The following is a 57,671-nucleotide window of genomic DNA, read 5'->3' on the forward strand; positions in this document are numbered from 1 at the left end:
TGCTAGTGGTCTTTTTGATTCCAACATTTGCTCAGCGCGTGAACCGAGGGATGCAAATGTTGGAATCAGACCACTAGCGCTGCACTTTCACGCCGAGATAAATGCTGTTGGAGTTATATTCTCGTGTCGAAACCTGGCTCGTCAGGAATTCATGACGCAAGCGCGCATCAAGCCCGACGAAGCGGTTGATCCAGTAAGTCGCGCCGATCTGTGCACCCAGCGTATAGTCCGTGCCGGTGCCATCCTTGTTCGCGCGGATGAGCGTGTCGACCCTGCCATTGAGGCTGAGGTCCGACCGGATGCGATGCGTGACGTCGAGGCTCGCAAATTGCAGCAGCGAACCGGCAATGCCCGGCGTGGTGGACATATCCACGGTGGTTTGTGAATAAAGCCGCACATCGGTGCCACGCAATGGCGACCAGTTGAGCGCGGCATTGATCGACGGTCCGCTGACTGCTCCAAGCCGGTCATCATCGCTGTTGGCGCGCATATAGCCTGCGGCGAACTCGCCGTTCAGCTTTTCGCCCATATCGACCATCAGGCCGCCGCGCAGGGCGAATTGCGAACCACTGCGTTCAAAGCCGTTGCTATCCACGCGCTCGTCGAAAATGCGCTTGCCGAGTTCCACTTCGGCGAATGGCTTGATGGCCTGCGACATGGAGAAACCGCCGCGCAGCGTGATGCTGGCATAGGTGTTGTCGCGATCCTTCTGGCTGACAGTGCCGCCGGAAGGCAGTTCCGCATCGCCATACATATCGTGTTCGACGCGGCCCGTGGCGCGACCGAAAATCAGCCCCGTATCGTGCTCGACGCCGAGGCTGCCATTGAAGGTGTGAACCAGCGGGCGCTGCAAGGCGCCAACCACGCCATTCGGATTGGAGGCGCTTTCACGCCGCAGCCTATAACCCGCGCCCGTATTGACCGTGGTTTGGTCGGTCAGATCGAGGCGCAGATTGCCCTGAATGTCGAGCTGCGGTTCGCTCACATCCTGACCGGAAATGGATTTGCTCAGCGTGCCCGATGCATCGAGCGTCGCCTGATGCCGCGCCCAGTCGGATTGCGCATTGAGGCGCAGCGTGGTTTCCGATAGCACTGCACTCGAACCGGACGCACTATTGTCGCCGTTCGATGTCGCGCGAATGCCTTGCTCAAGCGAAGGGCGCAGAACGAACGATCCGGCGCGGAGGCCAACCGGCGCGAAGGGGTCTGCCTCCTGTGCCGGCCCGCGCCCCTGTTCGGGTGACTGGCGCATATTTTCGCGCTGCACACGCCCGCTATCGCTATCCGCTTCGTTTGTGATCGCGCCAACCCGCATGGCGTCAAGCGGTTGATCCTCGAGCGGCGCCGCCGGGGCAGGCTGTGGCTGGGCGTCCGCTGCAACCGCATTATCCTGCATCGGCGCGAAAAATGTGTCGGAACCGTCATCGCTCCCACCACCGCTGGCGCTATCGGAACGGCCGGGGGCTGCGAGCCCGCGCGCGGCGAGCGTATCCGGCGACGAGGCGGAAAGCACGTCTTCCGGCACACTGCCGCGCAGATAGGCATCCTGAGCATGCGAGAGGGAAGGGATGATAGCCATCGCCGCGCCCGCCAGAAACAGGCTTCTCAGCCTGCGGGCAATGGGCGTCGAACCGCCGGATAGAGGCATGGCAAATGGCATATGTGATTTCAAACCGTTGCAACGTGGTGGATGAACGGTAAAGGCACATGGTTAATTCTTGGTTGCCATCGGCGATGTTGCGCAACGAAAGCAATCATTTGTGGGTAATAAAAGCTTGGACAACGGGCAGCGAAGAGGCTAACGCTTTGCGCCATGGAAAAGCTCGATCAAACCCAGATTTCGACGGGTGCGGAAGCGGCCATCGCTTCGGCGCTCCGGACCATTCGAACCGAAAACGAAGGACTTGCCGCGCTTGAAGAAGCGCTGCGCAATGGTTTGTCCGGTCCCTTCGCACAAGCGGTAAAACAGATCGCCACCGCCAAGGGGCGTCTGGTCGTTACCGGCGTCGGCAAGAGCGGCCATATCGGCGTCAAGCTTGCCGCCTCTTTTGCCTCGACGGGCACGGCTGCTTTCTTCGTGCATTCGGCGGAGGCCAATCACGGCGATCTCGGCATGATTGGTCGTGACGATGTGATCCTGGCGATTTCTTGGTCCGGCGAAACGGCAGAACTGAAGGGCATCGTCAATTATTCGCAGCGTTTCCGCATTCCGCTGATTGCAATCACCTCGCGTGAGGATTCCGCACTCGGTCGCGCTGCAACTGTCGTGCTCCAGCTGCCCAAGACGGCAGAAGCCTGCCCGCACGGGCTGGCGCCAACCACTTCAACCATTATGCAGCTCGCCATCGGCGATGCGCTGGCGATTGCGCTTCTGGAAGCACGCGGGTTTACACCGAGCGATTTCAAAACCTTCCATCCGGGTGGTTCGCTGGGTGCGAGCCTCATCCATATCCGCGATATCATGCATCGCGGAGAGCGCATTCCGCTGGTAGCCGCTGGAACGGCCATGCCAGCCGCGATGAAAGTGCTGGCGCAAAAGAGTTTCGGTTGCGTGGTTGTGGTCGATGAGAGCGGCGAACTGGCCGGTATCGTCACGGACGGCGATATTTCGCGCAATCTGCACCGCAATCTGTCGGAACTGGCGGTCGATGACATCATGACCCGCAAGCCGAAGACGGTCGATCAGAACATGCTGGCCACTGCTGCACTCAACACGATCAACGAAAACCACATCGGCGCACTGATCGTGGTCGAGAACAACCGCCCGGTCGGTCTCGTGCATTTCCACGATCTGCTGCGGATTGGGGCCGTTTAAGAGGGCAGTAAGGCAGTAGGGCAATAGGGATAAATTAGGGCGCAACATACTGCCCTATTCCCCTACTGCCTTACTGCCCTAAACAGCCACCTCTATCTCCAGCGTCACTGCATCGAAGGCCACGACGCGAACTTCAGTACCTGCGGGCAGGTCCGGCCCTTTCACACGCCATGTCGTATCGTTGATGCGAATGCGTCCGCGCCCATTGTTGATGGGCTCGGTCAGTGTGGTGCGCTGACCAACCAGCTGTTCGCCGCGCCGGTTGAGCAGAGGCTCGTCCAGATTTTCGCTCTTCGAGCCAAAAAAACGGCGTCCTGCCAGCGCGAACACCACGGCCAAAACAAGAAATACGACCAGTTGGACCTGCCAGCCAAAAGCGCTGGTCGATGACAGGAGAAAAGCCATCCCCCCTGTCACCAGTGCGGCGAGGCCGAACCAGATGAAGAAAATGCCGGGCGCCAGAATTTCGAGAATGAGCAGGACCAGCCCGAGGACCAGCCAGCTCCAGATGCCAAGTTCGGACAGAAATTCGATAATCATGGCGCTCCACCCCTGATTTAGCCGCGACCGGTCGGCGGAACGCTGCGCGCGCGCGAAATGCCCGGCGATGGCGGTGTCGGGTCAACGGGCTTGTTGCCGTCGCCGAACACTTCCCGCGCAATGGCCCCGATCCCGCCGAGCGAACCAATCAGCGAGCTTGCCTCCAGCGGCATCAGCACGACTTTCTGGTTCTTGGCGCTGGCGATATTGCTTAGCGCTTCGGTGTATTTCTGCGCCACGAAGTAATTGAGCGCTTGCACATTGCCGTTGGCGACAGCGTCCGACACCAGCGTCGTGGCCTTGGCTTCGGCTTCGGCAAGACGCTCGCGGGCTTCTGCTTCGCGCTTGGCTGCTTCCAGCTTGCCCTCGGCTTCGAGAATTTGCGACTGCTTCTGGCCTTCGGCGCGCAGAATCTGGGCATTGCGGTCGCCTTCGGCTTCCAGAACCTGCGCGCGCTTGTCACGCTCCGCCTTCATCTGGCGGGCCATCGAGGTGACGATATCTGCGGGTGGATTGATATCCTTGATTTCCACGCGGGTCATCTTGATGCCCCATGGATGGGCTGCTTCGTCAACGACACGCAGCAGGCGATCATTGATCGCATCGCGGTTGGAAAGCAATTCGTCGAGATCCATTGAGCCCATGACGGTACGGATGTTGGTCATGGTGAGATTGAGAATCGCATATTGCAGGTTCGCCACCTGATAGGCGGCCTGCGCAGCGTTCAGCACCTGATAGAAGGCAACGCCGTCGACGCCGACAATGGCGTTGTCGCGGGTGATTACTTCCTGCGTCGGAACATCCAGCACCTGCTCCATCATATTGAGGCGCGCGCCGATACGGTCGAAGAACGGGACAATCAGATTGAGGCCCGGATTAAGCGTGCGCGTATAGCGGCCGAAACGTTCCACCGTATAGTTGAAACCCTGCGGCACCGTCTTGATGCCCGCGAAGAGTGTCGCCAGAACCAGCGCAGCCAGAATGAGCAGCGTGATGTCGAAACCTGTCATTGTCTAACCCTCGTCCGTTAGGGGAGTAAGTGAGTAAGGGAATAAGGGAGTATGAAAACCTATTCCCTTACTGCCTTATTCCCCTATTCCCTTATATTACACCCATCCCAGCAATTCGCGCCGCACCATCGTTTCGATGACCTTCATGCCCTCTGCGCTGTCGTTGAGGCAAGGGATGTGGCTGAAATTTTCGCCGCCGTTTTCATGGAAAAGGTGTGCGGCTTCATTGCCGATCTCGTCGACCGTCTCAAGGCAGTCCACAACGAAGCCCGGATTGAGAACCGCCACGGATTTGACGCCCTGTTTCGCCAGATTTTCCACGGTTTCATCTGTGTATGGCTGGAGCCATTCCTCCGGTCCAAAACGGGACTGGAAGGTGGAACGAAACTGGTTTTCATCCATGCCGAGCCGGATGCGCAACAGGCGCGAGGTTTCCAGACATTGTTCGCGATAAGGATCGCCCTTGTCGGAATAGCTTTTCGGAATGCCGTGATAGGAAGCCAGAATCACTTCCGGCTTGAAGGACAGTGTCGCGAGGTGGCTTTCGATGGAGCGCGCCAGCGCTTCGATATAGACCGGTTCCGTTTCATAAGACGGAATGGTGCGGATTGCTGGCATGAAGCGCTTTTTCATCAGCGCTTCGAAAAACTTGTCGTTCACCGTCGCGGTCGTGGTGGCCGAATATTGCGGATAGAGCGGGAACACGACGATACGCTCGCAGCCCTGTTGCAGCAGGCGATCGGTCACGCTTTCAATGGATGGCTGGCCATAACGCATCGCCCAGTCTACGACGACGTTGGGAATGTCGGTGAGCGCGGTTGCCAGCTTTTCACCTTGCGCGCGCGTATAGGTGCGCAATGGCGACTCGTTCTTCTCGTGGTTCCATATGCGGTCATAGAGCTTGCCGGAACGCTTGGGACGCGTATTGAGCACGATGCCGTAAAGGATCGGATACCAGAACAGGCGCGACCATTCGATCACGCGGCGGTCGGACAGAAACTCTGCAAGATAGCGCCGCATCGGGGCGTAACTCGTGCCGTCCGGCGTCCCCAGATTGACCAGCAGAACCCCAACTTTGGGCAGTTTGGCCTGCGCGGGCTGGTTTGGGTTCTGTTGCACGGTGTCCATCTTACTCATGAGCCGACTCCTATCCCGCTGGAAAATAGAGCATTTCCAGCAAAAGTTTGAAACGGTTTTACGCGGGAAACGCGCAGTAAGCAAAGGCCAGAAAAAGCGACAAATTACAATCCTGACAATTGCAGACAACAAAAAATTCAAGCGGCGCGAGCATAGCCCGCGCCGCTTGAAGGGGAAGAGATGTTATGTTTCGCTTTAAAGCGGTTCCGGTTAAAACAGAATCTCGGAACCGCTATATCTGTTTGTTTTTACGCATTATCCTGCGCAAAACCGCTACGCACTTTTGCTGGAAATGCTTTAGCTGGTTGCGCGACGGGACAGTGAGAAGCGCGAGCCTGCCGACGAGGTGCAGTTGAGCTGGTTTTGCGAAACCAGAGCACAATTGACCTTGGACGAGGTGCCGCGCACAATCGAGCGCATGTCGATTTCAACGAGCTGCGGCGACTGATAGCGATAATTGCCTTCGGCGAGCCGTTCGTTGGTGTCGGTGGTGCGGGTTTCGAAGATACCGCCATTGAACGACGATACAATGCCGTTCGGATCGACCCAGCTGCCTTCGATGCCACTCGGTGCGCGGGAGACAGTTGGAACATTGCCGCCGACCGGTCCGGTCGTTTCGCAAGCCGCCAGCACAAGCGACATGACGGCAAGTGGGGCAACGATGCGGAAGCTTTTCATGTCCATGCTTTCTCCAAAATGGGGATAATGACGTGTGATGAATCGAAATTTACACGAAAACAAGTCCCCAATGTGAGGATTGGCCGCCAGATGTGTTAATTTATTGGTAATGATGCAAAATCGCCGCGCAGATGCCGGCTTTATGCCGTGAATATCAGCCCGAAGGATATAAGCATCAGCAAGACAAGCAGACCCGCCGACCACTTCATCACGCGACTGATAAGGGCGATGCGGGAGGGATTGTTCTTGACGGAGCGACGTGCTGCGAGGGACTTGGCAGTTTGGTAGAGGGCCAGATAAACAACCATCGAGACCAGTCCGATTGTCCATCCCGTCTGCACAAGCTGGCTCGGATGCCCCGGCACGCCCAGAATCCACGGCAGGATCAGCAGCCCGCTGAGCAGGGCTACGAGATCGGGAAAGCGGTCTGCCACAATGCGCCTTAATTGACCGGACATGTCTGGAAAATCACATCAGTTTCGTTCGGATGCGCTGAGGCGCAAAGGCCCGGTCGGTGCCGGGCCTTGGCTTCATTGAATCAACGCACCAGCACGTTGCGGAACTGCCATGGGTCCTTGGTGTCGAGGTCTTCCTCGAACAGATGCCCGCGACCTTCCAGTGGCGTCCAGTCGGTATAATAGCCTTTCACGGGGCCAAGATACTGCATCTGGACTTCGAGGCAGCGGCGATAGTCGATTTCGTCGGTTTCGACGATGCCACTTGTCGGGTTTTCCAGCGCCCAGACCATTCCAGCCAGCACGGCGGACGAAACCTGCAGGCCCGTCGCATTTTGATAGGGCGCAAGCTTGCGCGCTTCCTCGACGGTCAGCTGCGAACCATACCAGTAGGCGTTCTTGTCATGACCATAGAGCAGGACGCCCAGTTCGTCCGAACCGTCGAGAATTTCTGCCTCTTCCAGCACATGCTGGACGGGCTGGGCCTTGCCGCCCGCGCCAAACATTTCGTCGAGCGAGAGAATGGCGTCATTGCTCGGATGATAGGCATAATGACAGGTCGGACGGTAATCGAGTTTGCCCTTCTTATCGCGCACGGTGAAGTAATCGGATATGGAGATCGCCTCGTTGTGGGTGACGAGCAGGCCGAATTGCGCGCCGAGGGTCGGGCACCAGGTGCGAATGCGCGTATTGCCGCCGGGCTGTTCGAGGAAAATTGCCGCCTTCGTGCCCTTCTTCTGCTTGCGTGCATTTTTCGGCTTCCACTTTTCGTGGCTACCCCAGCCAAGTTCGGCAGGCTGCAAGCCTTCGGAAATGAAACCTTCCACGGACCACGTATTCCAGAACGTGTTGAACGGTTTCGGTTCCTTTGCGCGCTGCGTGTCGCGTTCCGCGATGTGAACGCCCTTCACGCCAGCCTTTTTCATCAGCTTGGCCCAGCCGTTGCGGTCATCGGCCGCCGGTTCGGTGAAGTCGAGCTTGAGTTCCGTCGCCAGATCGACCAGCGCCTTCTTGACGAACCACGACACCATGCCCGGATTGGCGCCGCAACATGCAACGGCGGTCGGGCCGCCGGGGTTCTTGCGCTTTCCAGCCAGGAGGGTTTCGCGCAGCGCATAATTGGTGCGCGCGGCATTGTCCATCTTGTCATCGAAATAGAAGCCGAGCCAAGGCTCGACCACGGTGTCGATATAAAGCGCGCCGTTCTTGCGGCTATAGTGCATCAGATCGACCGATCCGGTATCGACCGACAGATTGACGACGAAAGCCTGTCCTTCCGCACCTTTCAGGAACGGGTCCAGCACTTCTGCGTAATTATCCTTGGTGATCGCCTGTTTGACGAAACGAATGCCCTTGTCGTCAAGGATCTTGCGGTTTTTCTCGCTCGGGTCGATCACGACCATCCGCGATTTGTCGAATTTGAAATGGCGTTCTATCAGCGGCAGGGTACCGCGCCCGATCGATCCAAAGCCGATCATGATTACGGGGCCGGTGATCTCGCTATAGACTTGCCATTTCGCTTTCGCCATTTTCTTCCTCTGTGTGAGCCGCAGAAATTGCGGCGTTTTGCTCTGTAACCGTTCGACGGCAGGATTGAAACCGGAACGATAGCACAACTTCATACAAAGAAAGAAACGTCACACCCCTATGACATGCAGACGTGTTTAACGCTTTTTAGGATTTTAGCCTTCAATCAGCTTGGCGCGGATCATGCCGCGCAGTGAATTGCCGACGAGAATATTACGCGCGTTTTTCAGATCGTCTACGGAAACTATCCCCTCAGAGACCACGCTGTTGTTCAAAAGCTCGCGGCGCAGAACGCCATCCAGCAGCCCGCAGGATAGAGCAGGCGTCACACAGGTCGTACCGCCAATATCGAGGAAAATCGACGTGATGGTGCCTTCGCAGACCTCATCGCGGTCATTCAGCAGGATGACCTCGTCCACTTCTGCGGAAGAATATTCCTCACGCGCGGCGATATAGGCCTGACGGCACGTGGTCTTGTACCGAAGCAGCGGGTCGTCATGTTTGAGGCGGGTGCGTGCAATCGCTATGCGCCATGTCGTCTGCTGCGGCAGCGGCTCATAATTAAAGGCAGCAACATTGGCGACGCCATCCGGGGCCAGCGTGAGACGCAGTTTCAGGGCGTGGTCGCCGGAGCCTGCATTTTCAATCTGCTGGCGGATGGCGTCCATATTGCAGGAGAAACCAAGTTCGCGCGCGGACTGTTCCAGTCGCGCCAGATGCAATTGCAGCCGCAGAACCCCGGACAGAGGCTCCCATCGCATGGTTTCAATCAGCTGATATTCTGGTTCCGCACTGACGGTTTTTGCCCCGTCGCGAACCGTGCTTTCAGAAGGCATTCCTCATACTCCGCTTGCGCCGTGGAATCGAAAACCACGCCGCCCCCGACATTGAAGATTGCACGATTTTCGTCGAGAAGCGAGATCGTGCGGATGGCGACATTGAAACGCATGCGTCCGCTTGGCTCAATCCAGCCGAGCGAACCGCAATAAATGTCACGTGGGTTGGGTTCCAGCTTGCGCAGGATTTCCATGGCGCTGATTTTCGGCGCGCCGGTAATCGAACCGCAGGGGAAAAGGGCTGCAAATAGCGACCGCAGGGGAATATCGCTTTTCAGCCTTGCTCGTACCCGACTGATCATTTGGTAAACCGTAGGGTAAGTTTCAACCCGGAAAAGTTCTGGCACCTCCAGCGTGCCGACTTCGCTGATGAGCGATATGTCGTTGCGCAGCAGATCAACGATCATGCGATTTTCCGCCTGGTTTTTTGGATCGTTCATCAGAAAGGTGCGATTAGCCTCGTCTTCCTCAGGCGTCGCTCCGCGCGGCATGGTGCCTTTCATGGGATGGGTTTCGATCCACCCATCGGCATCCACCTCGAAGAAAAGCTCTGGCGAACGCGACAAGACTGTCGGACCGCCGAGATCGCAATAGGTCGCGTAGCGAACCGGCTGACGTGCGGCGAGCGCGTTGAACAGCACCAGCGGATCACCGCCCCATTCCGCATGAACCGGAAAGGTCAGGTTGCCCTGATAGCAGTCACCTTCGTGCAAGTGTCGGTGCAGGCGGTCGAACCGCGTTTTATATTCTGCTGGCGTCCATTCGGCGACAGGATCGCGCAGATAGGTCGCATTATCATTGCCACGATGATGCAAAACTTCGTCAGATGGCCCGTCGAAGACGCCGAAGCACAGCATAGGGGCCTTGCGCCCGGTCGGCAGGAGGGGCTTCAGCTTCGGTTCAAGAAGATAGCCGGCCTCATAGGAAAGATAGCCCGCAAGCCATTTCCCATCCGCATGGGCGTGTTGCATGGCATCCCATGCGGCATCGAATTCATCCGGCTCGTCGGCGCGGATGATGGTCGATGGGGCCGCGAAAAGCACGTCGCGGCCCGCCTTATCGTCCCGAAACAGGATCAGCGGTTTGTTACCCGTTCGGGTCACTGTCGCCTCAGTCTTCCATGGCTTCGAGTTCGTCGATGATGCCTTCGATCACCGACAAGCCCTTGCTCCAGAAGTTCGGGTCGGTGGCATCGAGACCAAACGGAGCCAGAAGTTCCGTGTGATGCTTGGTGCCGCCCGCTTTCAGCATGTCGAAATATTTCTGCTGAAAGCCCTTTTCGGAATTCTGGTAGACGGCATAGAGCGAGTTCACCAGACAATCGCCGAAAGCATAGGCATAGACATAGAATGGCGAGTGGATGAAATGCGGGATATAGGACCAGAACGTCTCGTAGCCCGGATTGAGCCGCACCGCTTCGCCGAGGCTTTCGCGCTGCACATCCATCCAGATTTCACCGATGCGCTCCGACGTCAATTCGCCTTCGCGGCGCTCGGTGTGGATGCGGCGCTCGAACTGGTAGAAGGCGATCTGGCGCACGACCGTATTGATCATGTCTTCGGCCTTCTGGGCCAGCATGGCCTTGCGTTCGCGCTTGTCCTTCGTCCGCTCCAGCAGTGAACGGAAGGTCAGCATTTCGCCGAAGACCGAAGCGGTTTCGGCCAGTGTCAGCGGGGTGGAGGCCATCAGCGCGCCCTGGCCACCAGCCAAAACCTGATGCACGCCATGGCCCAGTTCATGGGCAAGCGTCATCACATCGCGCGGCTTGCCCATATAGTTGAGCAGAACATAAGGATGCGCAGATGGCACGGTCGGATGGGCGAAAGCGCCCGGAGCCTTGCCGGGACGCACTGGCGCGTCGATCCAGTTCTTGTCGAAGAAATCCTTGGCAATCGCGGCCATTTCCGGCGCAAAATTGCCATAGGCCGAAAGCACGGTATCGCGCGCTTCATCCCACGAAATCAGGGCCTGCGGGGTTTCCGGCAGTGGTGCGTTGCGGTCCCAGTTTTCCAGCTTGTCTAGGCCGAGCCACTTGGCCTTCAGCGCATAATAGCGGTGCGAAAGGCGTGGATAGGCGTCTTCGACTGCCTTGGCGAGCGCATCCACAACCTCGCGTTCCACGCGGTTTGCAAGGTGGCGACTGTCGGCAATGTCCTGAAAACCGCGCCAGCGGTCGGAAATTTCCTTGTCCTTGGCCAGCGTGTTGGTGATCAGCGTGAAGGTGCGCAGATTGGCGCCGAATGTCTTGGCGAGCGCTTCGGACGCCTTTTTGCGCACCGCGCCATCAGCGTCCTGCAACATGTTCAGCGTCGGTTCGATGGCGAGTTCCTGGCTGTCGATCTCGAAGCGCAGGCCCGACATGGTTTCATCAAACAGGCGGTTCCATGCGCCGAAACCGGTGATCGACTTTTCGTGGAAAAGCTGTTCCAGCTTGTCGTCGAGCTGATAGGGCTTGTCCTTACGCAGATCGGTCAGCCACGGGCGATAATGGCCGATTGCCGCATTGGCATCCATGGCCTTGTCGAGAATTGCATCATCGATGCGGTTCAGTTCGAGACTGAAGAAAATGAGATGCGTGCTGGCGTCGGTCAGCTTCTGCTGCACATCGCCAAAAAGCTTCATGCGCTTCGGATCGGTCGTGTCGCCGTAATAATAGAGCCCGGCATAGGAGGCGATGCGCCCCATCAGTTCGTCCAGCGCTTCGAATTCCTTGATCGCATCGGCAAAATTGCCGCCATCGGCCTTGGCTGCTTCAGCACCCAGCTTGCCCTTCCAGCGTTCTTCGAAGGAGGCTGAATCCTTCATCGCTTTCTCGATGTCGGCCTTCAGCTGCGGGCTGTCGGCTGCGGGATAAAGATCGGCAAGGTTCCATTCCGGCAGTGTGCCGAGATCGGCCTTTGCGGTAGCGGCGCTATCGCCGGATGGGGCCAGAACCGGTACGGGAAGAAGTGCGTTGAACGAAGCAGAGTCTGAAAAACGGGTCATAAGCATTCTCCTATTGGCCTTCTTCTCGCATGTCTTGCCGGGATCGCCAAGAGGGGCAACACAGCGGTACAACCGGTGTTATGTAAGCAGCCAATAAATTGTCAGTAACTTCCGCGATTACTTTTTGGGCGCTTCAAGCATTGAGTGTTTTTTAGACGAAAATTTTGTGAAACTAGCGTCAGATACTGTTTTAAGGTCTTGCAATTGTTGGCGGTTTGGCTCCAAATAGCGCGCCTGGAGCAGTAAACTTTTGTTGATTTTTTAACAGTTTAATGTGTCCGGGCGCGGGAACTCCACAGGTTGATTAAAGCTTTAATGGGCACGCGCATTCTCATAGCGGATGATGATCCGATTCACCGACGCAATATTGAAGCGATGGTCCAGCGCATGGGGTATCGCACGATCCTGGCTGACGGGGGCAATGGCGCGCTTGGTTTCGCGACGCAGCGCAAGGATATTGCGCTGATCCTGCTCGACATGGCCATGCCGGACATGGATGGTCTCAGCGTTCTCGCCAAAATGCGCGATGTGGGCGTGACCATACCGGTGATCGTGCTGGTTCAGGGCGAAGACCTGAACAGGGCCTTGCAGGCGGTGAAGCTTGGTGCAGTGGATTTCGTGACCACGCCGGTGGTTCCTGAGCGCGTCCAGCTTTCGATTTCAAATGCGCTGAAACTTGATGCGCTCGCCCACGAGGTGCGGCGCAACCGTTCGCTCAGAACACATTTTCCGCTTTCCGACATCATTGCCAGAAGCCCCGATATGGAGCGGGCGATGGTCGCCGCACGACGCGCTGCCGCATTGGATGCGCCGCTTCTTCTCGATGGGGAACCAGGCAGCGGCAAGGAAACGCTGGCCCGCGCCATTTGCAGCGCTGGCGCGAGATGGCGCGAAACTTTCATCACCGTCGATTGCCGCACACTGACAACGGACAATGTGGACCAGATCCTGTTCGGCGCGCCGGAAAAGCCACGCATGGGCGGTTCCGCGATCACGGGGCCGGAGGGGGTTTTCGGCAAGCTGGCGAGTGCCGATGGCGGCACGCTCTATCTGGATGAAGTCGGGTTCCTACCGCGTCATGCCCAGATGCGGCTCTATTCGGCCATGCAAACGGGGCAGTTCGAGGCGGCGGGCGTTCAATACCCGTTCAATGCGCGCGTTATGGCTTCCACGACGCAGCCGTTGAGCGATCTGGTGCATACGGGGCGGTTCCATCCGGGCCTTGGCCAGTTGCTGGGGTCTTTCATGTTGCCGGTTCCCGCCTTGCGCAACCGTTCGGAAGATATTCCGGTCCTGCTGCACCATTTCACGATGCGTTTTGCCAGCGAGGAGCGGCGCGGCCATATCACCGGCATTGCGCCGCATGTGCTGGAACGGTTGCGGGTCTATGATTGGCCGGGCAATGTGCGCGAGTTGAAGAATGCGGTTTTCCGCGCCGTTTTGCTGTGCGAGACCTCCGAGCTGACCATGGCGGATTTTGCCGAACTGATGAGCAATGTTGACGGCTGGACGGGTGCGCCCCAGACAGGCGCGAGGGTGGCGACGCATGCCAGTATCGCATCCGGCAGGGTCGCGCCCGGTGTCATCAGCGGCACCAATGCCGATGGCGAAGTGCGGACCCTTGCCGCCGCCGAAGAAGAAATGATCCGCTTCGCGCTGGCACATTACGACGGGCAAATCAGTGAAGTCGCGCGTCGTTTGGGCATCGGAAGGACCACGCTTTACCGGAAGCTCAAGGAATATGGCATTGATGTGACCTCCATATCCGGCAGGGGATTCGATGACGGTCAGGAGGGTGACAGCACCACTTTCCGGCGCTCCGCAGGATAATGAAATCAGTCTAAATATTTGAATTTCAATAGCTTCTAATCTTCGCCTTGGGGCGGAAAGAGTGCCTGTTGCCAATTAAAGACTGTTAATAATTTTTTTACCATAGCGAAAATAGATGCGCTCCTGTGTCTTTTTTGCCATGGTGTTTCCGCATTTGTTGTTCACTAAGCGTCCATTAACCATTAAATCCGACAATTGGATCTATGGCGGAACGAAGCGGATTTCGTGCGGCGCTCAGAAAAGGTCACTTGGAAAGAGAGCTGCGGGCGAGACCAATTGCAACTGTCGTGACTGACAGTTGCCGCGAGTTTCAGACTTGTAGCCTCTGGGGGCGGACAAAACGGTAAGGCGATACGATTCGATGAACAGCATATCGACCATGAAAGCGCGTTTCGCGAATGTCTGGAATAAAACCCGGATCGGTGCGACGACGCGTCTGTCTCTCTCGTTTTCCCTTTTTGCGGCGGCAATCGCCTTTGTGGCTTCTCCCACGCAGGCTTCGGCTGAAACCCGCGCCCTCAAACTTTATTACGTCCATACCGGCGAGAAGGCGGAAATCGTCTTCAAGAAGAATGGCCGCTATGTGCCCGAAGGGCTGAAGCGCCTCAACGTTTTCCTGCGCGACTGGCGACGCAATGAGCCGACCAAGATGGACCCGCGCCTGTTCGATCTGGTCTGGCAGGTCTATCAGTCCACCGGCTCGCGCGAATATATCAATGTGGTGTCGGCCTATCGCTCGCCTGCGACCAACGCCATGCTGCGTTCCAGCACGCGCGGCGTCGCCAAGAAGAGCCAGCATATGCTGGGTCGCGCGATGGATTATTACATTCCGGGCGTCAACTTGGCTAAACTGCGCGGCATCGGCATGCGCTACCAGATCGGCGGCGTCGGTTATTATCCGCGCTCGGGCTCGCCTTTCGTGCACATGGATGTCGGAAATGTCCGCTCCTGGCCGCGCATGAGCCGTCGCGAGCTTCTGGCACTGTTCCCGGATGGCAAGACGGCCCACCTTCCGGCTGATGGCAAGCCATTGCCGGGCTATGAGCAGGCGCTGGCCATGATCGAGAAGCGCAAGGCCGGTGGCGGCGGCGAGGTCATGGTGGCCAGCAATTCGTCGTCCTCGCGCAAGAGCAAGACGCTGTTTGGCGCGCTCTTCGGCGGTGGTGCGGATGAAGAAGAAGATAATGGCGATGTCGCGGCGCCAGCGACTGCGCGTCCGGCGCGCGCCACGGCTCCGGCCAAGCAGGCTCCAGCCGCAGCGCCGGTGGAAGAAGCTCCGGCTCAGCCGCGGGAAACGATGATTGCCGCATTGCCAGCGCGTGAAGCGCCGGTTCCGATGCAGGCTCCGCGTCCTGAGACTGGTTTGAACGCTCAAACACTCGAATCGCAGGCGCAGACCGGCACTGTTGCCGAGCAAGGTGCCGCTGTCGTCGCCATGAATGTGCCGATCCCGGCGCGCAAGCCTGAAATGGCGCCGCAGGATGCCGTGGCGCTTGCCGCCGCCGATCCTGATGCGGCGGCCCAGGTGGCGGATGCTTCGCCGCTCATGACCGGCTTCGTGCCGATCCCGTCGGCCCGTCCGCAGCTTGAAGGCGACGATGCGCAGGCGCAGCTTATTGCAGCGGTTGTCCCGTCGCAGCGTCCGGAACGTCCGGGTGAGCACCCTGTCGCCACCGGTCAGGATGCAATTGCAGCGCTGGTCAATAATCACGACAATGATGCCGTGGCTGTGGCCGGTGCGGGTTCTTCGCCAACGAATCCGGGTGAAGCGGGTGCTTTGCCCCTGCCGCAGCAGGCGCCGCGCGCCGAGCCCAACACCCAGCTCGCAATGCTGTCCAAAAAGGACGAAATCGGTGAGCTGATCGCCCCGCCGAGCGACGATTACGACTCCGAACCGGTCGCCAAAGTGGAGATGAAACCAGCTCCGGTTCAGACGGCTTCTCTGGCGCCTGTCGCGGCACCGGTTCAACCGGCAGCCCGCGCCAAGCAGCCTGCCTCAGTTGGCAAGGCGGTCGATACGGGTGTTCGCACCACCGCCAAGGGCGCACGGCGTGTTGCCAAAGCGTCTTCGGCAAAGCCGCGGGCCGTGGTTCAGCCAGCAGCCGTGCATAATGCAGAAATGGCAATGTCGTCGGAATCCATGGCGCAGAAGGCTCCGATCACCAATCCGGTTCTGCGTAACGATGCGCTGCGCAGTGCCCCAGCAATGGTCTATACGGCTGGCTTCCAGCAGGGTGATCTGCCCAGCGAACGCGCAAACAAGTTCAGCGGCAATGCTGTGACCTTCCTGACGGTCGCAAAATTCACCGCAACGAACTGATTGCCGCAAAGGCATCAAAGAAAAAGGGGCCACGGAGGCCCCTTTTTTATGGTCGGTTTTAGAGCGGTTCCGGTTAAAACGGAATCGTGGAACCGCTCTATCTATTTGTTTTGACGCATTATCCGACGCATCGAAGCAGGATCAGAAATCAGTCCAGTGGACTGATTTCCCTGCGTAGGCGCTACGCACTTTTGCTGGAAATGCTCTAGGAACCTCAGCCTTTCAGGCTGGCTGCATCACGTGCAAGCGTGGTGATGGCGTCCCAATCGCCCGCTTCCACGAGTTCCTTCGGGGCAACCCACGATCCGCCGACGCAAATGACGTTTGGCAGCGAGAGATAGGTTTTTGCATTGGCGAGGCTGATGCCGCCGGTTGGGCAGAAGAAGGTTCCGGCCAGAGGAGACGAAAGCGCCTTCAGGAAAGATGCGCCACCGGCCTGTTCCGCCGGGAAGAATTTCAGATGCGTGTAGCCTTCTTCGCGCAGCGTCAGCATTTCGCTGGGCGTGATGGCGGCAGGCAGCAGCGGCACGTCGCTGTCATTGGCCGCGTCGACAATCTGTCTCGTCGCGCCGGGGCTGACGATGAAGCGCGAACCGGCCTTTGCCGCCTGTTCATATTGCTTTGCGTTGAGGATCGTACCGGCGCCGACGATGGCTTCAGGCACTTCATCAGCCACAGTGCGAATGGCTTCCAGCGCCGCTGCCGTGCGCAAGGTGATCTCGATGGCAGGAAGCCCGCCTTTGGCCAGTGCGCGCGCCAGCGGCACGGCGTGTTCTACCTTGTCGATCAGCAGCACCGGAATAACCGGCTGGCCTTTCATGACGGGGACGAGAAGATCGGTTTTCTGGGGCATCGGCTCGCTCGGCTGTTGGAGTATTTCGGCATATTCTGCGGAACGTGCAACGATTCCGCAAAAATGGACATGCACGCAATGTGATAAATCGATTTAAATATAAGAGGCCCACTTGTCCACAGCCGGGACAAGGTTGTTTTCAGGCCGCAGACTTGAAAGTACCAAGCTGTTTTAGCCAGCGCTGATAGGCGGCGGCCATGCGCGTGTCGTAATTGTTGCGGGCGAAAGCGGGGCCATTATAGCGTCTGGCGAAGTTGCGCCAGTCGCAGGCGCGCATGACTTCCACCAGCCCCGCCTTTTCGATGAAGCGCAGCATTAGCCGCACCTGACCGGCGACCGACCCGCGCGCTTCCGCCACCAGCGCATCGACCGAAGCAAAATCGAGCCATTCCCAATGCGCGCCCATGACCTGACCCAAACCCCAGGAGGTGGATTCCAGCGCGGCTTTCTTGTCGAGACCCATGGCTCGTTCCAGCAAAAGCCAACGGCCGCCTTGCGATTTCGGATTGGCGATCTTGCCAGCTTCCGGCGCGGACAGGCCGTTCTTGCGGGCATAGTCGCGGATACGCCCGGAAAGCCTGCGGTCGAAATAATGCCCTTCGAAACGGATTGCCGGTTCCTTTTGTCCATCCACATCGTAAAGCGCGCGACCGCCGCTTTCCACTTCCGCAACCGCCAGCAAGGCCGCCGGATTGATCTCGGCCTGTTTTGCCATGACGGTCATCGCATCGATGGTCTGTTTGTCGAACATGCATTTCTCCTCTTGGACGGTGGTGTTCGTGGCGATTTTCGCCGCATCCGGGGTCGCGAGGATAAAGTTGTCTTGAATTATCGGTGTCCGGGGATTAGTTGCGGGGTAGATTTTCAAAGAAGACACAAACGATGAGCAATTTGCCTTTCACCGTCGCCGCCCTCTATTGCTTTGCGCCGCTGCCGCAATATGAAAGCCTGCGCGAGCCGCTGGCGCAGCTTTGCTTTGGAAACGGCATCAAGGGAACGCTGCTTCTGGCTGGCGAAGGGATCAACGGAACTGTGGCTGGCACAGCCGAGGCGATTGAAAAGCTTGTCCAGCACATCACCGCCATTCCGGGACTCAGCCAGCCGGAACTGAAATATTCCCATGCAAGCGTAATGCCGTTCAACCGCATGAAGGTGCGGCTGAAGCGGGAAATCGTCACGATGGGCGTCGATGGTATCGATCCGCTGAAAAGCGTCGGCACCTATATTGCCCCGCAAGACTGGAACGCCCTGATTGCCGATGAAAATACGGTCGTTGTCGATACGCGCAACGATTATGAATATGCGATCGGTACGTTCGAGGGCGCTCTCGATCCGCAGACCAAGACTTTTCGTGAATTTCCGAACTGGGTAGAACAGAACCGCGATAAGCTGGAAGGCAAGAAGATTGCCATGTTCTGCACCGGCGGTATTCGCTGCGAAAAGGCGACCGCCTTTGTGAAAGGCCTCGGCTTTGACGATGTCTTCCATCTGAAGGGCGGCATTCTCAAATATCTGGAAGAAGTCCCGCAGGAAGAGAGCATGTGGAACGGCGAGTGCTTCGTGTTCGACGAGCGCGTAGCCGTTGGCCATGGCCTGACCGAAAGCGACGTGGAGCTTTGCCGCGCCTGCCGTCGTCCGATCACGCCAGAGGACAAGCTGTCGAAGTTCTTCGAGGAAGGTATTTCCTGCGCCGGTTGCTATGATGAGCGCACGCCGGAAGATCGCGCCCGTTATGCCGAGCGTCAAAAGCAGATCGGTCTCGCCAAAGCGCGTGGACAACACAAGCATATCGGCAGTTGAGCCTTCTTTAGCCACTAGCCAAACAAGTTGCACCGCATTATGGTGACGCCGATTTCGGAACGAACTGAATTCGTTACGGAATTTTGGGCGGCTTTTGCATGGACGCCCGTGCATCAAGGGTCTGACGGCATCCGGGTCGCGTTTGCCTCCATCACACCCATCATCGCAAAAAAGCGCGCCGGTTCATTCCGGCGGATGATGGTGTTTGTCCGTTCAAACGGGCAATATGGAGGGTAGTCATGAAAAAACTTATCGCCGCATTTCTTATCACAATTGCCGCTGACACCGCTTCGGTCGCGCATGCCGCCGAAAAGGTAACGGTCTTTGCCGCCGCGAGCATGAAGGATGTGATCGAAGAAGCCGCCAAGCAGATCAAGGCCAAGGACGGCACGGAAGTGGTCGCTTCCTTCGCGTCTTCGTCGGTCCTGGCCAAGCAGATCGAGCAGGGCGCACCGGCGCAGATTTTCATTTCCGCCGATCTCGACTGGATGGACTATGTCGAGAAGGCCAATGCCATCGACAAGGCGTCACGCAAGGTGATCGCAGGCAATGCGCTGGTTATCGCCACGCAGAAGGATACGGCGAAGGCCGATGCCAAGGAACTGTTGAGCGCTGGCCGTTTCTCCATGGGCGATCCGTCCAACGTGCCTGCCGGTAAATACGGCAAGGCCGCGCTGGAAAAGCTCGATATCTGGAAAGATGTCGAGAAGAATGGCGTCTTCGCGGAGAATGTGCGCGTTGCCCTGCAATATGTCAGCCGTGGCGAAGTGAAGGCGGCCATCGTCTATGCTTCCGACCGCGCTGCAGCGCCCGATCTGGTGGAAGCCTACCGGTTCCCGGCAACCAGCCACGCGCCGATCCTCTATCCGGCGGCTCTCATTGAAAAGAATGAAAACGATGCCGCCAAGGCCTTCCTTGCTTTCCTTGAAAGCGATGCCGGTCAGGCGATCATCAAGGACAAGGGCTTTGTCGGCGCTGCGGAGGCGGGCAAGTGATGATGGAAGCGGGCGTCTGGCCGATCGTGCTGCTGTCACTCCGGGTTGCCGGAATTGCCATCCTCGTCGCTTTGCCAGTCGCGTTCCTTGTCGCATGGATTCTTGCCCGGTTCGATTTTCCGGGCAAGTCTCTGGCGCAGGCGCTTGTGACCATGCCGCTGGTTCTGCCGCCGGTGGTCACAGGCTATCTGCTGTTGATCCTGTTCGGTGCAAGAGGGGCGTTCGGCGCACCCATGCAGGAATGGTTCGGCCTGTCCTTTTCCTTTCGATGGACCGGTGCTGCTCTTGCCGCCGGTGTCATGGCGTTTCCGCTGCTCGTCCGTCCGATCCGCCTGTCGATTGAAGGGCTGGATCGCGGGCTTGAAGAAGCGGCGCGGACATTGGGCGCCAGCAGGCTTGTGGCCTTTTTCACCGTGATCCTGCCGCCGCTTTTGCCGGGCGTTCTGGCGGGTGCCGTGCTTGGTTTTGCCAAGGCGCTGGGTGAATTCGGCGCGACCATCACCTTTGTTTCCAATATTCCCGGCGAGACGCAAACCCTCTCGCTTGCGATTTATGCTTTGATGCAGACGCCATCGGGCGACGCTGAAGCCTTCCGACTGATTGCCATATCGGCTGCGATTTCCATCATAGCCGTCGTGCTGTCCGAATGGTTGCAGCGCAGGCTTGCCGGAGATGCCAAATGAGTGGGCTCTTTGTTTCCATCAAGGGCCGCAATGGCAAATTCGCCGTTGAAGCCGATTTTGCAGCGGGTGGTGGCGTCACTGCTTTGTTCGGCCATTCGGGGGCGGGCAAAACCACGCTTTTGAAGATGATTGCCGGAACGTTGCGCCCGGAAAGCGGTCGCATCGCGGTTGGCGATTTTGCGCTGTTCGACGCCGATAAGGGCATTGATCTGCCACCGGAGAAGCGGCGCATCGGCTATGTCTTTCAGGAAGCCCGCCTGTTTCCGCATATGAGCGTCAAGCGCAACCTGACCTATGCGCGCTGGGCGGGACACCGGCAGGCCAAGCGCAACTTCGATGAGGTGGTAACGCTTCTCGGCATCGAACAGCTTCTCGACCGTCGCCCAACGACGTTATCGGGCGGCGAGCGCCAGCGTGTCGCTATTGGCCGGGCGCTGTTGTCCGATCCGGCGCTGCTGCTGCTGGACGAGCCGCTTTCATCGCTGGATCATGCGCGCCGACAGGAAATATTGCCCTTTATCGAGCGGTTGCGTGACGAAAGCCGTGTGCCGGTTGTCTATGTCAGTCACGAGATAGACGAAGTGGCGCGGCTGGCCGATGAGATCGTGCTTCTTTCCGGCGGCAAGGTGACGGCGAGCGGCGAGGCGGCAGAAATATTTCCGCTGATCGATGAAGGCGATGGAGCAGGCGTGCTGCTGGAAGGCACGGTCGCCTCTTATGATGAGAGCTACAAGCTGGCGGAAATCGACCTTGGTGGCGCGTCGTTCCAGTTGACGGATACGGGGCTGAAACAGGGTATGCATGTGCGACTGCGCGTGCGGGCGCGGGACGTTTCTCTGGCGCGGGAGGCGCCCGACGCGATCAGTATTCGCAATGTGCTGCCGGTCACCATTACGGGCATTGAAGCAGGCGAGGGGCCGAACGCGCAGGTCTCCCTCGACTTTCACGGGCGGCATCTGGAGGCGCGTCTGACGCGCCGCTCGGTGGACGATCTTGGCTTGCGGGCAGGCGAACGGGTGGTTGCCTTGGTGAAGGCTGTCTCGGTGGACCGGGCTGCCATTCGGTAAAAATGAAACGGCTACAATAATCTGGTTTGCGTGGCACTGCTTTTATGCTCCTGTCTTGCTGACTGGGAGAACAACATGACTGATTTGCAGAACTGGACGCCACGCCCGAAACCTGAACGCAAAGTGCTGGAAGGGCGCTATGTGGGCCTTGAACCGCTCGAACCGCAAAAGCATGGCGACGAGCTTTTTGCAGCGTCGTCGGTGACTGACGCCGACCAGCGTTTCACCTGGTTGTTCGAATTTCCACCCGCAACCCGCGCGGAATTCGAGCCTTGGCTGGACAAGGTGTCAAAAAGCGAGGACCCGTTGTTCTTCGCCGTGATCGACAAGGCCAGTGGCAAGGTGGCCGGTCGCCAGACCCTGATGCGCATTGATCCTGTGTATGGCGTGATCGAGATCGGCAATATCTATTGGGGGCCGCTGATTTCGCGCAAGCCCGCGGCAACGGAAGCGCAGTTTCTGTTCATGCAATATATCTTCGATGAGCTTGGCTATCGTCGTTATGAATGGAAGTGCAACAACGACAATGCGCCGTCCAAGCGCGCAGCGGAGCGTTTCGGCTTTACCTTCGAGGGGATTTTCCGCCAGCATATGGTGGCCAAGGGCAAGAACCGCGACACGGCCTGGTATTCGATCCTCGACAGTGAATGGCCTGCGCTCAAGAAAGCCTATCAGGCATGGCTTGCACCGGAAAACTTTGATAGTGACGGCCAGCAGATAAAGAGATTTGAGGAGTTCCGAAATCTTGGCTGAACCGCAGAAAAGCCATCCGGCCATCGCCGCCGCCGTCATCCTGATTGGTTTCGGGGTACTCGCTTATTTTGTGCCGAGCATCATGCTGGCACTGGGCGCGCGCTCGCATGTGGCCGCCGCAATCTTCGCGATTGTTTTCGTGCTGGGTTTCTTCGCCATTTTCTGGCTGCGCTCACGCCGCCAGAAAAAGCAACGATAGACCCAACTCCAGTCAGTGCAGGTCCTTTGTATAGACGAATTTGGGCATGCTCCAGTTGAAGCGCAGCGCCAGAAGTCGCAGAACAAGCCCGGCCGCCATCGCCACGAAGGCGGCGGGACCGTGCGGCACATTCAGATATAGGCCGCCGAGAAAAATGCCGCCGGTGACGACTGACACGGTGGCGTAGAGCTCCGAGCGGAACAGCAGTGGCACATCGTTGCACAGCACATCCCGCAACACGCCGCCGACGCAGCCGGTGATCATGCCTGCTGCAATCACGATGATGATCGGCATATTCATGCCAAGCGCCACGCCGCAGCCAATCACCGTGAACACCACCAGGCCGATAGCGTCGAGGAAAAGGAACATCTGCCGCAGGCGATGCATATGGCGCGCGATGAGGATGGTGGCCAAAGCAGCAAAACCGGTGATCACCAGATAGCTCGGATGCTGCACCCATGACAGCGGATGATGATCAAGCAGAACATCGCGTACCGACCCGCCGCCAAGGGCGGTTACACAGCCAAGCAGGAACACGCCAATCCAGTCCATTTCCCGACGCCCGGCGGCCAGCGCTGCTGTCATGGCTTCGGCGACAATGGCCGTGATATAGAGCACGTGAATGAGTTCTTCGCTTGCCGCGCCGCCCATACGTTTTTCCTCGTCTGATTGCTCAGGCGCAGTATTGGCCTCTATACGGATAAGATTTGATAAACAAAGCCGATAATGCTGACTAACGGAGCGGATGCCGTGAGGGCTAGTAAAGCTTCAACGGTTGGATTTGTGGATGCTCGCAAAAATATTGGCCGCGAGATAGCTTTCATCGAAGCTGCAAATCTGCATGAGCGCCGTCCGGTTGAGGAATTTCACCTCATTGTTCCGGAAGGTCAAGAGATTGTCCTCCCGCAGTTCGCGGAGCATCCGGTTGGTGTGGATCGGCGTCAGGCCGAGCGCATCGGCCAGTTCGCTCTGGGTGATGGGGCAATAGAAGCCGTTCTCGTCGCCGGTGCCATTGGCCCGCGCGCGATAGCCCAGTTCAAGCAGAAGATGTGCAACGCGCGAAACTGATGCGCGTCGTCCCAGACTGATCAGATGTTCCAGCAGAATGGTGCGCTGGCGCGCCGTCATCTCCATGAAAGCCATGGCCAGACGCGCCGATTTCAGCATGTTTTCAACCAGCGTATCGAGGTTGATTTCCAGCACCGAAATGTCAGTGATTGAAAACAGCGTGTAATAGTTGAAGCCCAATCCCGTGCGGAACCCCAAAAGGTCGCCCTTCATCGGAAAGTCGAGGATCTGCCTGTCGCCATTCGGCAGGTCGCGATAGATGCAGCACCATCCGCTGTTGATGATGAGCACCGAATTCGTCCAGTCACCCTGTCTGGATATGATCGTATGTGGCGCATAGTGCCTGGTCGAAACCGGCATCGATCGCAGAACATTCAGGTCATTCGCCTCGAAGGTCGCATCGATGGGTGGGTTCTTGAGAAGATTGAGCAGCGTGTTGTCTTCGTTATTCAGCCCCATCGGCGTTACCCGGTGCGTGGTTTGGATATCAGGATGATTGCCCGGCTCGTCCTGCACGAAAAGCGTCATATTCGACGGCCAAGCTTCCGTGAGGGGCAATGATTTGGCAAGAGGGCATTTTCTACCACTAATTGGGTAGAATAACGGATACACCCTAAACCATATTTCTATTCGCCCGTTAATCTAGGTTAATGACAGCCCGGGGGAGTTCGGCAATAATTTAGAAAAATAAGAAATATACAAGATCTTAGGGCGACTGAATACAATCATAAAATAGAACACGATGTAATCCTTGTGTTTAACTGCGGTTAAACATGGAAGAGGGTTGCGTTCTTAAAAGATTCAGAGGGCGTTAAAATGAATATTTCTGCACAGTTCAAGGATAAGGACGAGAGCCTCAACTCTCGCAATGTGTATGGGGGCCGCGTTGCTGACCAGCGTGACTTTACCAAGGAAAGGGAACAGTCCCTGATCGTCATCATAGACAGCCGCGCCTTGGATCGCGAATGTCTGGCGCATGGATTAACCAATAATTGCGCCGATATGGCCATTGCAACCTTCAGTTCTTTCGAGCAATGGCAACATCAGCGTCGTAGCCGGACCGCTGCCGCTGTTCTCTTCAATGTGGGCGGGCAGAAAGTATCCGATCCGGCGGTCGGCAATTATCTGAAATCACTCGTTTCCGAATGCGCGCCTGCGCCGGTGATCATCCTTGCCGACAAGGAAGAAATATCGCAGGTCGTCCGCGCGCTGGAGCATGGCGTGAAGGGCTATATCCCCACATCGGTCAATCTGAATGTCTGTATCGAAGCGCTGCGTCTCGCCATGGCGGGCGGCACTTTCGTCCCGGCAAGCAGTGTTCTGGCGCTGCGCCATGCAACCGACACGGGCGCGCAGCGTATTCAGCCACTGGGCGGCATGTTCACACAGCGGCAGGCCGAGGTCGTCAATGCGTTGCGTCGTGGCAAGGCCAACAAGATCATCGCCTATGAGCTGAAGCTGCGCGAAAGCACGGTGAAAGTGCATATTCGCAATATCATGAAGAAGCTCAAGGTGACCAACCGCACGGAAGTAGCCTGCATCATCAACGAGCTTTTCCCTTCGGAAACTTCATTTTCCGACCTGCAATAGCCGTCCAATCCAAGCTGATCCTCCCGTGAAGGAGCATTGTTGTGATTATCTCCGACGTTTCATCAGGAAGCGCGCGGCAGCCGGTTGCCGACCTTCTGGACACTGTCAAGCGCAGAAGGCTGATGCTGACCGTGCCCATTCTCGTGGGCATAGGGGCCGGTTTCCTCGGCTATATGAATGCCCCGGTCTCTTACGTCTCGGAGGCTGTGGTTGTTCTGGACATGCGCCGTCTACAGGCGCTTCCAAGTGAAAGCGCCATCACGCCGCTGCCGCAGGATAGCCCGGTTTTGCGCTCCGAGCTTGATATCATCAATTCGCGGATGATGGCGCGTAAGGTCATCGATATCCTGAAGGCGGACGGCTTCACGGTGCCGCCCGCGGCGACGCAGGATAGCGATCCGGCGACACAGGAGCGGCAGCAGATCGACCTTCTGCTGTCGCGGTTGCAGGTTACCAACGACGGTCGTTCCTATACGATCTTCATTTCGTATCGTGCATCCGATCCGGTCTATGCCGCCAAGGTCGCCAATGCATTCGCGACCGCCTATCTCGACCATCAGGTGGATGTGCAGCAATCGGCGGCCAAGCGCGTCAGCGAGTGGCTTGGCGAAAAGCTGGTCACATTGCGCAACGATCTTGAAACCGCCGAACGGGCGGCGGAAGATTTCCGGCAGAAATCCGGTCTGGCGGGTGATCAGGGGCAGATGACCTTTCAGGCGCAGCGCGTTGCGGCCTTGAATACGGAGATCGTCGCGGCAACCGGTGCCGTGTCGTCAGCAGAAGCGCGGTTGCAGACTGCGCAAGCTCTGAAAGGCAGCAGCGATGCGCCGGCCCTGGCAGAAGTTTTGGCCTCGCCGGCCATCCAGCAATTGCGTAATGAAGAGGCGCGTGTTGAACGCCAGCTGGGCGAGCTGCAATCGAACGGTGCTTTGAAAAGCGCCGAGATTCCGGTTTTGACGGCAGAGCGGGATGCGCTGCGACAACAGATTGTCGGGCAGGTCGATCAGATCGTGCAGAGCCTTAGCAATGAAATCCAGATCGCCCGGCAAAGGCGGTCAAGTCTCGAAGAGGCGCTGAAAGCCGCTGAAGCGGACCTTGCCAGCGCCAATCAGGCGCAGGTAACGGCGGCGCAGCTCGACCGCGAAGCCAATGCCAGCCGCGTTGTCTATGAAAGTTATCTGACGCGGTACAAGCAACTGATCGAGCAGGACGGTATCGCCTCGGCAGAAGCGCAGCTTATTTCCAGCGCCGAACCGGCGATGGCCAAGGCAAGCCCGAAACTGATCAACTGGCTGCTGCTCGGCATCGGCTTGGGCGGGCTTTTTGCCGTTGCGGGTGCGATGCTGAAGGAGACCTTCGATCGGATCAGACCGGCGCAGACTTCATCGCTCGCTTTGCCGGGAATTCCGGCGGCAACCTTGCTGCCTAAAACGCCGCGCCTGACCGTACCTTTGCTGATCAATGGCGGGCTGGACCCGGCCAGCGCTTTCGGGCGCGCCATCAAGTCCGTGCACGATCGTCTGCGGGCGTTGACGCGAGGACGCGATTCACTCGCTCTATCCGTCATTTCCCTGTCCGATACCGACGGCAAAAGTCTGGTAATCACGGCGCTGGCACAGCAATTTGCCGCGAGCGGTGTTTCGATAGCGGTGATTGATGCGACCAATGGCCAGTCCGGCCTTTGTGCGGCTTTCGGTCTGCCTGTTGGTGATTTGCAGCCACCCGCTACAGCCAAAAAGCTGAGTGGTGCGGCACTGATTCACGATCATGGCTCGGGCATCGATATCATCAGGCCGCATCGACCAGCCCCGGAAGGCGACTGGCTGGGCGGGCTCATTGCGCAGCTGCGCGCCGATCACAAGATCATCCTGGTGGATTTGCCGCCCTTCAAGGAAGACAAGCGGTCGGTTCTGATGTCCCGCGCCACGGATACAGCACTTCTTGTGGTCAGCGATGACCGGCGCGATTCCGGTGCAACCAATGCGCTGGTGCAGACGCTGGCCTCTTTTGGCCGCAAGCCCGCGCTTGCCGTCGTCAGTCAGGCCCCGGCGATCTACACGGGAAGGATGGCCGACACGTTGGCGACAGGCCGCGCCCTGCTGTCGGCGCTGTTCAAGCGTGGCCGGTCTGTGCCGGACCCGACCCAGAGACAGATATAGGAGGGGGAGCCATGCCAAAGATCATAGAGAGGCACCGCTTCGCCCGTCATTTGCAGGCATCGGTGTTTTCCGCCGCGCTGTTGTTCGGCGCGGGCAATCTGGCGCTGGCCGAGGGGCAGATTTACCGCGTCGGAGCGAATGACGTGCTGCAAGTCACGGTTTATGGCCAACCTTCCCTCACCGGGCTCTATCCCGTCGATGTGGATGGCAATATCGGTTACCCGGTTGTCGGCAACGTTTCCGTGCGCGGACTGACGACGATTGAAATCAGTGAGAGGATCGCCGCATCCCTGTCGCAGCATATTCCGGGTCTGACGGTGACGGCGACGATCAATCAATATGCGCCGGTCTTTGTTGTCGGCGATATCAAGTCGCCCGGCAAATATGAGTACAGGCCGGGTATGGTCGCGCTGGAACTGATGGCGCTCGGCGGTGGCGCGGGCAAGGGCGAAGCGCCCGCCATGACCGCAGGGATGCAGCTGATCGCTGCACAGCAGGAATATTCCGATCTGCAATTGCAGATTGCCGCCCAGACAATCCGCCGTGCGCGCCTGGCTGCCGAATTGCAGGGGGGCGAGTTCGACTACACGCCATCGCAGCAATCCAACGTATCGAAAGACGATCAGGTGATGGTCCAGCATATGCTGGAAGGCGAACGCACGCTGTTCGACGTGCGCCGCACCAATATGAAAGCCGAGCGGCAGGCACTGGAAGCGCAGGTCGCAAGTTATGGCGATGAAATCCGCACATTGCAGGAAAGCATCAAGCTGCATGATTCCGAAATCCAGCTGTTGCAGGAAAATGTAGATTCCAGCCGGTCGTTGGTCGATCGCGGCCTTGCCGCCAAATCGAACCTGCGTGATCAGGAACGTGACCTGTCGGCGACCCGCCGAGATGCGCTGGAGCTGGCGTCATTTCTGGCGCGGGCGCGGCAAAACCAGCTCGCCGTGCAGCAGCGTATCGCCAATCTGGAAGAGGTCCGGCGCAGCGATGCGGCAACCAGCTTGCAGGAGGTCGATCTCAATCTGGCGCGGATGGAGCGGCGCAGCGGCGCGCAAATCCAGACCATGGCGGAAATCGCCAAGTCTTCCGGCAATATCTCATCATCCGATATGCGCAAGAAGCTGATCTTCACGATCAGCCGCAACGTCAATGGCTCGTTTCAGGACATCGTCGGCAACGAGCGGACGGAAATCAAACCGGGCGATATTCTGCGTATCGAACTCGATATGAGCAAAATCAACACGTCGCCGTCGTAGTGATCCTTTTCCCTCATCCTTGTACGTTGTCGATAGTGTAAAATAGGTGACGTGACGGAGGCGCGTGTCATCCTTGGGACTTGACCCCGTGCCTCAGCAAGCGCCTCCGTTGCATCCTTTCGCTCGAACGGTTGGCTGGGCTTTGAGCCCGCGTTGCAAGGAGGAGCACCCATGGATGCCTCACAGGATTTTATGGTCGGGATAGATGTCTCCAAGGCCTATCTGGATGTTGCGCGCTACGGGGTCACATCGGTGGCGCGATGGAACAACGATGTGACAGGCTGCCATGAACTCGCAGCCGCGGTAGCGGGAGCCAGTCTGGTCGTTGTCGAAGCAACTGGCGGCTACGAGACGCCTATGGTGCGCACGTTGGCGGCGGTTGGCATTGCGGTTGCCGTCGTTAATCCCCGCCAGGTCCGCGACTTTGCCAGAGCCAGCGGTCGGTTGGCCAAGACCGATCGGGTCGATGCGCGGGTCATCCTGCACTTCGCCAAGGCGATGCGGCCGGCACAGATCCCCCATATCGACGACGGCCGCATTGCCTTGGCCGCGCTGGTGACACGCCGCCGCCAACTCATCGACATGGCCATTGCCGAGAAGAACCGCCTCGAACATGCATCTGCAGACATCGCCGCTCTCATCCATGAGTTGCTTGCCTCCTTCAAGGCGCAGCTCATCCGCATCGACACGGCTATCGCCTTGGCCATCGAGGCTGAACCCGAGATGGCAGAACGGCGCAACCTCCTGCTCTCGGTACCCGGCATCGGCGAGACAACAGCCGCCATTCTCATCGCCGAACTGCCGGAACTGGGCAGCATTGATGACAAGAAGCTCGCCGCTCTGATAGGGGTTGCTCCTATAGCCTATGACAGCGGCATGATGCGCGGGCAGCGCCATATCGGCGGTGGCCGCACTACCGTGCGTTGCGCACTCTACATGGCCACCCTGTCGGCCATTCGTTGCTCGACAACAATCAAGATCTTCTACACAAGGCTGCGCGATGCCGGAAAACCGCCAAAGGTCGCCATCGTCGCCGCCATGCGAAAGCTCGCAACCATTCTTAACACCATCCTGCGAAGGCGAACTCCTTGGACCTCTCAACAACACGGTTGCTGAGGAGCCGCCGCAGGCGGCGTCTCGAAGGACGGGAAACGGCTGGCAAACATATCAATTTCCATCTGGAACCCTCGTGCTTCGAGACGGCGCTGCGCGCCTCCTCAGCATGAGGGTGTGGGCGATAATGGGTGAAACAGGTCCTCTATGCCGCGACGGCTTCAGCGCTTTCTTCCACCCAGGCGGAATAGACGGCGCGTAGGCCATCTTCGAGGCTGATGCGTGGCCTCCAGCCGAGTGCGGCCATGCGGGATGTATCGAGGAACTTGCGCGGCGTGCCATCCGGCTTGCTCAGATCATGCTCGAACCGGCCCTCATAGCCCACGACACGGGCAATCAGCAGCGCCAGATCCTTGATCGATATTTCCTCGCCGGAGCCGATATTGACCGGCTCGAACCCATGGTGAAACTGCAAGAGATGCAGGCAGGCCTCGGCCAGATCATCAACATGCAGGAATTCGCGCAGCGGCGTGCCGCTGCCCCATAGGGTCACCTGCTCTGCACCCATGATTTTCGCTTCATGGATTCGGCGCATCAACGCTGGCAACACATGCGACGTTTTCAGGTCGAAATTATCATTCGGACCGTAGAGATTGGTCGGCATTGCCGTCATGAAGCAGTCACCGAACTGGCGCGCGCAGGCCTCGGCATATTTCAGCCCGGCAATCTTGGCGATGGCATAAGCTTCGTTGGTCGCTTCAAGCGGCCCCATCATCAGGGCGTCTTCGGTCAGCGGTTGCGCCGCGTCGCGCGGGTAGATGCAACTAGACCCCAGCCAGAGCAGGCGTTCCACGCCGGTCTGGTGCGCGGCGTGGATGACATTTATGCCGATGGCGAGATTGTCATAGAGAAAATCGGCGGGGGATTGCGCATTGGCAAGAATGCCGCCGACATGGGCCGCCGCAATGATGATGACATCAGGTTTGCGCCCGGTAATGAAGTTCTCGGTTGGTCCCTGACGGGTCAGGTCCAGCGCGCTGTGCGCGGCAGTGATGATGTCGCAATCCGTGCCGTGCAGGCGGCGCAGGATGGCCGAACCGACCATGCCGGTATGCCCGGCGACGAAAATCTTCTTGCCTGCCAGCGAATAGACCGGTTCTGCGGTCCCGTTAATGTCCATAGAAGTCATTGCGCCCAGCCTCCCGCATGATATTGCGCAAATCCCAATCCACCATCTCGGCAACAAGGCTGTCGAAGCCGGTCGTGTGCTGCCAGCCAAGGCGGCTATGGGCTTTCGATGCGTCGCCCAACAGGAAATCCACCTCATTCGGACGGAAATAGCGCGGGTCGATCTCGATCAGGCAATTGCCGGTCTTCCGGTCAATGCCGATTTCCTCCACGCCATCGCCCTTCCATTCAATCTGCTTGTCGACGGCCTTGAAGGCATGTTCGACAAATTCACGCACCGTATGGGTCTCGCCGGTGGCGAGCACATAATCATCCGGTGTCTCTTCCTGCAGGATGCGCCACATGCCCTCCACATAATCGCGGGCATGGCCCCAGTCGCGGCGGGCATTCAGATTGCCAAGACGCAGCTTGTCCTGCAAACCGCGCTCGATGGCCGCGACGGCGCGGGTGATCTTGCGGGTAACGAAAGTCTCACCGCGCAGCGGGCTTTCATGGTTGAACAGGATGCCGTTCGAGGCGTGGAAACCATAGGCCTCGCGATAATTCACCGTGGTCCAATAGGCATAGAGCTTGGCCGTTGCATAAGGGCTCTGGGGCATGAACGGCGTATGCTCGTTCTGCGCGTGTGGCGAGGAATTGCCGAAAAGCTCGGAGGTTGAAGCCTGATAGAAGCGGCAAGTCTTGCCAAGGCCGAGAATACGGATGGATTCCAGGAGGCGCAGCGTGCCGAGCGCATCCGTATTGGCGGTGTATTCCGGCGTTTCGAAACTCACCTGCACATGGCTTTGCGCGCCGAGATTGTAAATCTCGTCGGGGCGCACTTCCTGTATGACGCGGCATAGATTGGTGGCGTCGGTCAAGTCGCCGAAATGCAGGCGAAAGCGCACGTCTTCCTCGTGCGGATCCTGATAGAGATGGTCGATACGCCCGGTATTGAACGAGGACGAACGCCGCTTCAGACCATGAACGCGATAGCCCTTCTTGAGCAGAAGCTCACTCAGATAGGCGCCATCCTGGCCGGTAACACCGATGATGAGCGCGGTTTTCTCACGCTGATTATCATGCAAGCTATCGTGCAATCTATCGTTCAAGGGACTGCCCTCCGTCCTGAATATCCATGAGACCATGTTACCGATTTCGTGTCGCGGCAGAACGGCTCCAAAACGGCAAGCACGGCTGTGCCTAACCCTCTTCGGGTGAAGCGGTGATGGTGTCCGCTATGACCCGATGCACCCAAAGAGGTAGGCACTTCGCCCGCTTGGCGTGCCGCCCATGCCTTTGGGTTTCTTGCGATGAACGACCCGCTGTTGCGATGCTACTTCCATGAGGTCGAAAAGACGGGAGACGGGGCTCATGCGCGTTGTGCTTGCCAATCGTTATTTTTATCCGGACCAGTCCGCGACAAGTCGCATGGTCTCCAGTCTGGCGCAGACGCTTGTGGGCGAGGGCATTGAAACGGCGATTCTGACCAGCCGCAGTTTCCATGACAACCGCAGGGAAACCTTGCCCGCGCGTGAGACGATTGATGGTGTCGATGTGCATCGCATCTGGACCTCAGGCTTTGGTCGCGGAAAACTGGCCGGGCGGGCGGTCGATTATGCCACCTTCCATCTTTCCGCTGCGGCCTGGTTCGCGACCCATGCCCGCAAGGACGATATCTGCGTGATCTGCACCGATCCGCCCTTGCTGTCGGTTTCGGCAGCATTGCCGATCCGGCTTCGGCGGGCAAAGCTTGTCAACTGGGTGATGGATCTTTTCCCGGAAACGGCAATCGAGCTTGGTCTGGTTAAACCGGGCAGCGCATCGGCAAGGCTGACGCTGGCGCTGCGCAACTGGTCCATGCGCCAGTCGGCACTGACGATCTGCCCCATTGAGCGCATGTCGCGCTATCTTGCTTCAACGGGCATAGCGCGCGAGAATTTGAGCGTTGTGCATCACTGGGCGGATCGCAACGAGATCATGCCGGTAGCCCCTTCGGAAAATCCGCTGCGCCGCGCCTGGGGGCTGGGGCGAAAATTCGTCATCGGCTATTCCGGTAATTTCGGTCGGGCGCATGAATTCCAGACCGTTCTCGACGCAGCCGAGCGGCTGAAACATATGAAAAGCGTTGTTTTCCTGATGATCGGCGAGGGGCAGCAGCGGGGCTTTGTCGAAAGCGAAGTCAAACGGCGCGGCTTGACCAATGTGATGATGAAGCCGTTTCAACCGGTCGAAAAACTCTCCGAAAGCCTCGGCGCTGCCAATGTCCATCTGGTGTCGCTTAAGCCAGAACTGGAACATTGCATCGTGCCGAGCAAGTTCTACGGGGTGCTGGCAGCGGGGCGTCCGACAATCTTCATTGGCGACCCCGATGGCGAGATAGGCTCCATCGTTCGTGATTTCGAATGCGGCGCAGCATTGCGTCCGGGCGAGGTGGACCGTCTGGTCGAGGCCGTTTTGCATATGCGCCATTCGGCGGTTGGCCGCATGACCATGGGTAACAATGCACGCTATCTGATGGAAACCGCCTATTCCCGCGAATATGGCGCGGCCATGTGGCAATCGGCGGTGGGGCGTCTGGAAGAGAAAAGCGTGCCGGCAGCAATGCCGGTTCTGGATCGCAAATTCCAGTCGGGAGAGCTTCGATGATGGATGGCTCAGTTGTCGTCACCCAGCTTGGGGCGCGTATGCATTATGCCGTACCGCGCATTTTTGCCGACCGGCAAAGGCTCGCGCATTTCTATACCGATATTTGCGCCTTGCAGGGCTGGCCGCGTCTTTTGAACGGTCTGCCGCCCACCATGCTTCCAACCGCCGTGCGGCGGTTGATCGGGCGTGCGCCGCAGGGCATCCCGCAGGAGCGGATGACGACTTTTCCGGGCTTCGGCCTGCATTCCGCCGTGCGCAGGCTTGCCAACCAGACCGGGCCGAAATCGACCGCCAACGCCATCTGGGCCGGACAGCGATTTGGGCAATTGGTGGCGGACAGCGGTTTTCACGGGGCAAGCGGGGTTTACGCGTTCAGCGGTGAGGCGCTGGAGCAGCTGACCGCTGCGCGACAGGCAGGATTATGGACTGCCGTTGAACAGATGATCGCGCCGCGCACTGTGGTCGATCAATTGGCCTGCGAAGAGGAAGTGCTCAATCCCGGCTGGCATGTGTCCGCTGCCGACGATGTGCATGCCGATGATTTTGCAGCACGTGAAAGGGCGGAATGGGCCATTGCCGACGCGGTGGTCTGTCCGTCGGACTTTGTGGCGCGCCATGTAATCGAGGCCGGATGCCAGCCGGATAAGGTGGTGGTCGTGCCTTATGGGGTGGACAAGCGCTTTCCGCTCAATCAATCGCTGCGCGCGCCGGGGCCGTTGCGGGTGCTGACGGTCGGTGCAGTCGGGTTGCGCAAGGGCTCGCCCTATGTGGGCGCGGTTGCGAGGGCTGTGCGGGATATCGCGCAGTTTCGCATGGTCGGGCCGATTGACGTGCAGCCGGAAGCTGTTGCGACCCTGTCGGCCAGCGTGGAGCTGACCGGCCCGATCCCGCGCAGCGAAATGCAGGCGCAGTTCGAATGGGCGGATGTGTTCCTGTTGCCATCGCTTTGCGAAGGGTCGGCCACCGCCGTCTATGAAGCGCTGGCGGCAGGCTTGCCGGTCATTTGCACGGACAATACCGGCAGCGTCGTGCGGCATGGCATTGATGGCTACATTGTGCCGATACGCGACGTGGCCGAGACGGCGGAAATTCTCAAACAACTGACTGGCAATCCGGCCATGCTGGCACGGATGAGCGACAGCGCACGTGAGCGCGCCGCCGATTATACGGTGGCGCGTTATGGCGAGCGTCTTGTCGCAGCCCTTTCGCAGCACACACGGAGATTGGCGGCATGAAGATTGTTCACGTCATCGGTTCCTACGATCCCGCCAAAGGCGGCCCGCAGGCGGTCATTGTCAGGCTGGCGGCGGCGCAGGCAGCACTTGGACATAGCGTGACGATCGTCAGCTACAGCGATGAAGACGTGAACCGCCGCGCGGCCAAGGCCGCCGAAACCATACCGGATTTCGACAAGGTGCAGACGTTATTGCTTCCGATGCCCGATCTGCGGGAAATGCTGTTCGGAAGCCGGGCGGCAAAGGCTATGGCGCCGCTAATCCGTGCGGCGGATTTTGTGCATCTGCACGGTGTCTGGGAAACCAATCTGCTGCGGGCTTCCATGCTGTGCCGTCGCTTCGGCGTGCCATACTGCATCTGTTGTTGCGGCATGCTCGATATGTGGAGCATGCAACAGCGATCGTGGAAGAAGAAACTGGCGCTGGCGCTGGCCTTTCGCCGGATGCTCGATGGCGCGGCCTTCATTCAGGCGCTCAATCGTGATGAAATCGAGCTGATGCGACCCTTGGGGCTGAAGCCGCCAAGCCTGATCATTCCAAATGGCATTTTCCTCAATGAAGTCGAAGGTGACGCTGGCGCTGACGACAGTGCAGCACTGGCAAAACTGCCGAACCGGCGCTTTGTGCTGTTTCTGTCGCGCCTGCATTACAAGAAGGGTCTCGACATTCTGGCCGATGCCTATCGCCGGATTGCACCGATCCTGCCAGATGTCGATCTCGTCGTTGCGGGGCCGGATGGCGGTGCTGAACATGATTTTCGCGAGCAGATCCGCCAATATGGGCTGGAAAAGCGTGTGCATCTGGTTGGTGGGCTTTATGGCCCGGACAAGATCGCTGCGCTGAAACGCTCAGCCTGTTTTTGTCTGCCAAGCCGGCAGGAAGGTTTCAGCGTCGCCATTACCGAGGCGCTTGCCTGCGGTGTGCCGGTGGTGATCACCGATGCCTGCCATTTTCCGGAAGTCGCCGAGGCGGGAGCGGGCGTGGTCTGTGCTGTGGATGCCGAAGCCGTTGCGGCTGGGCTGATGCAGATTCTGGACGACCCGACGCGGGCGGTCTGGATGGGCGAGGCGGGCCATAAGCTGGTTCGGGACAATTACACCTGGCCGCGCATCGCGCTGCAAACCCTCGATGCCTATCAGTCCTATCAAAAGCGCAAGACAGGCTCGATCATGGGCGGAAATGGCTATAGCCTTATCCGCGAGCGCCGGATGGGACCGGTTTAACCAGCCCAATCACACGGCTTTTCGTCTTTGACGCACGGCTTTTGCCGGGTTTCCGGCATAAACCGTCCATGGTTCCATATCGCGGAAACTGACACCGCGCGCGCCAAGCACTGCGCCTTCACCCACATTCACACCGGGACCGACAAACGCTTCAGCGGCGATCCAGCCATGCGGGCCGATATGGATTGGTGATGCCGTGAGCGGAAAATCGGCGCGGTCGATATCGTGGCCCGCCGTGCAGAGATGCGCGCCTTGCGAGATGATGGCAAAGGGCGCCAGCGTGACATTGGCGACATTGTAGCAATGCGCGCCGGGACCGAGCGAGGAATGTGCGCCCATGATGAGATTGCCCGGCCACCAGATGCGCGCGCTGCCGCGCACGATGGCAGTCTTGTGGATTTTTGCGCCGAACAGCCGCAGCACCATGCCGCGCCAGCGCCAGAAAAACGAGGGCGTCCAGGCGGCGAGCACCAGCCATGTCATTTGCCAGCCAAGACGCTGCAGCCGGTGCTGCAAGGTGAATGTCGCCCCGCCTTCCAGCGGACGCGAAGCATCTTTTCGTCCCGCAATGGACGCTGCGGATCGGGGACGGGGGTGATTGGGCATGGCGGTCATGATGGGTCATCCCCGGATGAGTTGCGGTATCGGCCCGGAAGGCGATACCGGCAAGTGGACGGAGCGGTTGCGAATGACGCAGACGGACAGGATCGGAATGAGAAACAGGGCCATGTGTATCCAGACTGTGATCACCCAGTCTGTCTGATGCGAGATGGCATGCATGGCGGGCACGATGGAAAACATATAGACGAGCTGCCCGAGCATCTCACCTGCCATGGCCGTTTCCCAGAGGCGTCGAATGACCCAGGCCAGCAGCAGGAATTTCAGCGCGCCGAAATACCAGAATGATGAAAAGGCATCGATCAGCCCGGTTTCAGTCGTGCCGGTCAGCGGGTTGTAATTGCGGTCGGGCTTCGGTGTGGACAGATAGAGACTGTCCTTGATCTGGCTGCCGACGAGTTGGGCGGGCACATAGGTGAAGACGATCCGGTTCCAGTGGAACTTGCCGTAATCGAACTCCAGTCGCCGGTCGATCTCATCCATTCGCAATACGGCGTTGCGCATTTCGGGGCCGCCGCGTTCCAGCGTTTCCTCGAAATTGGCCGCATAGTCGATATCGAGAATCTGGTCGAGGACGAACCCCGAGGCAGCACGCGTCACCTGACGGTAATCGCCCATGCTGGTCATCAGGAACGTGCCTGCAATAATGCCGATGAACATCAGTGCGCGCGGCACTACCCAGCGCCGGTAGAACCAGAAAGCAAGCAGGAACATCAACAGAAGCTGGATGGCCTCGGCGCGTTTGCCGGTAACGACGATGCGGTCGAGATAGAACACCAGATCAAACAGGATGATGCCCAGTGCGAGCCACGAGCTGCGCCGGGCAAAGCAAAGCAGCGCAATCGCGAGACCATAGGGCATGAGCTGCGCGAAGAAGAGCCAGATGACGGGCATGCCGGTCATCTGCACGCCGATGGATACTTCGCCGGGCAGGCGGCTCAAAAGGAAATAGAAGGACGCGCCGAAAACCGATAGCCCGGCGGCAGCCCATAAAAGCCGCCTTTCGCTGAAGCTAATGGTGAGGAATTTTATCGGGCGGTTACCCATCTGCCAGCCGAGCGCCAGAGCAAGCAGAGCCAATATGCCCATCACCATAGTTTTCGCATAGGCGCCCGCGGGTATGAACTGGTCGTACACCAGGGCTGGAACCTGCGGCAGGATGAAACCGAAGGTCATTACACCGGCCAGAAACGGAAACTGATACATGCGCTCAGGCCGCCCCAGAAAGCCGGTGGCCAGAAATGACACAACCAGAAGAACGAACATCCATGTCAGCGAGAGGTTCACAGCCCGTCCTCCGTCGATTTGCAGATTGAGGACAGGTTGAGCGCTGGGCCGTGCCCAGTCAGATCCTGCGGGAAGATGCGGCCGGACAGCAGATACCAGCCAAGCTTGACATATTCCTTGGCGATCACCTCCACATCGGTGCGTGTGGTGGGAAAGCCGATATGTTCGTCGCTGTCATTGACAGGCGCGGACACGAAATGCATCTGCGGGCAAACGGCGCGAAAGCTCGCAACAGCGCGGCGCGAGTGATACCAGTTGGTGACGATAAGCGCGCTCTTCGCATTGATTTTGCGCATCATCGGGGCGGAATAGCGCGCATTCTGCCAGGTGCTGCCCGAATAGCATTCGACGAAAATAGCCGATGGCGGCACACCTTCGCGCACGATGATCTGCTTGTTGAATAGGCAGTCGCCATCCCCGGTGACGAGAATATAGGGCGAGCGCCCTTCCTTCCACAACCGTGCCGCCTGTTCCGCACGCGGCTGACCGTCGCCGCCCGGCACGACGATCACATCGGCCCGGCTGCCGTCGTCCGGCAGTGCCAGCAAGGGTTCAGAGAAGAACATGGCGGCCAGTCCGAAGAACACGGCGCAGGGCAGAATGGCGAGCAACATCATACCATGTGTCGCTCCGGTTTTTGGGCGTCCAGCGGTCGCTGCAGGACAGAAGAGCGGGAAGGCTGCGCGCTCTGACGGCTGCGCTGCTCTTCCATCTTGACGACGATCATGAACTCATAGGCTGCAAGCAGGCGGCAATAAAGATAGCCGGGCTTGCCATCGAGAAAACCGCGCCGCAGCACATACATGTAGAAAAAGCGCAGGCTTGGACGGAAGGGCATATTGTAGGACAGCGATTTCAGCGCACGCCGCCGTCTCTCAGGCTCGGTGGAGAAAATACCACCCCAGTCGACGTGCCGTTCCAGAAGGCGCGCTGCCGAAAGGTCGGCTTCTACCGAGGAATAGCGATTGTGTTTCGCGTACCAGGCTTCCAGCCCCTTATTGAAACTGTAATGGATAAAATGCGCCTGCAATTCGCCGCCCGGTCCACCACTGGCACGGGAATGCACCGAGCGTTCGAAGCGGACACGGTCGGGTCTGACAAGGCGGGTTATCCATGTCGGGTAAAGGCTCGCATGGCGTATCCAGCGCCCCATGAACATATTCTTGTAGCGCGCCTTGAAGAACACTTCCGGTCGATCTGGATCGGCGGCAATGGCCAGCATTTCGTCGCGCAGGTCCGGCGGCGTGATTTCATCGGCGTCAGGCGTATAAACCCAGTCATGCTTGAACTTGATTTCCGTAAGCCCATACATGCGCTGGCGGTCCTCGGTGTCATAAGCATGGCTATAGACCCGCGCGCCCGCAGCCTTGGCGATTTCCACGGTGCGGTCGGTGCTGAATGAATCGAGCACCACGATATCGTCGCACCAGGCAAGCGATTCCAGACAGGCGGGCAGGTTCATTTCCTCGTTGAATGTCATGATGAGCGCGGAAACGGTCATGAAGTGGTCCCCGGAAATGTGAGATTGGGTTTTGCCGTCTTGGCTGTCTCGGCGATTGTCGCGGCAACGACGACAGCGGGACGTGAGCCTCTGGTCATGCGCAGCACGAAAAGCGTGTGCAGCGCGGCTGGCAGCAGAAGCAAAGCCAGCATGATCCATGCGGGCACACCGGCCCGGATCGCGATATAGGCGATCGCGCCAGCCAGCAGGTTGAACGCCATCACAGCCATGGCCGTTTGCCCGCAGCTCAGGCCAGCATCCATCAACAGGTGGTGCAGGTGCTGGCGGTCGGCGGAAAACGGGCTGCGTCGCGCGCCAAGCCTGCGGATGATGAGGCTCAGCGTATCAATGACGGGAACGGCGACGACCCACAGCAGAACAGGGAAGGCGATGGCGGGTTCTCCACTTGCGAGGATGAGGGATGTGCCCGCAAGGGCCGCACCCAGAAGAGTGCTCCCGCCATCGCCTAGGAAGAGGCTGGCCTTCATGCGCCAGCGGTGGCGCATATTGAAGACGAGAAAGCCCAGGCACGCCGCCGCGAGCGCCAGTGTCTGAAGGCCGAGCCGATGCTGTCCAAAGTCGAAGCCGATCACGGCAAGCCAGAAAAAGGCAGCGGCACTGGATGCGCCTGCCAGTCCATCCACGCCGTCACTCATATTGACCGCGTTGATAAGGCCGACGATGAATGCCAGTGCAAGCAGCAGTGAAAGAGGCCCCATAAGATAAACGCTGCCGCCGTCTGCGGTCAGGCCGGAAGGCCAGCCGATAGTCATGCCGAGACTAAGCCGCTCAATATCGGCCATTCCGATGATCAGGGCCGCGGCCAAAAGCTGGATGGTCAGACGCGGCATCACCGGCAGGTTGAAACGGTCGTCCAGCACGCCTGTGACAAGCACGACCGCCAGACCGGGCAGCAGCTGCAGCATATTGGCTTGCTGGGAAGCCCCATGCACAATCGAAGCGGCGATGGCGAAGGCCAGAAAAATCGCAATGCCACCACAAAGCGGCACCGCACCCTCATGCCGTTTCCGGTCGTCCGGAATGTCGATGAGATACCATTCGCGGGCCAGTTCACGGAAGCCGATGCAAAAGGCGACCGAGAGGACGAAGGCCAGAAGCGTGATCCAGGAAAGATTGCTCATGTCTCCTCCGAGGCGCGAAAGAAGGTCTATCGTTCTTTTTCCTTGCTGCATTTCCCAACCGAACCGCGTGGCGATTCCATTGGGAACGTTCTGGAATTTTTACCCAGTCAGCTGATGTCCCACGACTTGGCTTTAGAGCGAGCGGCATACCCCTTTCAGGTCAGGCGCTAATACCATCGGTGACATTCCCCGCGGCGGGCGAAAGGCTATTCTGAAGGCGCCAGGAAGCCGGGTGGACTTTTCCGCCCGGCACGGTTGCGAGGGGGTATCGCATCTTGGAAAATTGTCTGCCGGAAATGTCGGCGCTCCCGCTGTTCTTCGTTACACGGAGCCGATCATGAAAAATCATCGCCGGGGCTTCGTGATTGCCACGCTGGAGCAATATGCCGGATTGCTGTGCAATTTTCTGACTGTCGTTGCGGTTTCGCGTTTTCTGGGGCCGTCCGAGACCGGCATGGGCGTTGTCGGCCTCAGTGTCGCGGCGATTGTCTTTTCGCTGCGTGAATTCGCAAGCGCCGAATTCCTGATCCGGATCGAGAAGGTCGAGGATCGCGATATCCAGACGGCATTCACGTTTTTGATGAGCGTGACGCTGGTGCTGGCCGCAGCGCTCTTTCTGGCGCGCGATTATTTTGCCGTCACCTATCATGATCCTCTGCTGTCGCTTTTTCTCACCGTCACCATCATCGCGGCGGTGATCGAAAGCGTTTCATTGCCGGTTGTTGCCCTGTTGCGGCGCGACATGGCTTTTGGCGCTCTGGCGCGCATTCGCACCGCCGGTTCCGTTTGCGGCGCAGCCATAACCATCGCAATGGCCTGGTGGGGCGTGGGGCATATGTGCTTCGCCTTCGGATCGCTGGCTGCGGCGGCAGTCACAACCGCTTTTGCGGCAGCGCTTTATCCATTGGGTCGACTGCTGCGCCCATCGCTCGCAAGTATCGGCATGGCGTGGCAATTCAGCATGTATCTCGGGAGCAGTGCGGGGTTGAGCAAGATTTGCGAGACTTTTCCGCAGCTTATGCTGGGGCGTTTCATGCCCGCCGCATCCGTCGGGATCTATAATCGCGCCAGCACATTGAGCGGTTTGCCCGACCGGGTGTTTCTGTCGGCGATCTTTACGGTCGCCTTTCCGATGCTTTCCGATCAGGTTCGGGCGGGTGTGGATATAGCGCAATCCTATGTGCGCGCGCTGTCCTATATTTCGGTTGTTTACTGGCCTGCGCAGGCGCTGCTGGCGTTGCTCGCTTTTCCGGCGGTCCATCTGGTGCTCGGACCAGACTGGTATGGCGCAACGTCGATTGTCGTCATCATGTGCCTCTCCAGCATGTTCTGGTTTTCGGTCGTGTTGACCTATCCGCTTTTGATGGCGCTCGGCGCCAATCGCGATGCCTTCATATCCAACCTGATTTCACGCGTGGTGACGGCGATCATTCTTTGCGTCGCCGCTTACCATGGCCTGATGGCGGTAGCGCTCAGCCTGTTCATCAGTACACCGTTCCAGATGGTTGTTTCCGTGGTCTATGTGCGCAAGCACGTGGCTTTTTCCTACCGGATGCTGGGCGTCGAATTGTTGCGTAGCGGGTTCGTAACGCTGCTGACGCTTGCCATTCCGGTTGCAATGATTGCCGCTGCTGGCACATTGGAAGTTCATTGGGGCTTGGGTTTTGCCATCGGCCTTGCTGGTGTCGCCAGCTGGATCGGAGCCGTGCTGATCACGCGCCATCCTTTTGCATCGGAAATCACACCGGTCCTTGGATGGGCGCTCAGTAGAGTTGCGGGTCGTCTTGGCCGGTTGGGACGCGGGCGTTTCTCCACCTCCACGCCAGCCGAATGAGGAGATCGAGTATGAGACAGCCAGGTGTCGATGTCGTCATTCCGAATTACAATTACGGCCGCTATCTCGGCATCTGTGTTCGCAGTGTGCTGTCGCAGGATATTGAAAACCTGCGGGTGCTGATCATCGATAACGCCTCTACTGATGACAGCGCCGATGTGGCGCGTGCGCTCGCTGCCGAAGATGCGCGGGTGGAACTGCTGCTGAGGCCAGTCAATAAGGGCCAGCATGCCTCGTTCAACGATGGTATCGACTGGGCCAGCGGCGACTATTTCGTTTTGTTGTGTTCCGACGACTTCATCGTTCCCGGCGCGCTTCGACGCGCATTGGCGATCATGGAAACCGATCCAACAATCGCATTCTCCTACGGGCGCGACGTTGCGGTGAATGGCGACGCACCGATTCCCCCCATCCCGCCCCAGCCGGACGATGTGCCCTGCCGCGTCGAGACAGGCACGGCCTTCATCGAGCGCTTTTGCCGGCTCGGCGTGTTCCAGTTGCCGGGTTCGGCGATGGTGGTTCGCACTGCGGCGCAGAAAGCGGCGGGACACTATGTCGAGGCCCTACCGCATAGCGACGATTATCACATGTGGCTGCGGCTTGGATTGCAGGGGAGGATTGCCGAACTGGACTGTGTTCAGGGCGGTACGCGCTCGCATGGGCAGAACCGTTCGCAGCAATTGCGCGACACCCATCTGCTGCATATTCAGCACACGGCGGATGCGGGCGAGTATTTTTTTACCCGTGAGGGGCGTGTCTTGCCCGATTGCGATGCTTTGCATCGCATGGCGCGCCGGGGCATCGCGGAACGGGCCTATTGGTCAGCCATATCCCACCTGCTGCGTGGTGATCCGGCCTGGCGGCAGCTTCTGAAATTCGCAGTGTCGCAGCGGACACAGACGGCTTTTATCCCGCCGGTCAATTATCTCCTGCACCGGCCCGATACGAAGCGGCGCTTGCGCAGCTACGTCGATACGATGCTAGCTCGCCCTCTGGCGGCGACCGGGCGACAATAGACGAACGCTTTTCCGTTTCGTCAGCAGTTGTACGCGCAAGGTCTCTTCCTGCTGCGCGAGTTTCAGCCGATATTGGGCCACCCCGGCCTCAACACTTTCGGCCAGTTGTTGACGCCGGGCGAACATATCATCGATTTGCGCCAGAATGGTTTGCGGGTCGAACCGTTCGATATGATGGCCAAAGCCGTCAAGGCCGGTATCGTGCAGCAGCGCCTCGTTTTTCGCGGCATAGCCGAGCGAGATTGCAGGGCGTCCCATGGCAAGTGCGCAAACAATGTTGTGATAACGGCTCGCCACCACGATATCTGTTTTCGCGATCTGCTGCATTAGCTCGTGCAGAGACGCGACAGGCTCGATAATAATCTTCGCGGCGTCCGGTGAATCGATCCGCGCCATCAGATCGCCGATGGCCTGAACGTCGCCCTTGTCGCCGGTGAGCAGCCGCACCTCGCGCCCGCTGGCCAGAAGTGTTTTCGCCAGTTCTGCGATTTTGCCGAGATAGGTATCATAGATGTCCGAGGCGTTGGCCGCTCGCCTTTTCCACCCGCGATAGGTCATGACGCCAAGGCCCACGCGTCCGGCAACGCTGTCATGGATTGCGTTGCTGGCCGGTGGCAGCGCGAAGGCAATATCTGCGCTCACCGTATCGCTGCGCGCACTAACCCCCAGCGATTTCATGAAATCGTGAGAGATTTCATCGCGATAAGAGCGGAACACTGCGGAGAGCGCCGCCTTGCGGAAGAAAAAACGGCTGACCGGATGATCGGCAGGCCCGGCGCCAACGGACACGAAGGCAAGCTTGGCGCGGCCAAGGCGTGCCGCCAGACACCAGCGCAGGATGACGAACGGCCAGCCGAACGGACCTTCGTTGAAGTCGTCGAGAATGCCCGTGCCGGGCACGATGATGATGTCGAGGCCGTGTGCGACGGAAATTGCGGTGAGAAATCCGGCGAGCCGTCGTGGCAGCTGAAGCAGCGCCTTGTCGAGCAGGCGAAAGAGGTCGCTTTCTAGCGCGGGGTTTCCCACCGGCACTGTCGCGACATTGTATTTTTCCGAGATGATATCGGGGCGCGCGCAGATGCATAGCAGATCCGCATCGGGACAGTTGCGTTTCAGTAATTGCAGCATGGCTTCCAGAGAGCCGTCATTGCCTGCATTGCCGGAACCGAACTGTCCGAAAAGGCCTATTCTCATACTGGTGTCTCCAGAAGCGCCCCCGAAGCGCCTGTTGCACGGTACTCTGGGATCACCGCGCGGGAAAACTGGCAGAAGGGGGAAGCCCATCGTCTAATGTAGGATGGAGCATACCTCTCTTACCCCTCATGGCCAGAATGCGCCCGCCTGCGAATTCGATACACTGGCAGCGGTATATCAACTTGCCCCCTCGATATACCGGAACAAGGCTTCGAGGGACATTTTCCCTCGAAGTCTGGTTTCCGGGGTCCGAGCATTTCCAGCAAAAGTGCGAAGCGGTTTTGCGTGGGATAATGCGACGGAAAACCAGCATTTCCAGCAAAAGTGCGAAGCGGTTTTGCGTTGGAAATGCGGACGAAAAGACATTTAGAGCGGCACCCCTATTCAAGTGTAATGGAGCCGCTCTAAAGGGGGTGTTTACGATGAAATGTGCCTACTTCGTGCGCCCGCACATAGGCGGGACCTATTCGGTTTTCACGCGGATGCGTGCGTCACTGGCGCGCTCGGACATTGAACTGCGCTGGCTTGCAACGGGGGCTGCGGGCGATACCGTCAGCGTGCCGGAAGGGCAGGGGCTGGAGGATGCCGAGCGGCAGGGCGACGCCATTGACCGGATGGGTGTTCTCGATGAAGAAACCCGCGCAAAGCGCATTGTGGATTTTCTGCGCGATAATCGGTTCGATGCTGTCTTCGTCAATGTGCTGTCGCAGCGTTTCGAAACCAATCTCGTCCGCTATCTGCCTGCCGATATTCTGCGCATCATGATCGTCCACAGCATCACGCCCGGCACTTACGAGGCGGCACGCGCAATCCGCGATCATGTTCATGCGACGGTCGGCGTCTCCAACCGCTGCCGCGACGATCTTGTTCGCGGCTACGGTTTCGATGCGTCGCGAACGCTGGTGATTCCGAACGGGTTGAGCCGCGATCCGCATATCGGGCGCGCCCCATCGCGTAATGCAGATGGAAAGCCGATCCGGCTTTTGCATCTGGGTCGTATAGACGACAGTTCGAAGGGTGTGTTCTGGCTGCCGGGCATTTTGCGGCGGCTCAGCTGCGATTATCATCTGACGATTGCAGGCGATGGGCCGGACCTCGAAGCGCTGCGCCACAAGCTGGAACCATTCGGCGACAAGGTCAGCTTTACCGGATGGGTCGCGCCTTCCGATGTGTCATGGCTGGTCAGTCAGCACGATGCGCTGGTCATGCCCTCCCGCTATGAGGGGTGCCCGATGACGCTTATGGAAGCGATGAGCCAGGGGTGTCCGGCCATCGTATCGCGCATTGCAGGTGTGACGGATATGATCGTCACCGATGGCGAAGACGGGATGCTCTTCCCGATTGGCGATTGCGGGCGGGCGGCGGCACAGATTGACCGGCTTGCCGGTGATCCGCAATTGCGCAACCGCATGGCGGAAGCGGCAGTGCAGAAAGTCACTTCGACTTTCGACAGCGATATTGTTGGGGGCGCTTATGTAAATCTGCTGCAAAAGCTGCACCGGGACCGTCCGGAAATCGCGCCGCCACTGGCCTTGTCGCAATGGTCTATGCCGAATGCGCTGCACAAGAATTTGCGCAGCCGCCTGCCGCAGCCGGTCAAGAACTGGCTGCGCCGGATAAGGGAACGAATGTATGCGGGATGGTCCGCAGCCTGACCGGCTGCCGAGCAATCGAAGGTATTCGCCATGAATCTGTTCACATCGCAGTTTCGCAATTCTCAATTGTTGGGTAGCAAGGCCCATGCGCTTATACCCGGCGGCTGCCACACCTATGCCAAGGGCGACGACCAGTATCCGGTCCTCGCTCCGGGTTTTATCCAACGCGGTTGCGGCTCGCATGTCTTCGATGTCGATGGCAATGAATATATCGAATATGGCATGGGCAACCGGGCCGTGGGGCTGGGTCACGCCTATCCGCCGGTCTTGAAGGCCGTGCGCGATGCGCTGGAGGATGGGTGCAATTTCACCCGCCCGAGCGCGATGGAAGTGGATTGCGCGGAGCGTTTTCTTGAGCTGATCGACAATGCCGAGATGGTCAAATTCTGCAAGGATGGTTCTGACGCTACATCGGGCGCAATGCGTCTGGCGCGGGCCTATACCGGGCGCGACATGATCGCCTGCTGTGCGGACCACCCGTTCTTTTCCACCGATGACTGGTTCATCGGGACGACGAAGATGAATGCGGGCATTCCGGCGTCAGTCTCGGCCCTGACGGCGACCTTCCGCTACAACGATCTCGCCAGCGTAAAGGCTCTGTTTGAGGATTATCCGGGGCGTATTGCGGCTATCATTCTGGAGCCAGCGCGTGCCGATGATCCAAAGAAAAATTTTCTGCATGAAGCGATGCGCATTGCCCATGAAAATGGTGCGCTTTTCGTGCTCGACGAAATGATCACTGGCTTCCGCTGGCACAGCCAGGGCGCGCAAAAACTCTACGATATTGTTCCGGACCTTTCCTGTTTCGGCAAGGCGCTCGGTAATGGTTTTGCCATTTCGGCGCTTGCAGGCAAGGCGGAATATATGCAGCTCGGCGGCCTCAGTCAGACCGAGTTTCCGCGTGTGTTTCTGCTGTCGACCACGCATGGTGCCGAGACCCACGCTATGGCCGCTGCCATGGCGACAATAGCGGTTTATCGCGATGAACCGGTTATCGAGCACCTGTATGAACAGGGGGCCAAGCTTGCGAGCGGTATGAACGAGGCGATCACCCGCCACGGCTTAAGCAACTATGTCAGCACGGTTGGACGCGACAGTTGCCTCGCCTATGCGACGCTGGACGAAACCGGCGCGCCATCGCAGGCGTTCCGCTCCCTGTTTCTTCAGGAGACCATCCGGCGTGGTGTGTTGATGCCTTCGCTGGTGGTCAGTTATACCCATAGCGATGATGATATCGCGAAGACGGTCGATGCGATTGACGGCGCTCTTGCTATCTATGCGCGGGCGCTGAATGACGGTGTCGAGACCTATCTGACAGGACGTCCATCGCAGGTGGTCTATCGCCGCTTCAATGAAAACGTGAATGCATGTCCGCCCGCGACGCTATGAGAGGGATGCTGGCAGGTTTGCTTGCGTTTGTGTTGCTGAATGGGGCGACGCAAGCCGCGACGGAGGTCAAGCTGCCGATCCATGTCAGCGAAAGCCACCGCTATTTTGAAGATGCATCCGGCAAGCCATTTCTCATGCAGGGAGACACTGCATGGTCATTGATCGTTCAACTCAAACGCGATGATGTGGATCTCTACCTGAAAGACCGCCGCAAACGCGGCTTCAACACCCTGTTGGTCAATCTTCTGGAACATCAGTTTTCCAGCAATCCGCCTGCCAATGCCTATGGCGACAAGCCGTTTAAAGATGCAGCTTTTGGCGCGATCAATCCGCGCTACTTCGACCATGCCGCATGGGTCATCGAGCGGGCGCAGACGCTTGGTTTTGTGGTTCTGCTGGCCCCGGCCTATCTTGGCGCCAATGGCGGCGGGCAGGGCTGGTATCTGGAAATCGAAGCCGCAGGGCCGCAACGGATGCGCGCCTATGGCGAGGCGGTGGCGCGCCGCTTCGCCAAATATACCAATATTATCTGGGTGTTGGGCGGCGATTTTGATGCGCCGGATAAAAGGCTGGTGTCCAGCCTGGCCGACGGCATCGCGGCCGTTTTGCCGAATGCCCTGCAAACCGTTCATACGCGCCGCAACACCAACACCGCCGAAATCTGGTCCGACGCCAAATGGCTTTCTATCGACACCGTCTATGACTATGACGATGTTCATAGTTCCGTGCTTGCGCAGACCAAAGCCAACCGAATGCCGGTCATTCTGGTTGAGACGCTCTACGAGAATGAGCATGGAACGACTGCGCAAATGATACGCCGGAATGCTTATGGCGCGCTGCTGGCTGGAGCGGTCGGGCAGTTCTTCGGCAATAGTCCGATCTGGCATTTTGGCGGGCCGGGCGTGTTCGACTCCGATCGGGACTGGCGGCAAGAGCTGAACAGTCCGGGTGCGCGGTCGATGACGGTGCTGCGAAAGCTGTTTGCGGTGCTGCCATGGACCGAACTCCAGCCCGACCGCAACGGCCTGATTACCGATGCGCGCAACCTTTATGCTGCATCGTTTTCCGGCGGGACTGGAGCGGTGATCTACGGCGAAGGGGGCAGCTTTTCCGTCCGTAAGGCCGCAGTGAAAACTGGCGATGATGTCGTCTGGATCGACCCATCTTCCGGGATAGGGATACAAGCGGCCACGCCGCAGGAAGATGGCCAGACGCTGACCTTTCGCACCCCATCAGAAAAGAATGCGGGCGGGGACGGAGACTGGATATTGCTGATCGGTAAGCCGGGCCGATTTGCGCTTAACCGAAAGGGGTAAGCGCTACGCCCTTCCGCTGCCGTGCACCCCGCTTGTCTTTAACCGGATATGCCTTCGGTCAAATCGCTACCCCCACTGCTGCGTGATTAACTTGGATTATTGGGGATGCAGAGGAAACGACTATGAAAGTGCTGGTTACCGGAAGTCAGGGTTACATCGGATCGGTCATGGTGCCGATCCTCGTTCATGCGGGCCATGAGGTGTCGGGCTACGATATCGGTCTTTACGAACATTGCCTGTTCGAAGAAGGTGGTGCGGTTGTTCATGTACCGACGCTGCGCAAGGATGTGCGCGATGTGTCGCCGCGCGATCTGGAAGGTTTCGATGCAGTCATTCATCTGGCCGCGCTGTCGAACGATCCGCTGGGCAACCTCAATGAAGAACTGACTTATGACATCAACCACCGCGCCAGCGTGGCAATGGCGAAAGCCGCCAAGCGTGCGGGCGTGGGGCGTTTTCTCTTTGCCTCGTCATGCAGCAATTATGGCATCAGCGATGCCGATCTGATCGACGAAACCGGCGAGTTGAAGCCGGTGACGGCCTATGGCCGCTCGAAAGTGCGCGCCGAGCAGGAAATCCGTGAGCTGGCCGATGCGAATTTCTGCCCGGTTTATCTGCGACCCGCAACGGCCTATGGCGTGTCGCCTTTCCTGCGCTTCGATATCGTGCTGAACAATCTTGTCGCCTGGGCCGTGACCAAGGGGCTGATCTATCTGAAATCAGATGGCACGCCATGGCGGCCTATCGTGCATATTCGTGATATTTCCCGAGCCTTCATGGCGGCCATGGAAGCGCCGCGCGAAAAGGTCTTCAATGAAGCCTTCAATGTCGGCTCCACCGAACACAATTACCGTATTCGTGACATTGCGGGCATTGTCGCCGAGACGGTGCCCGATTGCCGGATCGAATTTGCCGAAGATGCCGGCCCGGATACACGGTCCTACCGTGTCAGCTTCGAGAAGCTGGCGCGGGTTCTGCCCAACGCAAAGCCGCAATGGGATGCGGCGGCGGGTGCGGAAGAGCTTCTGGCAGCCTATAGCCGCTCGACCCTGACGCTTGAAGAATTCGAAGGGCCTCGGTTCCAGCGCATCGCCCATATTCGCAAGCTTCTGGAGGAAGGTGTTCTCGACAGCGATCTGCGGCGCGTGGAGCTTATGCAGCCGCCGCTCAGAGCGATCGCATGATGGATGCGCGGCCAGCAATCACGGACATGCACCGGTCTCCAGACGGGCAGGCGATCTATGATCTGGCCGCGCAGCTTTATCCTATCTGCCGCAGTCTGACGGGTGAGGGCGTGCGGGACACGCTCGCCATTATTGGCAGGCATTTGCCGCTGGAGATTCACGAGGTGCCGACCGGCACCCCGCTTTTCGACTGGAAAGCGCCGCAGGAATGGGTGATCCGCGAAGCCTATATTGCGAACAGAAACGGCCAGCGGATTGTCGATTTTGCGCGGCACAATCTGCATGTGGTGAACTTCAGTATTCCTGTACGAACAAGGCTTTCGCTCGAAGCCTTGAGAGGCCACATTCACACGCTGCCCGATCAGCCGGACCTCATTCCCTACCGTACCTGTTATCATGCGGAGGACTGGGGTTTCTGCATGGCGCATAGCGACTTTCTGGCAATGGCCGAGGGAGACTATGACGTGGTTATCGATGCCGAGCGGCGCGATGGTGCGCTCGTCTTCGGGGAGTTCACGCATCGCGGAACAACGGACGAGACGTTTCTGATCTCCGCGCATCTTTGTCACCCATCGCTTGCCAATGACAATTGCTCAGGTCTGGCATTGCTGACGCTTCTGGGGACGGCGCTTAAAGCGCGCTCCACGCGGCTGACTTATCGCTTCCTGTTCGGCCCGGCGACATTCGGCGCGCTTGCCTGGCTGAGAGAGAACGAGCCGCACCTTGACCGTGTCAGTCACGGCCTTGTCCTGTCCTGCGTTGGCGATGATGGCGGGCCGAATTACAAGCGCAGCCGTCGCGGCAACGCGGCGATCGACCGGATCATGGGGCAGGTGCTCGCGCAGTCCGGTCTGGCCGGGGCGACAATGCATGATTTCTGGCCCTATGGATATGATGAAAGGCAGTTCTGCTCGCCGGGGTTCAACCTGCCGGTCGGCATGTTTCAACGCAGCCTTTATGGCACTTTCTCGGAATATCATACCTCAGCGGATAATCTGGATTTCATCAAGCCGGAATGTCTTGAGCAATCTTTCAATCTCATCATGCAGGCCATTGATATAGCGGAGCGAAATTGGATTCCGCTCAACACCTCGCCAAAGGGCGAGCCGCAACTGGGCCGTCGTGGGCTTTACGGCAAGACCGGTGGTGACAGCCGTGCCGCGCAGGAAGCGATGGCCATGCTCTGGATTCTTAATCTATCTGACGGCGGCGCGTCACTTCTCGACATGGCCGAGCGGTCGAAATTGCCTTTCGCAACGCTCGCCGGGGCTGCGGAGAGATTGCGCGATGCCGGATTGCTGATCGAGTTGAAGTAATGGGCCTAAAGTAAAGGCCAAGAGCGGTCCTTGTCCGAAATCACGCTGGGCTGGTTCGGCCACGGTATGCCGAGCGCCGGATCATCATAGCGCAGGCCCGTTGCATGGTCCGGCGCGTAGGGATGCGAGATCATGTAGCGGATGAGGACATTATCGGTAAGCGCCTGAAATCCATGGGCGCAGCCTTCCGGTATATAAAGCTGCACGCCATTTTCCGCCGAAAGCTCCAGACCAACCCAGCGCATATAGGTGGGCGACTTGGGGCGTATATCGACCAGCACATCCCAGACCGTGCCTTGCAGGCAGGTGACGAGTTTTGTCTCCGAATGCGGGTCATGCTGGTAGTGCAAGCCGCGCAGCGTGCCTTTCTCACGCGAGAAGGAAAGGCTGTGTTGCGGATAGTGCGTTTCCATCTGCCGTTCGGCAAAAGCCGTTTCGGAATAAACCCGCGCAAACCAGCCGCGCTCGTCCTCCATCCGTTCCGGCTCGATAGACCATGCGCCATCAATGTTCAGAGAAGTAAACCGCATATGGAACGCCCCGTTTCCGCCTGCCGACATTCTGACAGCGTGGTCAGCGCCCGGTAGAGCCTTCTTCGAGGGACGATCTTCACCTTCCGACGTAGGGCTTTCCCCCGGATGGGCGAGCGGCCTACACCCTTGCCCGCCCTATGACGCAAGCCGGGTGAGGATTGGCAGTATTCGTTCGGTGATGGCTGCGCCCAATGGTATGTGCGCCGCGCTCCAGATGGCAGTCTCGGCAATCTTTAGACCGCTTAGTAGTTTGGGGGCAGAGTAGTGGCGGCCATTGTGAGGGCCAGAGCCGAGGGGGTGTGTATGACCATCCAGACACCGGATATTTCGCGGAGCAAAAGCATGACGCAAGAGCGGACCGGCTGTCGCCTGTGCGGTAAGCGGCTCAAACACACCTTTGTGGATCTGGGCATGTCGCCGCCCTGCGAAAGTTTCGTTGCCGCCGATCAGCTGGACCGCATGGAGCCTTATTACCCGCTCTATGCGCTGGTCTGCGATCATTGCTATCTCGTGCAGCTGAAGGAGTATTTTTCGCCCGCCGAGATTTTCACGGAATATGCCTATTTCTCGTCCTTTGCGACAAGCTGGGTGGATCACGCCAGAGCCTATTGCGACGCGATCACCGAAAGGCTGGAACTGGACGAGAACAGTTTCGTGGTGGAAGTCGCCAGCAATGACGGCTATCTGCTGCAGCATTTCCTGCCAAAGGGCATTCCGGTTCTGGGCATAGAACCTGCGGCCAATGTGGCGGAAGCCGCAATCGCCAAGGGCGTGCCAACCCGGGTTGATTTCTTCGGCGCGAAACTGGCGCTGGAAATGCTCGGTGCTAATCAAAGCGCCGATCTCATTATCGGCAACAATGTTCTGGCGCAGGTGCCCGATCTGAATGATTTCGTGCGCGGTATGCAGCTTCTGCTGAAACCCGAAGGTGTCATCACGCTGGAATTTCCGCATCTTGCCAATCTGATTGAGTTCAACCAGTTCGACACGATCTATCACGAGCATTTCTCGTATTTCTCGCTGCTGACCATTCGCTTCATGGCGCACAGGCACCACCTCAAGATCATCGATGTCGAGGAAGTGCCGACCCATGGCGGATCGCTGCGGGTCTATCTGGCGCGCACCGGCAGCAAGCGCAAGGCGTCGCCCCGGGTAGCGGCCCTTCTCAAGAAGGAAGAGAGCTTCGGCCTCACCGATATCGCGACCTATGAACAGTTTGCGGAAAAGACCCGTCACGCCAAGCGTGATCTCCTGTCCTTCCTGATTGCAGCCAAGAATTCGGGCAAGCGCATCAGCGGTTATGGTGCGCCGGGCAAGGGCAACACGCTTCTGAACTATTGCGGCATCGGCACGGATTTTCTGGATTTCACCGTGGACCGCAATCCCTACAAGCACGGGCGCTATACGCCCGGCATGCATATCCCGATCTATGACGTATCGGCGATAGACAAATACAAGCCGGACTACATTCTCATCCTGCCTTGGAACTTCAAGGATGAGATTATCCGGCAGATGCAGCACGTGGTCGAATGGGGCGCGAAATTCATTATCCCCATTCCTCATGTCCGATTGATCGATCCAGCTCTGATTGCAGAGGAGCGTTAGTCATGAAAGTCGTTCTGTTTTGCGGCGGTCTTGGAACCAGAATCCGCGAATATTCGGAAAATGTGCCCAAGCCAATGATCCCGCTCGGCCACCAGCCGATCCTGCATCATGTCATGGAGTATTACAGCGATTACGGCCACAACGACTTTGTCCTCTGTCTCGGTTACAAGGCCAATGTCGTGAAGGATTTCTTTCTGACGATCCGCCCGCAGACTTTCGCCGATTGCGTCGTCTCCAATGGCGGGCGCAATGTCGAATTGCTGGAGGAAGTGGACCGCGACTGGAGCGTGACCCTGCTCGACACCGGCATCTGGCGCAATATCGGCGAGCGCCTGTGGAGCGCGCGTGCCCATGTCGAGAAGGAGGACATGTTCCTCGCCAATTACAGCGATGGTCTGAGCGATGTCGATCTCGACGACATGACGCGGCGTTTCGAGGCGAGCGGCAAGATAGCCTGCTTCCTCGCCGTGCGTCCGCCGCTGACCTATCATCTGGCGGATATCGCCGAAGGCGGGGACGTGCGGGCTTTTCGGACGTCAAACACCTCTGATATCTGGATCAATGGCGGTTATTTCCTCTTCCGCAAGGAAATCTTCGATTACATGCGAGAGGGCGAAGAGCTGGTGCTGGAACCGTTCAGCCGTCTTATCGCCGACAATCAACTGATGGCCTATAAATATGAGGGCTTCTGGCGTTCAATGGATACGCTGCGCGACTGGCAGACGCTGGAAGACATGGTCGAGAAGGGCGATATGCCCTGGAAGAAACACAAGGCGGAGCAGCGCGCAGCCAACATCGCCATAGCGTTATGATCGACCTGCGTTCTCTCGCCAATCCGGGCAGGCCGCTTCAGCTCTTATGTCTGGGCGCGCATTCGGACGATATCGAAATCGGTTGCGGGGGAACGCTCCTCAGTCTGATCGAAGCGGGAACGCCGATGCACATCGAATGGTGTGTGTTGTCGGGCAGTGGAGAACGACGCGCCGAGGCGGAGGCTTCAGCGCGCGATTTTCTGCGCGGTACGGAAAATCCCGGCATCCGGCTTGCGGCGTTTGAGGACAGTTATTTCCCGGCGCAGATCCGCGAGATCAAGGCGTGGCTGATCGAACAACGCAGCCGCCAGACGCCGGATATTGTTTTCACCCACCGCCACGGCGACGCGCATCAGGATCACCGCACAGTCAACGAACTGACCTGGAACCTCTTCCGCGACCAGCTGATCCTCGAATATGAAATCCCGAAATGGGATGGCGACCTCGGCCAGCCCAATGCCTATTCGGCCCTTTCGGCGGCGATCATGGAACACAAGGTCGAGCTTTTGATGAAGCATTTCGGCACACAACGTTCGAAGGACTGGTTCGACCCCGAAACATTTCGCGGATTGGCGCGATTGCGCGGTATGGAATGTCGCGCGCCGGAAACCTATGCCGAAGCGTTTCATATGCGCAAGCTGCGACTGTTTTAGCTTTGTCTGGAGATACAAAAAAGCCCGTCGCGCTGGGAGGAGGAGTGCGCAACGGGCTGATTGGTAAAGCGCGATTGGGAGGAGGAGTATCGCGCTTCGTGTCCGGTTTCTGGGAGGAGGAGTGAAACCGAACAACGTGAAAATAGGTGCGCGGTCAGAGGTTTACAAGAGGACATGCTGCAGGGCAGCTATGCATTTTTTAAAGGGCTAAAAAAGAAACCGCCCCGCAGCGGTCTAGCGCGCTGGGGCGGTCACTCCCTCCTCCAAGTGGAGCACACAATAATGTGGGAGTTTCTAAAAGCAAGCCCCCGACAAAACTCTATAAATTTCAGAAAATACTGAAATCCATGAAGCTAATTGAGTAGTTGCCGGGTCTCCTGCTGATGAGCGGTTGGGTCTCGACTGATCTCGGGTCGTACTCGCCCACACTGTGTGGCTCCCAGCCGAACAAAACTTTGGCTAATATTTGATATATTTTATGGACTATCTAATTGCCGTGAGGCGGAGTGGAACCACGGCACCTGTGTGAAGCTGTCATTTGAGTGCGCTTCGCAGTTGTACCCCGCAATTCTCCGAGATTGCTATTTCCATTTTGGAACAGGTGTGATTAGGTTCGCGCCGACGGATTTAAGGAATCAGTCTTCAAATTTCACTGATGCGATAGGCTTGCGCGGTGGAAATTTAGACAGGACTATAAAAACTCTGACTCAATAAGAGTTTCAAAAAAAGCCTTATGATCTCGGGTGTTTAACCAGATCGCCCTCCCAATTAAGTGGGATAATTATCCGTTCTGATCACGTAATCTTTCAGACTGGAACCCTTTGTTGGTTTTAGAATCGGTCTTTAGTCGCCATTTTTTCCCTGCGTGCACTCCTGAGAGCTCGCCCGCCTCGCGCCCCTAAGCCCCCCGCCCAAACGCGAGGCGGTTCCTTATCCAGGAACCATCAGTTTTTCCCAAGAATCGTAACAATCGAATATGCTGGCTTCGGTCCGCGCATTTTGAGTTGCAACGCGCGTTACCCTTCAGTTCGTATAAAAATCGCAGTCACGTTTTAAGACGTTACGCAGCGTCACATTTGATTGGGATTTAATCGTAAATCTGAAGCGCTTTCTTCTGTGGAAGACGCCGAAAAGCCCGGCTGATGCCCTATTCTTCGGGTACGTTTAAGCCAGTTGAGTCGATTGGTGCGCGAGGTGCACCGCAGCTTGGCCACGTCTTGGAATGCATGCAGCAGCGGGTCCGGCTTCATGCTAGCGCGCCTTCGCTTCGTCGGAGGGGTTACATGTCAGGACGTCAGCCAAAAATTAACCATCTGTTAACCATTCCGCATATAGACCGAGTAAACCGTTTTTTAATCAAGATGAATCAAGTGCTAACACAATCCCGTCCGATCCGTTTGAAAGGGCGCTCCTTTCTTGCGCTGGTGCTCTCGCCTGAACTGCCGCTGGATGGCTGGCTGGACAGGCTAGACGATCTTGCCGCGCGTTCGGCGGGGTTCTTTCTGAACCGGCCAGTCGTGCTTGATCTTGAGAATCTGGTTATCGAACGGATGCAGCTGGTTCAGCTACTGGAAGATCTTGCAGGTCGCGGTGTCTGGATCACGGGGTTTGAAAATGCGCGTCCTTCGCTTCTCGGTCCTGGCATGCCGCCAGCGCTGCGTGGCGGGCAGGTGGCCGCGGATTTCAATCCCGAGGTGAGCGAGCCTGCGGCCCCGGCAAAGCCGGCTGCAACCGCAGCACCCGCCAATGTGCAACTGGTGAAGGCCGTCCCTTCGATGGTGGTAACGGAGCCTGTGCGCTCCGGCCAGTCCATCTATTTCCCGGATGGCGACGTTACTGTTGTCGGTTCGGTGGCTTCTGGTGCGGAAGTGGTGGCGGGCGGTTCGATCCATGTCTATGGCGCGCTGCGCGGTCGTGCGATGGCCGGGACGGCAGGCAATTCCAACGCGCGCATTTTCTGCCGCAAGATGGAAGCCGAATTGGTTGCAATCGACGGCCTCTACAAGACGGCTGAAGACATGGAAGCCCGGTTGCGCGGTCAGGCGGTGCAGCTCTGGCTCGATGGCGATTACATGATGGCCGAAACGCTCGGTTGATCGAATTTATTGAAAAGAAATCATGTCCGGTTGGGCGGGCAATACTCTCATAAGGCGTGCGGGAGCTACAGGAGACCAATATGGCAAAAGTAATTGTTGTAACTTCCGGCAAGGGTGGCGTTGGCAAAACGACATCCACCGCAGCCATCGGCGCCGCTCTTGCGCAGCGCGGTGAAAAGACTGTCGTTATCGACTTCGATGTCGGCTTGCGCAATCTCGATCTGGTCATGGGCGCCGAACGCCGCGTGGTGTTCGATCTGGTAAATGTGATTCAGGGCGATGCGAAGCTGCCGCAGGCGCTTATCCGCGACAAGCGTCTCGACACGCTTTATCTGCTGCCCGCCTCCCAGACCCGCGACAAGGACAACCTCACCACCGAGGGCGTTGATCGTGTGATCGAAGACCTCAAGAAGGAATTCGACTGGATCATCTGCGACAGCCCGGCCGGGATCGAGCGCGGCGCGACGCTTGCCATGCGCCATGCCGACATGGCCGTTGTGGTGACCAATCCGGAAGTGTCGTCGGTGCGCGATTCCGACCGTATTATCGGCCTTCTCGACGCCAAGACTCTCAAGGCCGAGCGCGGCGAACGGGTGGAAAAGCATCTTTTGCTGACCCGCTACGACCCGATCCG

At 58.3% G+C, this 57,671-nt stretch carries 51 protein-coding genes (1 of these 51 running past the window's edge); 28 read left to right on the forward strand and 23 right to left on the reverse strand.

Annotation, left to right across the window (positions count from 1 at the left end; all coding sequences use genetic code 11):
- Positions 1-73 precede the first annotated feature (73 nt).
- Complete coding sequence (locus HWD97_RS02675; protein WP_121538726.1) at positions 74-1,660, reverse strand: outer membrane beta-barrel protein; 1,587 nt, start codon at positions 1,658-1,660, stop codon at positions 74-76.
- 153 nt (positions 1,661-1,813) lie between these two features.
- Between HWD97_RS02675 and HWD97_RS02680 the strand changes: the two genes are divergently transcribed.
- Positions 1,814-2,815: an SIS domain-containing protein gene (locus HWD97_RS02680; protein WP_109367721.1), complete on the forward strand. Its 1,002-nt coding sequence runs from the start codon at positions 1,814-1,816 to the stop codon at positions 2,813-2,815.
- A gap of 78 nt (positions 2,816-2,893) precedes the next feature.
- Here the strand turns inward: HWD97_RS02680 and HWD97_RS02685 are convergent, their stop codons facing one another.
- The 9 genes from HWD97_RS02685 to HWD97_RS02725 form a co-directional block, all read right to left on the reverse strand.
- Positions 2,894-3,355 carry an NfeD family protein gene (locus HWD97_RS02685; RefSeq protein ID WP_209445989.1) on the reverse strand — a complete coding sequence of 154 codons (462 nt, stop codon included), beginning with the start codon at positions 3,353-3,355 and terminating at the stop codon, positions 2,894-2,896.
- Positions 3,356-3,372: 17 nt separating this feature from the next.
- Positions 3,373-4,365 carry an SPFH domain-containing protein gene (locus tag HWD97_RS02690; protein ID WP_109367719.1) on the reverse strand — a complete coding sequence of 331 codons (993 nt, stop codon included), beginning with the start codon at positions 4,363-4,365 and terminating at the stop codon, positions 3,373-3,375.
- 96 nt (positions 4,366-4,461) lie between these two features.
- On the reverse strand, positions 4,462-5,502 hold the full coding sequence (gene hemH / locus HWD97_RS02695) for a ferrochelatase (RefSeq protein WP_121538728.1): 1,041 nt from the start codon (positions 5,500-5,502) through the stop codon (positions 4,462-4,464).
- 297 nt (positions 5,503-5,799) lie between these two features.
- Positions 5,800-6,180 carry an outer membrane lipoprotein Omp10 gene (omp10, locus tag HWD97_RS02700; protein ID WP_109368022.1) on the reverse strand — a complete coding sequence of 127 codons (381 nt, stop codon included), beginning with the start codon at positions 6,178-6,180 and terminating at the stop codon, positions 5,800-5,802.
- A 140-nt stretch (positions 6,181-6,320) separates the two neighbouring features.
- On the reverse strand, positions 6,321-6,638 hold the full coding sequence (locus HWD97_RS02705; protein WP_121538730.1) for a hypothetical protein: 318 nt from the start codon (positions 6,636-6,638) through the stop codon (positions 6,321-6,323).
- An 80-nt stretch (positions 6,639-6,718) separates the two neighbouring features.
- The gene (locus HWD97_RS02710; protein ID WP_121538732.1) at positions 6,719-8,164 is read right to left on the reverse strand and encodes a homospermidine synthase; all 1,446 of its coding nucleotides are present in this window, start codon (positions 8,162-8,164) and stop codon (positions 6,719-6,721) included.
- Between the two features lie 153 nt (positions 8,165-8,317).
- Positions 8,318-8,998: an aminotransferase class IV family protein gene (locus HWD97_RS02715; protein ID WP_121538734.1), complete on the reverse strand. Its 681-nt coding sequence runs from the start codon at positions 8,996-8,998 to the stop codon at positions 8,318-8,320.
- A complete protein-coding gene (locus HWD97_RS02720; protein ID WP_109367715.1) occupies positions 8,932-10,101 on the reverse strand; it encodes an aminodeoxychorismate synthase component I in 1,170 nt (389 codons plus the stop codon). Before HWD97_RS02720 ends, HWD97_RS02715 begins: the two co-directional genes overlap by 67 nt.
- Before the next feature lie 7 nt (positions 10,102-10,108).
- A complete protein-coding gene (locus HWD97_RS02725; RefSeq protein ID WP_167836098.1) occupies positions 10,109-11,983 on the reverse strand; it encodes a M3 family oligoendopeptidase in 1,875 nt (624 codons plus the stop codon).
- 315 nt (positions 11,984-12,298) lie between these two features.
- Between HWD97_RS02725 and HWD97_RS02730 the strand changes: the two genes are divergently transcribed.
- Together HWD97_RS02730 and HWD97_RS02735 are read left to right on the forward strand one after the other, a co-directional pair.
- Positions 12,299-13,813, forward strand: a complete 1,515-nt coding sequence (locus HWD97_RS02730) for a sigma-54 dependent transcriptional regulator (RefSeq protein WP_109367714.1) — start codon at positions 12,299-12,301, stop codon at positions 13,811-13,813.
- 379 nt (positions 13,814-14,192) lie between these two features.
- On the forward strand, positions 14,193-16,133 hold the full coding sequence (locus HWD97_RS02735) for a DUF882 domain-containing protein (RefSeq protein WP_371834739.1): 1,941 nt from the start codon (positions 14,193-14,195) through the stop codon (positions 16,131-16,133).
- 214 nt (positions 16,134-16,347) lie between these two features.
- Here the strand turns inward: HWD97_RS02735 and HWD97_RS02740 are convergent, their stop codons facing one another.
- Positions 16,348-16,986: a 2-dehydro-3-deoxy-phosphogluconate aldolase gene (locus tag HWD97_RS02740; protein ID WP_109367712.1), complete on the reverse strand. Its 639-nt coding sequence runs from the start codon at positions 16,984-16,986 to the stop codon at positions 16,348-16,350.
- A 139-nt stretch (positions 16,987-17,125) separates the two neighbouring features.
- Positions 17,126-17,737, reverse strand: coding sequence for an N-acetylmuramidase family protein (locus HWD97_RS02745; RefSeq protein WP_339438610.1), 612 nt, complete (start codon positions 17,735-17,737; stop codon positions 17,126-17,128).
- 131 nt (positions 17,738-17,868) lie between these two features.
- On the opposite strand from HWD97_RS02745, the gene HWD97_RS02750 reads away from it, so the two are divergent.
- The 6 genes from HWD97_RS02750 (at position 17,869) to HWD97_RS02775 (ending at position 22,483) form a co-directional block, all read left to right on the forward strand.
- The gene (locus HWD97_RS02750; RefSeq protein ID WP_371834680.1) at positions 17,869-18,786 is read left to right on the forward strand and encodes a rhodanese-related sulfurtransferase; all 918 of its coding nucleotides are present in this window, start codon (positions 17,869-17,871) and stop codon (positions 18,784-18,786) included.
- Positions 18,787-19,025: 239 nt separating this feature from the next.
- Positions 19,026-19,781, forward strand: coding sequence for a molybdate ABC transporter substrate-binding protein (gene modA / locus HWD97_RS02755; RefSeq protein WP_371834681.1), 756 nt, complete (start codon positions 19,026-19,028; stop codon positions 19,779-19,781).
- Positions 19,781-20,464, forward strand: a complete 684-nt coding sequence (modB, locus tag HWD97_RS02760; RefSeq protein WP_371834682.1) for a molybdate ABC transporter permease subunit — start codon at positions 19,781-19,783, stop codon at positions 20,462-20,464. Before modA ends, modB begins: the two co-directional genes overlap by 1 nt.
- Positions 20,461-21,531 carry a molybdenum ABC transporter ATP-binding protein gene (modC, locus tag HWD97_RS02765; protein WP_371834683.1) on the forward strand — a complete coding sequence of 357 codons (1,071 nt, stop codon included), beginning with the start codon at positions 20,461-20,463 and terminating at the stop codon, positions 21,529-21,531. The genes modB and modC overlap by 4 nt, the downstream gene beginning before the upstream one ends.
- Positions 21,532-21,606: 75 nt before the next feature.
- Entirely contained in the window at positions 21,607-22,284 is a 678-nt protein-coding gene (locus HWD97_RS02770; RefSeq protein ID WP_371834684.1) for a GNAT family N-acetyltransferase, read from the forward strand.
- Positions 22,277-22,483, forward strand: a complete 207-nt coding sequence (locus HWD97_RS02775; protein WP_109367705.1) for a hypothetical protein — start codon at positions 22,277-22,279, stop codon at positions 22,481-22,483. Before HWD97_RS02770 ends, HWD97_RS02775 begins: the two co-directional genes overlap by 8 nt.
- 12 nt (positions 22,484-22,495) lie before the next feature.
- Here the strand turns inward: HWD97_RS02775 and HWD97_RS02780 are convergent, their stop codons facing one another.
- Positions 22,496-23,134 (reverse strand): trimeric intracellular cation channel family protein, encoded by a 639-nt coding sequence (locus tag HWD97_RS02780; protein WP_109367704.1) that lies wholly within the window; start codon positions 23,132-23,134, stop codon positions 22,496-22,498.
- Between the two features lie 117 nt (positions 23,135-23,251).
- Complete coding sequence (locus HWD97_RS02785) at positions 23,252-24,010, reverse strand: Crp/Fnr family transcriptional regulator (RefSeq protein ID WP_109368019.1); 759 nt, start codon at positions 24,008-24,010, stop codon at positions 23,252-23,254.
- A 357-nt stretch (positions 24,011-24,367) separates the two neighbouring features.
- Here HWD97_RS02785 and HWD97_RS02790 point away from each other — a divergent pair, with 357 nt between their 5' ends.
- The 4 genes from HWD97_RS02790 (at position 24,368) to HWD97_RS02805 (ending at position 29,675) form a co-directional block, all read left to right on the forward strand.
- Positions 24,368-25,141: a response regulator transcription factor gene (locus tag HWD97_RS02790; RefSeq protein ID WP_109367703.1), complete on the forward strand. Its 774-nt coding sequence runs from the start codon at positions 24,368-24,370 to the stop codon at positions 25,139-25,141.
- 41 nt (positions 25,142-25,182) lie between these two features.
- Positions 25,183-27,300 carry an exopolysaccharide transport family protein gene (locus HWD97_RS02795; protein ID WP_109367702.1) on the forward strand — a complete coding sequence of 706 codons (2,118 nt, stop codon included), beginning with the start codon at positions 25,183-25,185 and terminating at the stop codon, positions 27,298-27,300.
- A gap of 11 nt (positions 27,301-27,311) precedes the next feature.
- The gene (locus tag HWD97_RS02800) at positions 27,312-28,559 is read left to right on the forward strand and encodes a polysaccharide biosynthesis/export family protein (protein ID WP_109367701.1); all 1,248 of its coding nucleotides are present in this window, start codon (positions 27,312-27,314) and stop codon (positions 28,557-28,559) included.
- A 192-nt stretch (positions 28,560-28,751) separates the two neighbouring features.
- A complete protein-coding gene (locus HWD97_RS02805; RefSeq protein ID WP_371830834.1) occupies positions 28,752-29,675 on the forward strand; it encodes an IS110 family transposase in 924 nt (307 codons plus the stop codon).
- A 142-nt stretch (positions 29,676-29,817) separates the two neighbouring features.
- On the opposite strand, the gene HWD97_RS02810 is transcribed toward HWD97_RS02805, so the two are convergent.
- Complete coding sequence (locus HWD97_RS02810; protein WP_109367699.1) at positions 29,818-30,792, reverse strand: GDP-L-fucose synthase; 975 nt, start codon at positions 30,790-30,792, stop codon at positions 29,818-29,820.
- Entirely contained in the window at positions 30,782-31,867 is a 1,086-nt protein-coding gene (gene gmd / locus HWD97_RS02815; RefSeq protein WP_109367698.1) for a GDP-mannose 4,6-dehydratase, read from the reverse strand. The genes HWD97_RS02810 and gmd overlap by 11 nt, the downstream gene beginning before the upstream one ends.
- 286 nt (positions 31,868-32,153) lie before the next feature.
- Between gmd and HWD97_RS02820 the strand changes: the two genes are divergently transcribed.
- From HWD97_RS02820 to HWD97_RS02830, 3 genes are read left to right on the forward strand one after another with little or no spacing between them, the layout of a single operon-like run.
- Positions 32,154-33,428, forward strand: a complete 1,275-nt coding sequence (locus tag HWD97_RS02820; RefSeq protein ID WP_109367697.1) for a glycosyltransferase family 4 protein — start codon at positions 32,154-32,156, stop codon at positions 33,426-33,428.
- Entirely contained in the window at positions 33,428-34,663 is a 1,236-nt protein-coding gene (locus HWD97_RS02825; RefSeq protein WP_109368018.1) for a glycosyltransferase family 4 protein, read from the forward strand. Before HWD97_RS02820 ends, HWD97_RS02825 begins: the two co-directional genes overlap by 1 nt.
- A complete protein-coding gene (locus HWD97_RS02830) occupies positions 34,660-35,886 on the forward strand; it encodes a glycosyltransferase (RefSeq protein WP_371834685.1) in 1,227 nt (408 codons plus the stop codon). Before HWD97_RS02825 ends, HWD97_RS02830 begins: the two co-directional genes overlap by 4 nt.
- 9 nt (positions 35,887-35,895) lie before the next feature.
- Here the strand turns inward: HWD97_RS02830 and HWD97_RS02835 are convergent, their stop codons facing one another.
- The 5 genes from HWD97_RS02835 to HWD97_RS02855 are packed head-to-tail and all read right to left on the reverse strand — an operon-like array spanning position 35,896 to position 40,434.
- On the reverse strand, positions 35,896-36,492 hold the full coding sequence (locus HWD97_RS02835) for a putative colanic acid biosynthesis acetyltransferase (RefSeq protein ID WP_371834740.1): 597 nt from the start codon (positions 36,490-36,492) through the stop codon (positions 35,896-35,898).
- Between the two features lie 15 nt (positions 36,493-36,507).
- Positions 36,508-37,791, reverse strand: coding sequence for a hypothetical protein (locus HWD97_RS02840; protein WP_371834686.1), 1,284 nt, complete (start codon positions 37,789-37,791; stop codon positions 36,508-36,510).
- A complete protein-coding gene (locus tag HWD97_RS02845; RefSeq protein ID WP_371834141.1) occupies positions 37,788-38,405 on the reverse strand; it encodes a YdcF family protein in 618 nt (205 codons plus the stop codon). The genes HWD97_RS02840 and HWD97_RS02845 overlap by 4 nt, the downstream gene beginning before the upstream one ends.
- Complete coding sequence (locus HWD97_RS02850; protein ID WP_371834687.1) at positions 38,405-39,292, reverse strand: glycosyltransferase family 2 protein; 888 nt, start codon at positions 39,290-39,292, stop codon at positions 38,405-38,407. The genes HWD97_RS02845 and HWD97_RS02850 overlap by 1 nt, the downstream gene beginning before the upstream one ends.
- The gene (locus HWD97_RS02855) at positions 39,289-40,434 is read right to left on the reverse strand and encodes an MraY family glycosyltransferase (RefSeq protein WP_371834688.1); all 1,146 of its coding nucleotides are present in this window, start codon (positions 40,432-40,434) and stop codon (positions 39,289-39,291) included. Before HWD97_RS02855 ends, HWD97_RS02850 begins: the two co-directional genes overlap by 4 nt.
- Before the next feature lie 337 nt (positions 40,435-40,771).
- Here HWD97_RS02855 and HWD97_RS02860 point away from each other — a divergent pair, with 337 nt between their 5' ends.
- Entirely contained in the window at positions 40,772-42,268 is a 1,497-nt protein-coding gene (locus tag HWD97_RS02860; protein ID WP_109368016.1) for an oligosaccharide flippase family protein, read from the forward strand.
- Between the two features lie 11 nt (positions 42,269-42,279).
- A complete protein-coding gene (locus HWD97_RS02865) occupies positions 42,280-43,284 on the forward strand; it encodes a glycosyltransferase family A protein (protein WP_109367691.1) in 1,005 nt (334 codons plus the stop codon).
- On the opposite strand, the gene HWD97_RS02870 is transcribed toward HWD97_RS02865, so the two are convergent.
- Positions 43,249-44,478, reverse strand: a complete 1,230-nt coding sequence (locus tag HWD97_RS02870; protein WP_109367690.1) for a polysaccharide pyruvyl transferase family protein — start codon at positions 44,476-44,478, stop codon at positions 43,249-43,251. The genes HWD97_RS02865 and HWD97_RS02870 overlap by 36 nt on opposite strands.
- Positions 44,479-44,900: 422 nt before the next feature.
- Between HWD97_RS02870 and HWD97_RS02875 the strand changes: the two genes are divergently transcribed.
- The 5 genes from HWD97_RS02875 (at position 44,901) to HWD97_RS02895 (ending at position 51,338) form a co-directional block, all read left to right on the forward strand.
- The gene (locus HWD97_RS02875; RefSeq protein WP_109367689.1) at positions 44,901-46,133 is read left to right on the forward strand and encodes a glycosyltransferase family 4 protein; all 1,233 of its coding nucleotides are present in this window, start codon (positions 44,901-44,903) and stop codon (positions 46,131-46,133) included.
- Positions 46,134-46,163: 30 nt separating this feature from the next.
- Positions 46,164-47,522: a glutamate-1-semialdehyde 2,1-aminomutase gene (locus HWD97_RS02880; protein WP_109367688.1), complete on the forward strand. Its 1,359-nt coding sequence runs from the start codon at positions 46,164-46,166 to the stop codon at positions 47,520-47,522.
- Positions 47,501-48,838, forward strand: coding sequence for a DUF4038 domain-containing protein (locus HWD97_RS02885; protein WP_371830831.1), 1,338 nt, complete (start codon positions 47,501-47,503; stop codon positions 48,836-48,838). The genes HWD97_RS02880 and HWD97_RS02885 overlap by 22 nt, the downstream gene beginning before the upstream one ends.
- A 122-nt stretch (positions 48,839-48,960) precedes the next feature.
- On the forward strand, positions 48,961-50,022 hold the full coding sequence (locus tag HWD97_RS02890) for an NAD(P)-dependent oxidoreductase (protein WP_109367687.1): 1,062 nt from the start codon (positions 48,961-48,963) through the stop codon (positions 50,020-50,022).
- Positions 50,019-51,338, forward strand: a complete 1,320-nt coding sequence (locus tag HWD97_RS02895) for a DUF4910 domain-containing protein (RefSeq protein ID WP_109367686.1) — start codon at positions 50,019-50,021, stop codon at positions 51,336-51,338. The genes HWD97_RS02890 and HWD97_RS02895 overlap by 4 nt, the downstream gene beginning before the upstream one ends.
- Positions 51,339-51,343: 5 nt before the next feature.
- On the opposite strand, the gene rfbC is transcribed toward HWD97_RS02895, so the two are convergent.
- Positions 51,344-51,868 (reverse strand): dTDP-4-dehydrorhamnose 3,5-epimerase, encoded by a 525-nt coding sequence (gene rfbC, locus HWD97_RS02900; protein WP_371834689.1) that lies wholly within the window; start codon positions 51,866-51,868, stop codon positions 51,344-51,346.
- Between the two features lie 306 nt (positions 51,869-52,174).
- Here rfbC and HWD97_RS02905 point away from each other — a divergent pair, with 306 nt between their 5' ends.
- From HWD97_RS02905 to minD, 5 genes are all read left to right on the forward strand, one after another.
- Positions 52,175-53,476 (forward strand): class I SAM-dependent methyltransferase, encoded by a 1,302-nt coding sequence (locus HWD97_RS02905; protein WP_109367684.1) that lies wholly within the window; start codon positions 52,175-52,177, stop codon positions 53,474-53,476.
- A gap of 2 nt (positions 53,477-53,478) precedes the next feature.
- Positions 53,479-54,288: a sugar phosphate nucleotidyltransferase gene (locus tag HWD97_RS02910; protein ID WP_121538746.1), complete on the forward strand. Its 810-nt coding sequence runs from the start codon at positions 53,479-53,481 to the stop codon at positions 54,286-54,288.
- Positions 54,285-54,941, forward strand: coding sequence for a PIG-L deacetylase family protein (locus HWD97_RS02915; RefSeq protein ID WP_121538748.1), 657 nt, complete (start codon positions 54,285-54,287; stop codon positions 54,939-54,941). The genes HWD97_RS02910 and HWD97_RS02915 overlap by 4 nt, the downstream gene beginning before the upstream one ends.
- Before the next feature lie 1,361 nt (positions 54,942-56,302).
- The gene (minC, locus tag HWD97_RS02920) at positions 56,303-57,037 is read left to right on the forward strand and encodes a septum site-determining protein MinC (protein WP_109367681.1); all 735 of its coding nucleotides are present in this window, start codon (positions 56,303-56,305) and stop codon (positions 57,035-57,037) included.
- 80 nt (positions 57,038-57,117) lie between these two features.
- Positions 57,118-57,671, forward strand: partial view of a septum site-determining protein MinD gene (gene minD / locus HWD97_RS02925; RefSeq protein WP_109367680.1) — the 5' portion only. Its footprint extends 262 nt past the window's final position; 554 of the gene's 816 nt are visible here — the first part of the coding sequence; it begins with the start codon at positions 57,118-57,120; the stop codon falls past the right edge of the window.

Origin of the sequence: Ochrobactrum sp. C6C9 (genome assembly GCF_022627935.1) — a bacterium.
Lineage (GTDB): Bacteria > Pseudomonadota > Alphaproteobacteria > Rhizobiales > Rhizobiaceae > Brucella > Brucella teleogrylli.

Bases quoted from the DNA above. Each gene is read 5' to 3' on its own strand.
- HWD97_RS02675 (WP_121538726.1), bottom strand. From the start codon at position 1,660: ATGCCATTTGCCATGCCTCTATCCGGCGGTTCGACGCCCATTGCCCGC.
- HWD97_RS02680 (WP_109367721.1), top strand. From the start codon at position 1,814: ATGGAAAAGCTCGATCAAACCCAGATTTCGACGGGTGCGGAAGCGGCC.
- HWD97_RS02685 (WP_209445989.1), bottom strand. From the start codon at position 3,355: ATGATTATCGAATTTCTGTCCGAACTTGGCATCTGGAGCTGGCTGGTC.
- HWD97_RS02690 (WP_109367719.1), bottom strand. From the start codon at position 4,365: ATGACAGGTTTCGACATCACGCTGCTCATTCTGGCTGCGCTGGTTCTG.
- hemH (WP_121538728.1), bottom strand. From the start codon at position 5,502: ATGAGTAAGATGGACACCGTGCAACAGAACCCAAACCAGCCCGCGCAG.
- omp10 (WP_109368022.1), bottom strand. From the start codon at position 6,180: ATGAAAAGCTTCCGCATCGTTGCCCCACTTGCCGTCATGTCGCTTGTG.
- HWD97_RS02705 (WP_121538730.1), bottom strand. From the start codon at position 6,638: ATGTCCGGTCAATTAAGGCGCATTGTGGCAGACCGCTTTCCCGATCTC.
- HWD97_RS02710 (WP_121538732.1), bottom strand. From the start codon at position 8,164: ATGGCGAAAGCGAAATGGCAAGTCTATAGCGAGATCACCGGCCCCGTA.
- HWD97_RS02715 (WP_121538734.1), bottom strand. From the start codon at position 8,998: ATGCCTTCTGAAAGCACGGTTCGCGACGGGGCAAAAACCGTCAGTGCG.
- HWD97_RS02725 (WP_167836098.1), bottom strand. From the start codon at position 11,983: ATGACCCGTTTTTCAGACTCTGCTTCGTTCAACGCACTTCTTCCCGTA.
- HWD97_RS02730 (WP_109367714.1), top strand. From the start codon at position 12,299: ATGGGCACGCGCATTCTCATAGCGGATGATGATCCGATTCACCGACGC.
- HWD97_RS02735 (WP_371834739.1), top strand. From the start codon at position 14,193: ATGAAAGCGCGTTTCGCGAATGTCTGGAATAAAACCCGGATCGGTGCG.
- HWD97_RS02740 (WP_109367712.1), bottom strand. From the start codon at position 16,986: ATGCCCCAGAAAACCGATCTTCTCGTCCCCGTCATGAAAGGCCAGCCG.
- HWD97_RS02745 (WP_339438610.1), bottom strand. From the start codon at position 17,737: ATGTTCGACAAACAGACCATCGATGCGATGACCGTCATGGCAAAACAG.
- HWD97_RS02750 (WP_371834680.1), top strand. From the start codon at position 17,869: ATGAGCAATTTGCCTTTCACCGTCGCCGCCCTCTATTGCTTTGCGCCG.
- modA (WP_371834681.1), top strand. From the start codon at position 19,026: ATGAAAAAACTTATCGCCGCATTTCTTATCACAATTGCCGCTGACACC.
- modB (WP_371834682.1), top strand. From the start codon at position 19,781: ATGATGGAAGCGGGCGTCTGGCCGATCGTGCTGCTGTCACTCCGGGTT.
- modC (WP_371834683.1), top strand. From the start codon at position 20,461: ATGAGTGGGCTCTTTGTTTCCATCAAGGGCCGCAATGGCAAATTCGCC.
- HWD97_RS02770 (WP_371834684.1), top strand. From the start codon at position 21,607: ATGACTGATTTGCAGAACTGGACGCCACGCCCGAAACCTGAACGCAAA.
- HWD97_RS02780 (WP_109367704.1), bottom strand. From the start codon at position 23,134: ATGGGCGGCGCGGCAAGCGAAGAACTCATTCACGTGCTCTATATCACG.
- HWD97_RS02785 (WP_109368019.1), bottom strand. From the start codon at position 24,010: ATGGGGCTGAATAACGAAGACAACACGCTGCTCAATCTTCTCAAGAAC.
- HWD97_RS02790 (WP_109367703.1), top strand. From the start codon at position 24,368: ATGAATATTTCTGCACAGTTCAAGGATAAGGACGAGAGCCTCAACTCT.
- HWD97_RS02800 (WP_109367701.1), top strand. From the start codon at position 27,312: ATGCCAAAGATCATAGAGAGGCACCGCTTCGCCCGTCATTTGCAGGCA.
- HWD97_RS02805 (WP_371830834.1), top strand. From the start codon at position 28,752: ATGGTCGGGATAGATGTCTCCAAGGCCTATCTGGATGTTGCGCGCTAC.
- HWD97_RS02810 (WP_109367699.1), bottom strand. From the start codon at position 30,792: ATGGACATTAACGGGACCGCAGAACCGGTCTATTCGCTGGCAGGCAAG.
- HWD97_RS02820 (WP_109367697.1), top strand. From the start codon at position 32,154: ATGCGCGTTGTGCTTGCCAATCGTTATTTTTATCCGGACCAGTCCGCG.
- HWD97_RS02825 (WP_109368018.1), top strand. From the start codon at position 33,428: ATGGATGGCTCAGTTGTCGTCACCCAGCTTGGGGCGCGTATGCATTAT.
- HWD97_RS02830 (WP_371834685.1), top strand. From the start codon at position 34,660: ATGAAGATTGTTCACGTCATCGGTTCCTACGATCCCGCCAAAGGCGGC.
- HWD97_RS02835 (WP_371834740.1), bottom strand. From the start codon at position 36,492: ATGCCCAATCACCCCCGTCCCCGATCCGCAGCGTCCATTGCGGGACGA.
- HWD97_RS02845 (WP_371834141.1), bottom strand. From the start codon at position 38,405: ATGTTGCTCGCCATTCTGCCCTGCGCCGTGTTCTTCGGACTGGCCGCC.
- HWD97_RS02850 (WP_371834687.1), bottom strand. From the start codon at position 39,292: ATGACCGTTTCCGCGCTCATCATGACATTCAACGAGGAAATGAACCTG.
- HWD97_RS02855 (WP_371834688.1), bottom strand. From the start codon at position 40,434: ATGAGCAATCTTTCCTGGATCACGCTTCTGGCCTTCGTCCTCTCGGTC.
- HWD97_RS02860 (WP_109368016.1), top strand. From the start codon at position 40,772: ATGAAAAATCATCGCCGGGGCTTCGTGATTGCCACGCTGGAGCAATAT.
- HWD97_RS02865 (WP_109367691.1), top strand. From the start codon at position 42,280: ATGAGACAGCCAGGTGTCGATGTCGTCATTCCGAATTACAATTACGGC.
- HWD97_RS02870 (WP_109367690.1), bottom strand. From the start codon at position 44,478: ATGAGAATAGGCCTTTTCGGACAGTTCGGTTCCGGCAATGCAGGCAAT.
- HWD97_RS02875 (WP_109367689.1), top strand. From the start codon at position 44,901: ATGAAATGTGCCTACTTCGTGCGCCCGCACATAGGCGGGACCTATTCG.
- HWD97_RS02880 (WP_109367688.1), top strand. From the start codon at position 46,164: ATGAATCTGTTCACATCGCAGTTTCGCAATTCTCAATTGTTGGGTAGC.
- HWD97_RS02885 (WP_371830831.1), top strand. From the start codon at position 47,501: ATGTCCGCCCGCGACGCTATGAGAGGGATGCTGGCAGGTTTGCTTGCG.
- HWD97_RS02890 (WP_109367687.1), top strand. From the start codon at position 48,961: ATGAAAGTGCTGGTTACCGGAAGTCAGGGTTACATCGGATCGGTCATG.
- HWD97_RS02895 (WP_109367686.1), top strand. From the start codon at position 50,019: ATGATGGATGCGCGGCCAGCAATCACGGACATGCACCGGTCTCCAGAC.
- rfbC (WP_371834689.1), bottom strand. From the start codon at position 51,868: ATGCGGTTTACTTCTCTGAACATTGATGGCGCATGGTCTATCGAGCCG.
- HWD97_RS02905 (WP_109367684.1), top strand. From the start codon at position 52,175: ATGACCATCCAGACACCGGATATTTCGCGGAGCAAAAGCATGACGCAA.
- HWD97_RS02910 (WP_121538746.1), top strand. From the start codon at position 53,479: ATGAAAGTCGTTCTGTTTTGCGGCGGTCTTGGAACCAGAATCCGCGAA.
- HWD97_RS02915 (WP_121538748.1), top strand. From the start codon at position 54,285: ATGATCGACCTGCGTTCTCTCGCCAATCCGGGCAGGCCGCTTCAGCTC.
- minC (WP_109367681.1), top strand. From the start codon at position 56,303: ATGAATCAAGTGCTAACACAATCCCGTCCGATCCGTTTGAAAGGGCGC.